Raw genomic sequence first — 57671 nt, 5'->3', positions numbered from 1 at the left:
TACTATTATTTGCACCTATATGGACAGCATTTGAATGGTTACGCGGCACGTTGCTGACTGGATTTCCTTGGCTTTGGGAAGGATACGCCCTAATCGACAGTCCGCTTGCTTTGTTGGCCAATTCTATTGGCGCTTTAGGATTAACCCTATTATTAGTGCAACTGGCTACTGGGTTGTATTTATTCCTAAAAAAGCAATGGTCCGCAGTTTTGCTGCCAGTTATTTTATTGACGATAACCTTTATCGTGAGCAACTTAAACAAACCGCAACTGACTGAGCAACAAGTTGATGTCGTTTTAGTACAAGGTAATATTCCCCAAAGCTTGAAATGGCAGCCTGAAAACCTCTGGCCAACGATGTTCAAGTATTTAGATCTTACCCGAGCCGATTTTGATGCTGATATCATAGTTTGGCCTGAAGCTGCCATCCCAGCGCCTATGCATATGGTCAGTAGTTTTGTTGCTAATGCTCATAAAGCTGCCACCTTTCATGAAGCTGCTCTGATTACTGGCATTATTGCCGTTGAAAATGACACCTACTTCAATCGCTTGATTACCTTAGGCCAAGCAGCAAGCACTCCTGTAAGAACCAGTCAATCTCTGACTGAGCCTGAAAGATCCATCGCCATCGCCCCCTATATAAATGAGTATTCAGGGGCGGATGTTGCCACCCAAAATAACCAATATGATAAACATCACCTTCTGCCTGTTGGTGAATTCGTTCCATTTGAAGATTGGCTTAGACCACTGGCACCTTTCTTCAATTTACCCATGTCTTCTTTTGCTCGTGGTGACTTAGTACAACCCAATTTAAATGCCAAAGGTTATCAACTGTTACCTGCGATTTGCTATGAAATTGCGTTTCCTGAACAATTAAGAGCAAATTTGACTGCAAATACCGACTTTTTGTTAACGGTCTCAAATGATGCTTGGTTTGGCGAGTCCGTTGGTCCGGTACAACATATGCAAATAGCGCAGATGCGAGCCATTGAATTAGGCCGACCGCTACTGAGGGCAACCAACAATGGCGTTACCGCTGTGGTAGACAGTTATGGAACCATACAAAAACAAATACCCCAGTTCGAAACTGGGGTATTACGCCACAAAGTTAATTTAGTATCTGGTGATACCATTTTTGCCCGCTATGGTCACTGGACTGTACTGTTAGTGAGTATTATCCTAATGATACAAGGACTTAGACATAGTTGGTCGAGAGAACCTTAAACTGTCGCATACGACACAAGGGCCAATTTTCTGTGGGTGATCATAGTGACTTTGGTGGTGGCAGCTATAACATTCAAGGTCACCATGTCCGATGATTTCACCCGAAAGATAAACGCCATTGGTACTTAAATCATGATTCAGTTCATGCATTTCTACCCGTTGATGATCAGCCATTGAATATAACCATTGCCATAATGAATCACGAGCCAGCAAGATAGAAACACTTTTATTTAATATGTTGGCATCTCGATTGTGTAAAAAGCTGCGTATATCACGGCGGATATACCTCTCAGTTAATAGCAGGTCATCCTCGTCTGCAAAGCCCTGAATATCCAGATAGGTTAACGACTTTTCCAGTAAAGCAGGCAGATCTGTCATGGTCAGATCGGGCTCGGCCGTATAGCGCTTTTGTAGCTGGGTTAACAGTTCATGGTAGGCCGTTAATAATCGACTATTTTCACTCATATATCCCTCCCCTTGAACGTCAAAGAGGTGTCATTGTTTTTCCCTAAACACTACAAGTCCTATCCTCAAGCCTAGCTGATAATGGCTTATTTGCACCAATAAATAATCCACTTTTGTGTTACAACTGGTGTCATTCATAAATATTGACAAATTTTGTACTTTTTCCGTTATCAAATTAGCCTTCAAGCCGATTCTGGTTTATCCTATGCAGCAATTTTTATGAATCATATAAGGTGGTGAGCAATCTCACCCTTTTAGCCTTTATCGACTGTTAAGAGCAACTCATGCAACAGCAATATAATCCTGCCGAAATCGAAGCTAGTGTTCAAAAGCACTGGACTGAAAATAAAACGTTTATCGCCAAGCCAGACTCTTCAAAAGAGAAGTTTTACTGCCTGTCTATGTTTCCCTACCCAAGTGGCCGACTGCACATGGGGCACGTCCGTAACTATACGATTGGTGATGTGATTTCTCGCTACCAGCGCCTGCAAGGCAAGAACGTTATGCAACCAATTGGTTGGGATGCTTTTGGTTTACCAGCAGAAAACGCTGCCGTTAAGAACAAGGCTGCACCTGCTGCTTGGACATATGAAAACATCGATTATATGAAAGGTCAGCTACAAACCTTAGGTTTTGGTTACGACTGGAATCGTGAGTTAGCCACTTGTAAACCTAACTACTACCGTTGGGAGCAGTGGTTCTTCACTCGCCTTTACGAGAAAGGTTTAGTTTACAAAAAAATGGCGACCGTCAACTGGGATCCAGTTGACCAAACCGTGCTTGCTAACGAGCAGGTGGTTGATGGTCGCGGCTGGCGCAGCGGCGCAGTTGTTGAGCAACGTGAAATTCCACAGTGGTTCATCAAAATCACTGATTACGCCGAACAGCTGTTAAATGATATGAACCACCTAGAAGGTTGGCCAGAGCAGGTGAAAACCATGCAACGCAACTGGATTGGTCGTTCAGAAGGCCTTGAACTGACTTTCGATATCGAAGGTTCAGACGATACCCTTGATGTGTACACCACTCGCCCAGACACCCTAATGGGCGTGACCTATGTAGCGATTGCGGCCGCGCATCCACTAGCGACCCAAGCCGCTAAAAACAACCCTGAACTTACCGCTTTCATTGAAGAGTGTAAGAACAACAAGGTTGCCGAAGCTGAAATGGCGACCATGGAGAAAAAAGGTGTTGCGACTGGTCTTTACGCTAAGCACCCATTAACCAGTAAAACGGTACCAGTATGGGCAGCGAACTTCGTATTAATGGACTACGGCACAGGTGCGGTGATGTCTGTTCCTGCCCACGACCAGCGTGACTATGAGTTTGCTAAAGCCTATGGTCTAGACATTGAAGCGGTTATCAAGCCTGCTGACGGCGAGCTAGACATTGCTGAAGAAGCTTTCACTGAAAAAGGCATTCTGTTTAACTCTGGTGAGTTTGACGAGCTAGATTTCCAGGGCGCATTTGACGCTATGGTGGTTAAGCTTGAAGGCATCAACAAAGGCAAGAAGACAGTAAACTACCGTCTGCGTGACTGGGGTGTATCTCGTCAGCGTTACTGGGGTTCACCAATCCCAATGGCAACCTTAGAGAACGGTGAAACCGTCCCTGTACCTGCCGAAGACCTACCTGTAACCCTTCCTGAAGATGTGGTTATGGATGGCGTAACCAGCCCAATTAAAGCCGATAAAGAGTGGGCCAAAACCACCATTAACGGCCAAGCGGCCACCCGCGAGACTGATACTTTTGATACCTTTATGGAATCAAGCTGGTACTACGCTCGCTATGCATCGCCTAACTTTGACGATGGCATGTTAGACCCAGAAGAAGCGAACCACTGGTTGCCTGTAGACCAATACGTAGGTGGTATTGAGCACGCGGTAATGCACTTACTGTACTCTCGTTTCTACCACAAACTTCTGCGTGACGAAGGTTTGGTTGATTCTGATGAGCCGTTCAAGCGTCTACTGTGTCAAGGCATGGTACTGGCTGATGCCTTCTTCTACGAAGACGAAAAAGGCGGCCAAGTTTGGGTATCTCCAACTGAAGTGATCCTAGAGCGTGATGGTAAAGGCCGTATCGTGAAAGCCACCGATGGGTCTGGCCGCGAGCTTAAGCACGCCGGTATGACTAAGATGTCTAAGTCTAAGAACAACGGTATCGACCCACAGGAAATGGTAGATAAGTACGGCGCCGATACGGTACGTCTATTTATGATGTTTGCCGCGCCACCAGAGATGACCCTAGAATGGCAAGAATCTGGTGTAGAAGGTGCAAACCGCTTCCTACGTCGTGTTTACAACTTAGCTCATGCCTTCCTAGAAGGTGGCATTGAGGCACCTGCACTTGATGTTGCGGCACTAAACAACGACCAAAAAGCGCTACGTCGTGAACTGCACAAAACTATCGCCAAAGTTTCTGATGATATCGATCGTCGTCAGCAATTCAACACTGCCATTGCCGCTATTATGGAGTTGATGAACAAGCTAACAAAGGCACCACTTGAGTCAGGCCAAGACCGTGCCCTAATGAGCGAAGCATTACTTGCGGTTGTTCGTCTGCTTTACCCAATGACGCCTCACCTATCTTTCCAACTTTGGAACGAGCTAGGTCAACAAGGTACCATTGATGAAGCATCATGGCCTGTAGTTGACGACAAAGCACTGGTAGAAGACAGCAAGTTAATTGTTGTTCAGGTAAACGGTAAAGTGCGCGGTAAAATCACTGTTAGCGCCGATGCTGAGCAAGATCAAGTAGAAGCTTTAGCCAAGCAAGAAGACAATATCAATAAGTTTATTGTCGACAAGACCATTCGTAAGGTAATCTATATTAAAGGTAAATTACTCAATATTGTTGCTAATTAATGGTTTTAAAATTTAAAAGCCTTCTCACTGCAATCCTAGCACTTAGCCTAATGCTAAGTGCTGGTTGTGGCTTTCGTTTTCAGGGATCACATCAGATCCCTGATAACCTAAAACAACTTTCGCTTGGCACTCAAGATAAATACAGCGAACTTACTCGACTAGTAGGGGAACAGTTACGTCTTTACTCGGTGAAGGTAGTTGAACGGGATCCTGAGCGAGTCGCTCACTTACAGCTTGTACATGATGAGTTAAGTCGGGCCACTCTATCCCTCTTTCCTGATGGCAAAGTTGCCGAATATGAGCTGATCTATCTCGTCGACTACACGATTAAATTGCCAAATCGTGAAGCCCAGTCTTATCAAGTCGAAATCCGCAGAGATTATTTGGATGATCCTCGCACCGCTCTTGGTAAGAGTCGCGAGATGGAGATGCTGCTAAAAGAGATGCGCATAAAAGCCACCAGCAGAATCATTCAATCTTTAGCCAGCAGCCAATAATGCGCCTCTATCCAAATCAATTAGTTCAGCAATTACAGCAGCTACCTCAGGTTGTTCTGATCTTTGGTGATGAGCCATTTTTAGTGGAAGATTGTCGCCAACATATCCTCAATTTGGCGCACAAGGCTGATTTTGAAGAAAGATTAAGTTTCTCTACTGAGAATCAGTTCAATTGGTACACTCTTGAACAGGAATGGCAGAGCTTAAGTTTATTTTCCTCTAAACGGATCATTGAACTAGACATTCACAATGCTAAGCCAGGAAAAGAAGGCACTACCGAGCTACTGAAATTAGTCGAACTAAAAAACCCTGATAACCTATTGATTCTGCATGGCCCTAAATTAGGCGCCGACCAACTTAAAGCCAAATGGTTTAAATCCCTAGAGTCATTGGGTCTTTATATCCCTTGCGCAACGCCGGAAGGACCACAATGGGTCAATTGGCTCAATCAGCGGGTAAATAAATATCAAATCAACCTAACAGCAGATGCTCAACACATGTTGATGAGCATGTATGAGGGTAATCTGTTAGCTTTGGAGCAAGCTTTACAACTGATAAAGTTATTGCAAAACTCCCAACAAGTGACTGTCGGCATGCTGCAGTCATGGTTGCAAGATCAATCTAGATTTAGTGTCTTCCAATGGTTAGATGCACTCTTAATGGATAAACAAAGCAGGGCCCTACATATGCTTGGGCAATTAAAAGCTCAGGGCGTAAGCCCGCAGATTTTATTGTGGAATTTACTCCAGGAGCTGGTTCGTTTGCAGCAACTTTCGCTGTTACAGCAACAGGGAAAACTGAACGCTTCACAGTGGAATGCATTGAGAATTTGGGATAAACGCAAAAGCTTATACCTCAATTGTTTATCACGCATATCTTTAGAACAGATTAATACTATGCTAGGCCATGCCCATCAGCTAGAAATGAACTTTAAGTTCTCAGGCAAAGAGAGCTGGCCACAATTAGCTCAATTAGCCTTGTGGTTTGACAGCAAAGCATTTCATAAATTACCTTGGAAGGATTTCTAATGGCAAAAATTGGACTCTTAGGCGGTACCTTCGACCCAATTCATAATGGCCATACACAATCTTTAGTATCCATTAAACAGCAGCTAAATCTCGATCAAATCTGGGTTATGCCCAATGCTGTTGCACCACATAAACCTCAACCACAAGCCAATGGCCAACACCGATTAGCCATGGTTGAATTAGCTATTGCCGATTTAGATGGGGTTAAAGCTGTAGATTTTGAATTAACTCAAACTGGACCTTCTTATACGGTTTATACCTTAGAAAAGCTGCAGCAGCGTTATCCTAACAATGATTTTTACTTCATTATCGGCATGGATTCCCTTGCAAATTTCAATCATTGGTACAAATGGCATCAAATTTTAAATTTTTGCAATCTATTAGTAATGACTAGGCCGGGTTGTGACGCTTTAGATATTGATGAACTAGATTGGTATCAGCAAATTAAAGAGTCGTTACCAAAGGGCAAAGGATCGATTTACCCAGTAAAAACGGATGAAGTAGATATATCCTCTACCCACATCAGGAACTGCTTAAAACTTGCTCAAGTTGGCAAGTTTGATATAAATCCTGCGGTAAAACGCTACATAGAGCAACATAATCTTTATCAATAGGGTTAATCCATGGCTTATCCTTGCTATAATCGCCAAGTTACCTTAACTCAAACAGAGACATTGAAGTGCAAATTACTGAATTAAAAGATTTCGCTATTGATAAAATTGAAGATATTAAAGCTCGCGATATTACTGTGCTGGATGTACAACAACATTCAACCATTACTGATTATATGATTATCGCCTCTGGTACTTCAAAAACCCATGTAAAATCAATTGCTGAATACCTTGTTGTTGAAGCTAAAAAAGCTGAAATTGAAATCATTGGCATTGAAGGACGTGAAAGTTCGGAGTGGGTTCTTGTTGACCTAGGTGATGTAGTGGTTCATGTAATGCAAGAACAAGCTCGTGACTTTTATCAGCTAGAAAAGCTTTGGAATTAATTTCAAGCAATGAAGTTACAACTGATTGCCGTTGGTACTAAAATGCCAAGCTGGGTGGCAACTGGCTTGGCTGAGTACCAAAGACGCTTCCCTAAAGATATGCCTTTTGAGGTAATCGAAATTGCAGCTGGGAAGCGAGGTAAAAATGCCGATATTGCCCGTATTTTACAAAAAGAAGGCGAGCAAATGTTGGCTGCGGTTAAGAAAGGAAACAGGATTGTTACTTTAGACTTGCCTGGCAAAAATTGGACCACTCCACAGCTTGCAACCGAGCTTAATAAATGGCAACTTGATGGTCGTGATGTCAGCTTGCTAATTGGTGGCCCAGAGGGACTTGCTCCTGCTTGTAAACAAGCGGCAGAGCAAAGCTGGTGCTTATCTGCATTAACACTTCCACACCCAATGGTTAGGGTGATGGTAGCCGAAAGCTTATATCGTGCCTGGAGCATTAATAATAACCATCCATATCACAGGGAATAGTTACCGTGAGACGCAGTCGCGTAACCATACAAAATCATACAGAAGAAGCGGCCCTGTTCAAGCGTCGCGCTTTATTTACCTTTGCGGTAGTGGTGATCCTTATCAGCATCCTGCTGAGCAATTTATATTACTTACAAGTTACCTCTCACACTGATTATCAAACCCGCGCTAATGAAAATAGAGTGCGAGTTATCCCTGTTGCACCCAACCGCGGCTTAATATTTGATCGCAATAATAATATTGTTGCCAACAACTTACCTGTTTATTCATTAGAAATGATCCCCGAAAAGGTCGCCAACCTTGAGCACATTATCGCTGAACTTGGTAAGCTGTTTCCTTTAGAAGAAGGCTTCATTGAAGATACCCAAGAAAGATTAAAATACCATCGTAGATTTAAAGCCTTTACGTTGATCAAGCAGCTTTCTGAAAAGCAAGTTGCCAAATTTTCCATTAATCAGCATAAATTTCCAGGCTTGTCCATTGCGGCTGGTTTAAACCGCTATTATCCCCAGGGCGAATCGTTGACACACTTATTGGGGTATGTGGCTCGCATCAACTCTAAAGATAGAGAAAAAATCTCCATCGATGATAAAGAGGGCATGTATGCCGCCACTAACCAAATTGGTAAACAAGGGATAGAGAAGTTTTACGAAGATATCTTACATGGCATTCCTGGTAGCACCGAAGAAGAAGTAAACAATCGCGGTCGTGTCATTCGTACATTAAAACATATTCCGCCTGAAGCTGGGCGCGACCTTCAACTAACCATTGATATAACCTTGCAAAATAAAGCAATTGAGTTACTACAAGGTCGTCGTGGAGCCGTTGTCGCGCTAGACCCTAATAACGGTGAAATTTTAGCGATGGTTTCAAGCCCAAGTTATGACCCTAACCTGTTTGTACAAGGGATCAGCTCGCGCAATTATTCAAATTTACTAAATTCAACTCAAAAACCACTCATTAACCGAGCGACTCAAGGGCAATATGCCCCCGCCTCTACCGTTAAACCCTTACTGGCTCTAGCCGGTTTAGAACATAATTTTGTTACTGATAAAACCAAAATTTGGGACCCTGGCTTTTGGCAAATTCCAAATGTAGAAAGAAAATACCGTGACTGGAAACGCTGGGGCCATGGCTGGGTTGATTTATATACCTCTGTTGCTCATTCATGTGATATTTATTTTTATGATTTAGCTTACAAAATGGGTATCCAAAATATCGCAGACTTTATGCAGCCTTTTGGTTTTGGTGAGTCTACCGGCATTGATATTCATGAAGAAAGTAGCGCAATTTTACCAGACAAAGGCTGGAAAAGAGCTCGCTACAATCAACCTTGGTACATTGGAGATACCATTTCGATTGGTATTGGCCAAGGCTACTGGACGGCTACTCCGATACAATTAGCCTACTCCACCAGTATCCTAGCGACCAAAGGTCAACGGTTTCGTCCTCATCTGTTAAAACAAGTGATTGGCGAGCCGGAAACTAATGCCAGCAGTAACTTAGCACCGATTAAGCTAAAAAATGAAGCGAACTGGAACATTATCTCCAACGCCATGTACCAAACCGCCCATAAATATGGTGGCAGTGCCTATAGTCTTTTTAAAGATTCCCCTTATAAGGCCGCAGTAAAATCTGGTACAGGACAAGTTTTTGGCATCGCTGAAGATGCCCAATACGATGAAGAAACCGTACAGGAACATTTAAAAGACAACGCCTTATTTGTAGGTTGGGCACCTTACAATAACCCCAAAATTGCTGTCGCAGTAGTATTGGAAAATGCGGGTTGGGGTAGTGCTAATGCTGGCCCGATCGCCAAAGGTATGTTTGATTCTTACCTATTAGACAACTAACTGGTTAACTATAATGAACAATAAAACTAGTTTTTGGACCAAAATCCATATTGATTTACCATTATTTTTAGGATTAGTTGCCCTTCTTAGCTTCTCCTTAGCTGTTGTTTACTCTGCCGGGGGGGAAGCCGTTGCCAATCGTCAAGTGGTACGAATTGGCTTGGCCTTTCTGGTGATGTTTATCTTTGCCCAAATTAACCCTGAAATACTTAAACGCTGGGCCCTACCAATCTACATTGTTGGTATCATTTTACTGGTTCTGGTTCACTTCTTTGGTGATATTAATAAAGGCGCACAGCGTTGGCTAAATTTAGGTTTTATGGAGTTTCAACCTTCTGAACTGATCAAGCTCGCTTTTCCCATTACCATGGCATGGTATATTAGCAAATTCCCATTGCCGCCCTCTTCAACACAAATACTCGGTGGGATATTACTGTTACTCGTTCCGACGTTATTAATTGCTTCTCAACCCGACCTTGGTACGTCAATATTGGTTGCAGCCTCGGGTATCTTCGTGTTATTTCTTTCTGGCATGAGTTGGATTATTGTCGGTGGCGCCATAACCGCGGTGCTCGCCTTTGTACCGATCCTGTGGTATTTCTTGATGCACCCATATCAAAAGCAAAGGGTACTGACCTTCCTCAACCCAGAGAGTGATCCTTTAGGTTCAGGCTACCATATTATCCAATCCAAAATTGCTATCGGCTCAGGGGGATATCTTGGTAAAGGCTGGCTGCAAGGTTCACAATCACAATTAGAATTTTTACCAGAACGGCATACTGATTTCATTTTCGCTGTCATTGGGGAAGAGTTTGGATTAGCCGGCTCTATTGTATTGTTATCCATTTATCTGTTTATTATTGCAAGGGGATTATTCCTAGCAAGTAAAGCACAGACCAACTTTGCCCGCTTATTAGCTGGGTCAATAACGTTAACCTTTTTTGTATATTTATTTGTAAATATTGGTATGGTTTCTGGTTTACTCCCAGTAGTAGGTGTACCTTTACCTATGGTTAGTTATGGTGGTACCTCGATGCTTACACTCGCCGTTGGTTTTGGCATCATAATGAGTATTCATACTCATCGACGTTTCATGGATAGATAGCAATGAAAAAAATTACAATCGCTTTATTTACCTTGCTTGCTAGCAGTTTACATGCTGCGGACAATAAAAGAATAGAAGAATTCAAACAAACCGTTAAGAAACAAGGGTTAAGCAGTCACTATATTGAGCAGCAAATCGAAAAAGCAGTATTCCAACCCGAGATCATAGAGGCCATTACCAAGCCATGGGAAGCAAAGCCATGGCATCAGTATTACCCACTTTTTTTAACCCAAGAGCGCTTACAGGCGGGGCTAAGCTTTTGGAAGAATAATCTCGATACGGTGACTAAAGCTTCTCAGCGCTTTGGAGTAGACAGCGAAGTTATCATTGCCATTATTGGAATAGAAACATTTTATGGTCGTATTTTTGGCAAGCATAAAGTACGTGACGCATTATTTACACTCGGTTTTCATTACCCACCTAGACAAGATTTTTTCATGAGTGAATTTGGTCATTTACTGCACCTAGCCAAAGAAGAACAATTAAATCTTGATGAGCTTTATGGTTCCTATGCCGGGGCTATGGGTTTTGGTCAATTTATTCCATCAAGTTACCGTGCCTATAGCATCGACTTTAATGAAGATGGCCAGCGCAATCTTTTTGAAGCTGATGATGCCATTGCATCTGTTGCCAACTACTTGCACAAACATAAATGGCAACTGGGGCAAGATATTGTTGCTAAAACACAGCTTGATAAAGCTGACAAAGCCTTATTGTGGAATAATAGATCACCACAAACTAGCATCAGCCAGTGGCAGCAATTAGGAGTAGATAAGGAGTCTGTAGCCCATTTAGCAGCCGACCAAAAAGCCATTTTAATCAAATTACAGCAGGTTAATCATGACGAATATTGGTTAGGCTTAAATAACTTTTATGCCATTACTCGCTACAATAGAAGTCCTCTGTATGCCATGGTTGTCACCCAATTTGCAAAGCAGCTAAAAAATGCCAAAGATTTTTAGTTTAGTCATCGCTTTACTGCTCAGTAGTTGCAGTATTGATAATGGACGCTACCAAATGGCCCAAGATAGAGGGCCTAGCTATGAGCCAGACCTTAGTCAAACCCAATTGCAAACCCCTAAGGCAGAAGCCTATTCCCGTGGAGGCAATAAAGACTATCAGGTATGGGGCAAGTCTTATAAAGTGCTCACTACCCATAAAGATTTCTCAGAACAAGGAATCGCTTCTTGGTATGGCAAGAAATTTCACGGCCACTTAACCAGTAATGGTGAGATTTATGACATGTATCAGCTTACCGCTGCCCATAAGCACCTGCCGATACCTAGCTACGCCAAAGTCACCAATTTAGATAATGGTAAACAAGTGATTGTCAGGGTTAATGACCGTGGCCCTTTCCACAACAACCGTGTTATTGACCTTTCTTATGCTGCTGCGGCACAGCTGGATTACCTCAAAACCGGCACAGCCAATGTTCGTATCGATTCAATTTGGGTGGAACAGTCAACCCCCCAAACTCCCCTTCCCCTGCCCCAAATGAATTCCCTCAACCAGTATTTTATCCAAGTGATGGCTTCTAAAGATCCAATCAAAGTACAGGCTATCGCCAGTAAATTACAAGTCCGCTATGGTTATCAATCTCAAATTGATCAACAACAAGCATTATTCAAATTACGAGTTGGGCCATTTTCGTCTAGAAAAGATGCAGATCAGCTTAAGGTTCTGTTAAAGCAAGCAGGCTATACTCAAAGCTACATTGTAAGCAGTCAGTCAAAGAGTTAATCTACAGCATTATTGCTTTAAAGATAACGTAAATACGATAATCGCCACACATTAAGGGTAAATACTTCCTAGGCATTAGTATTAGAGATGATATACTGATTGCGTTTTATTCTCATTTTCACCTTAAGCTATTTAAACGACTAATGACTCTTTTAAAGAAAACATATAAAAGCTTGTTTGTGGTGACATCACTAATGATGTCGGCACAAACAATAAGCTCCCCAACTATTATTCCTTCGGCGCCAACCATGGCCGCTAAAGCTTATGTTCTGATGGATTATCGCTCTGGCAAAATCATAGCCCAGGACAATGCCGAGGAACGCCTACACCCAGCTTCTCTTACCAAAATGATGACCAGTTATGTGGTGGGTAAAGAAATTGCTCAGGGGAATATCAAAGAAACTGACATGGTCACGGTTTCAGAGAAGGCCTGGGGTAAAAACTTCCCTGACTCATCAAAAATGTTTATCGAAGTTGGCAAACAAGTTAGCGTTGCCGACCTTAATCGTGGCATTATCGTTCAGTCAGGTAACGATGCCTGTGTTGCCATTGCGGAACATATTGCCGGCACGGAATCTGGCTTCGCCGACCTAATGAACACTTGGGCTGAGCAACTTGGCATGTTTGACAGTCATTTTGTTAATAGTCATGGTTTGGATTCTGTCGATCATTACACTACAGCATCGGATATGGCTGTTTTAGCCCGTGCGCTGATACGAGATGTACCAGAAGAATATCGCATATATAGTGAAAAGTCTTTCACATACAATGGCATCACCCAACATAACCGTAATGGTTTACTCTGGGATAAAAGCATGAATGTGGACGGCATCAAAACCGGCCACACCTCTAAAGCTGGCTACTCGCTGGTATCATCTGCTACAAAAGGTGACATGCGCTTGATTGCCGTGGTAATGGGCACTAAGTCCACCGCAGCACGCAAATCAGAAAGTAAAAAACTATTAAATTTTGGTTTTCGTTTTTATGAATCAGCCACGCCATACAAAGCGGGAGATTCTTTAGTTGAACAGCCAGTATGGTTTGGCGATAAAAAGCAAATAAAACTTGGTTTATTAGAAGATACTAACTTAGTGGTATACCGCGGCCAAGCCCGCAAATTAAATGCTGATTTTGAGATCAATCAAGAACTTGAAGCACCAATTGCTAAAGGTGATGTTATTGGAACCGTATTTTTTAATGTTGACGGTGAAGAAGTTGCGCAGTACCCCTTAGTTGCTTTAGAAGAAGTACAGCCGGGCAGTTTATTTAGCCGTATTGTCGATTACTTTAAAAAACTTTTCGCTGATCTTCTAAATTAATCCTCTATAAATAAATAGCTTATATAATTAAAATCACAGCTGCCTTTAGGTAGCTGTGATTTTTTACTTGAAATAAACCGAATTAATCACCATATAGTGTCACAGAATATTTAAGGCTAGCAAAGGCAGAGTTATGCAAACTAAATTTGATGAATTACTTGAATTTCCATGTTCATTTCCTTACAAAGTAGTAGGTAATGCACGTGCTAATCTAGCTGATGATGTTGTTGCTGTGGTGCAATCCATTGTGCCGGGTGATTACACAACTTCAGAACAGGCTTCAAGCAAAGGGACCTATGTTTCAGTTACCATTCGCGTTACCGTGCAAGACAAGCCACAAGTAGAATCCCTATATCAAAGACTTGCTGCAATTGAAGGCGTCAAACGAGTTCTGTAAATTTCTAACAATTCATAGCTTTTTAAATTATGTTGGCGATATAATGCGCCATCATAACTGACGAAATTAGAGCCCTAAAGCAGTGTCCAGCAACCAAGTAATTATCAAAAATCTCGGTCGACAGCCCTATCAAAAAATATGGCAAGCCATGCAAAGCTTCACAGATCAAAGAAGCATTGATGACCTTGACCAAATTTGGATAGTTGAACACGATCCAGTATTTACTCAGGGCACCGCTGGCAAGCCTGAGCATGTCTTAGATGTTGGCGATATCCCTATAATTAAAACAGACCGTGGTGGCCAAGTAACTTACCATGGCCCAGGGCAATTAGTGATTTATCCACTGATTAACATTAAGCGATTAAAACTTGGTGTTAGGGACCTCGTCACAGCAATTGAGCAAAGCATCATTGAAATGATGGCTCAATTTGGTGTCGATGCCTATGCTAAGTGTGATGCTCCGGGAGTTTATGTGGATAATCGCAAGTTAGCATCATTAGGTTTAAGGATCCGTAAGGGGTGTTCATTTCATGGTCTCGCTGTCAATATTAATATGGATTTAAGCCCCTTTTTACGTATTAACCCATGCGGTTATGCTGGTATGGAAATGGTCCAAGCCAAAGACCTAGGTGGGCCTCAAAATGTGACTGAGGCCGGTGATATATTGACACCTATACTTATCCATAAACTTGGGTTACAGAATTAACAGATACAGGAATATCTTCACAAATGAGTGATAGACCAGAAAGATTACAGCCAGGCGTAAAATTAAGAGACGCCGACAAAGTTGCCCGCATTCCAGTTAAGGTTGTGCCAACCGAAAAGGAAGACATGCTACGCAAACCAAGCTGGTTAAAAATCAAGCTTCCCAGTTCTTCTAAGCGCATTGAAGAAATTAAAGGGGCCATGCGTAAGCACGGCCTACACTCGGTGTGTGAAGAAGCTTCGTGCCCTAACCTGTCAGAATGCTTTAACCACGGCACAGCCACCTTTATGATTTTAGGTGCCGTCTGTACCCGCCGCTGTCCTTTCTGTGATGTGGCCCATGGCCGTCCACTAAAACCTGATGCCAATGAGCCTAGAAAACTAGCGGAAACGATTCGCGATATGAAGCTAAAGTACGTGGTCATTACCTCCGTTGATCGTGACGATTTACGTGATGGTGGTGCCCAACATTTTGCTGACTGTATCCGTGAAATCCGCGCCTTGAATCCTGGCATCAAGATTGAAACTCTGGTACCCGATTTTCGTGGTCGTATCGATAAAGCGTTAGACATACTAGCGGGCGATCCGCCAGATGTGTTCAACCACAACCTGGAAACGGCACCGCGTCTATACCGTAAGGCTCGCCCTGGGGCCTCTTACCAATGGTCACTGGATCTACTTAAGAAGTTTAAACAACGCCACCCTGATGTACCGACTAAATCCGGCATCATGATGGGCTTAGGCGAGACTAACGAAGAAATTGAACAAGTATTGTTTGATCTACGTAAACACGGTGTCGAAATGCTGACTCTAGGTCAGTACCTACAGCCTTCTAAGTTCCACCTTCCAGTAGAGCGTTATGTTACACCGGAAGAGTTCGATGAGTTTAAAGACCTTGCCACTACCATTGGCTTTACCCATGCCGCCTGTGGCCCACTTGTTCGTTCAAGCTACCACGCTGACTTACAAGCACAGGGTAAAGAGGTTAAATAAACGAAACTCGAAAAGATTAAAAAGGTTGCCCATTGAGCAACCTTTTTTATTCGCGTTCATCTTTCGATGTACTTGATTCGACGCCTAAAAATTATACCTGCCACTGATCCAGATATTATCGATTTTATGCAAATCGACTCTTTGTTTTCCAAAGTTAAAATTAGTATCTAAAAAGCGGCGTTCAAAACTCAGGCCAACGCTGACGCCATTCATCGCTGGGGTTTGGTAACTGACGCCTAAGCCTAATACTTTTAAGCCCCTCGAAGTATTATCGTAATAATCGTCCCCATCAAAGTAGGCGAAGTCGCTGAATTGCAACATGCCCCCGCCCGCACTGGCTTGTAGGCTTAAGCCGGTATCCGCTAATGGGTACTGCAGTTCGAGTGAAGCCGATAAAGATATTAAGTGCATATGGCGGACATCTTGATACCAGAAGTGGCCATAACGACCAAGACTGGCTAAATCGGCTCGAACAAACACATAGGGAATCACCTGATAGGCAGCAAACACTTTACCTGCAAAGCGGTTTTGGCTATCAGAGTAAACTTTATTATTTTCAATATAGTCGTAGCTAAAATTAGCATTTCCTAACGCTATACCGGTTTGCCAGGTTAATTGCGACTGGGATTGAGCGACACAATTAACACTGACTAATACCGCCAAAAGTAATAATTTATACATAGTTCCACCTTTGATTGTTATTAACTAAATATAGCTAATAAGAGAAACTATGCGGGCAATAGCTGACTGATTAATTGTTCACACTCAGCTTGAGTTAAAAGTTGTGGTACCGGATATGTACCATGCACTTCAGCATTTGCCCTTTGCGCTATCTCGGTAATATCTTTAATTTGCAATTGTTCAATACAAGTTGGGATCGCTAACTGCTGCAACAGTTGTTCTACCGCGCTAATAAACCCTAATGCTTTTTGCTCAGGGCTGTTACCGCTAACACCAATGACCTCTGCCAATTGAGCTAATCTTGGCGTCATGGCCTGCACACAGAACTGCAAAACTTTAGGCAACACAACGGCATTCGCAAGTCCGTGAGGGACGCCGTAAAGTGCCCCAAGTTGGTGTGCAATCGCATGAACATAGCCGACATAAGTACGAGTAAAAGCTAAGCCAGCTTGATAACTTGCTACTGCCATTGCACTTCGTGCCTGCAGATCCTGCCCATCCTCAAACGCTTTCACAAGACTCGTAAAAACTGTTTTAATTGCTTGAGTACTCATACCACGGGTAAAGCCAGAGGCATAATCACTTAAATAAGATTCAATCCCATGGGTTAACGCATCGATCCCTGTATGAGCGGTAATTTGCGGGGGTAATCCAAGCATTAATTCAGCATCTAAAATGGCGTATTTGGGTAAGATAAAAGGATCGGCAATTGCAAACTTTCGCTTTGTCTGTTTGTCTGAAATAACCGCAGCAACGGTCGCCTCGGAACCGGTACCAGCGGTGGTCGGTACCGCTATCATCAAAGGCACCTTAGTCAGTACTTTTAATAGACCTTCTAATTTATAGACGGGCTTGTTAGTGGCGGCGCATGCAGCAATCGCCTTACCGCAATCCATCGCTGAGCCTCCACCGAACAAAATAATACCATCACAATTATTTTTCTTAAAAACCTCAAGCCCCTGCTCTACTAATGTTATTGAAGGATCTGGAGTTATCTGGGCAAAAATCTCATAAGAAATATGCTTAGAATCAAGTAACTCACTAAGCTGGTTAACTAAACCTAATCTAATTAAATCTTTGTCTGTAACGATTAATGGCTTATAAATATGCTCAGCCTCGAGTACAGAGGTGATTTGTGCAAGAGAACCTGGGCCTTGAATTAATTCAGGTTTGGGGGTGGGGAAATACTTTAAAAAAGGTTTCTTTAAATTGACTAATAATTGATGCTTCATCGTTAATCCATTAACTGACGGTTTTATCTACCTTAATGGCTTAACATGTTTTGGTCAATGATTAAACACCTCATTCATTTACGGTGATAAAGAATCAATAGCCACCTCGCCTACATTTGCTTAGCTGTAATAAGACAGCGTTTTAAAGCAAGCAGTGACGAGGTGCTATTATGCTGTTAAAGCACTACATATTAACCTAACTTATCAAGCATATACGCTTTTAGTGCATTAAAATCAGCGTCCATTTCTAGCGATAAGTTTTGTTTATCGGCAACGGCGGCAAGTTCGGCGGGCAAGCCAATATCGCGGCCAACAATGTCTTCGACCACTTCTTTAAACTTAGCAGGGTGCGCAGTACCGACAAAGATGCCTTTTTCGTCATCAGCTAAAGTATCCGCTAGAGCTTTGGCAGCAATCGCGGCATGGGGCTCTGATAAGTAGCCTTTGGCTTCCATTTGTTGCACGCTTGCACGGGCATCTTGACCCGATACCATAGCCCCTTTTACTTCGCCATTATTCCAACCCATACGCTCGATCAGTACTTCTGCACGAGGCCAGTTACTTGGATCAGATACATCCATGGCGTTAGATTCAGTAGCAACGGTAGGGTTAACCTGCCACTGTCCGCTTTGAAGGTAACGAGGTACGGTATCGTTCTCGTTGGTAGCTGCAACAAACCGTTTAATGGGTAGACCCAGGGCTTTAGCAATCAAACCAGCGGTAAGGTTGCCAAAGTTACCCGATGGCACCGCCACCACTGGCGCATCTGTGTTTTCTTTACGGTATTGGGCTACCGCTTCAAAGTAGTAACAAACTTGAGCCAACAAACGACTAATGTTAATTGAGTTAGCCGAATTTAGCGCTAGCGCCTGTTTAAACTCGGTATCTTCAAAGCCTTTTTTGACCATGTCTTGGCAGGCATCAAAGTCAGCGTTTACTGCGACCGTGTGGATATTGTTACCTAGGGTACAAAACAGTTTTTCCTGTAATTCAGAAATGCGGCCTTTAGGGTATAAAATCACGACTTCTACGTTATCCAAACCGTAAAAGGCGTCGGCAACCGCAGCGCCAGTATCACCCGAAGTCGCGGTTAAAATAGTGACCTTGTTGCCATTGCTAAAGCGCGACAAACATTGAGCCATAAAACGGGCACCAAAGTCTTTAAAGGCTAATGTTTTACCGTGAAACAGCTCTAAACAGTAACGCTTATCATCAACTTTGACGAGTGGACAAGGAAAGTTAAAGGCCTGCTCCACCACGTCATCAATCACCTCTGGTGCAACTTCATCGCCTACTACATGCTTAACAATCACCTTTGAGCGACTGACAAAATCTAACTCTAATAGCGCTTCTACATCGTTCAACGCCGTAAATTCTGGTGGGAAAAAAAGACCACGGTCTTTACCCAAGCCCTGCACTACCGCTTGTTGAAAATTAACTTGTTGTTGTGGGTGTTTTAAATTTTGTAAAAGCATTATTTTTTCTCCACGACTGTGCCTTGGGTATCGAGCTTACATATATGCACAAAGCCGCCTTCACCCTGTAAGTAGGTGTCTTGTAATTTTTGTGCTGCCGACTTGGCAGTCTCTAAGTCTTTGGTCACCGCAAATACGGTTGGACCACTGCCTGAAATACCACAGGCAGCCACATCTAACAGCTGCAGTTGTGCTTTTGCGTCAGTAAAGCCTGGTATCGCCTCAGCGCGGTAGGGTTCGGCTAAGCAATCTTTCAATAATGCAAGTGCTAACCCTTCGTCCTGGCGGTGGCATGCATGCACAAAGCCTGCTAAATTTTGAGCATATTCAATGGTGGTAGCCATATCGATATCTGTAGGCATAAGCGCACGCATTTTTGCGGTGGAAATGGATACGCCAGAATAGGCTAATACCCAGTACCAATTATCAAAGCTAGGCAAAGGTAAACATTCTTTACCTGCCACAGGGCTCATTAACTGCATGCCACCTAAGTAACTTGGGGCAACATTATCATAGTGTACAGAACCACTAATACGCCCCTCAAGCTCGCCCATCATATGCAATAATTGCGACTGACTGGCTGCACCATCAAACCAACCATCCACCGCGCAAAGCGCAGCAACCACTGAACTGGCACTTGAGCCTAGACCACTGCCTACTGGTAAGTTCTTTTCCAGAGTAACCATGGCATTTGTCAGTGGCTCAAAACCCATTTGTTGACAATAATATTCTATACATTGCAATACGATATTGTCCTTAGGCTCTAGGGGCAGTTTATGGGCCCATGGGCCTTCGCAATGTAAACCTAGCTCACCCACAGACTCGCTAATGGTTACTCTGTCCCCAAGGCGAGAACCATCAATAGGGGCAACTGCCGCCCCCAGTAAATCAAACCCGACACTAACGTTTCCCATGGACGCTGGCGCATAGGCGACTACTTGCTTCATTGAGTTACCTCGCGGGTCCAGTTGGCGGTGCGAAGTACATCGGCAAACACACCAGCAGCCGTAACCGCACCACCGGCACCATAACCACGCAATACAAATGGCAGTGGCTGATAGTAACGAGAGTAGAATGCTAAAGCGTTTTCACCACCTTTGACGCTAAACAGTGGCTCGTCAGCAGCGACTTTGGCAATGCCTACTTTACAGCCTTGCTCGTCAATTTCGCCCACATAACGAAGCACTTTACCTTCTTGTTTAGCGCTTGCAATCATATCCGCCATCCAAGCATCGAGCTCTGGTAGACGTTGCATGAACTCTTCAACAGAACCTGTCGCATCAAAATTATCAGGCAATACACCTTCAATGTTGATGTCATCAATTTCTAAGTTAAAACCGGCTTCACGGGCAAGAATTAACACCTTACGGGCAACGTCCATACCACTTAAATCATCACGAGGGTCTGGCTCAGTAAAGCCTTTATCGCGGGCAATTTTAGTGGCTTCAGACAGGCTCATGCCCGCTTCTAATTCGCCGAAAATATAAGACAGTGAACCAGATAAAATGCCATTAAACTTGTGCAGTTCATCGCCGGCTGCCACCAGCTTTTTAAGGTTATCGATAACCGGTAAGCCTGCACCTACCGTGGTTTCATATAAGAACTGACGCTTATTTACCAGAGCCGCATGACGCAACTTTTGATAATAACCAAGACTGCCTGTATTGGCTTTTTTGTTTGGAGTAACGACGTGCGCGCCTGCAGCCATAAAGTCTGGATAAGTTTGTGCTACCGCATCATTGCTGGTGCAATCAACCAGTACAGGGTTACGCAGCTGGGCATCACTTATCCAAGCTCTTAACTTTGTTAGATCCGCTGCTTGCTCAGAGGCAGCGAGTTCATCTTGCCAACTCTCTAAATCGATACCCTGCTCGTCTAGGTGCATCTTGCTTGAGTTGGTTACCGCACACAGGCGCATACGAATTTTTTGTTTCGCTAGCACTTGCTGTTGGCCTTTGATCTGCTCAAGCAGCTCTTTACCAATGTTGCCTGCGCCAACAAGTAATACGTCAATGTCATGGCTATCATCAAAGAAACAACGATGGCTGGCCACTAATACATTTTTTACCTGCTGTTGATTCACTACTGCCGAAATTGAACGCTCCGAAGATCCCTGTGCTAAAGCAACCAGATTAGCCCCAGCGGCGGCAATTGCATTTAAGAACTTGGCTGCAATGCCCTTACGGGTCTTCATCCCATCACCAATCAGTGACACAATAGAAAGTCCAGACTTTAGTCTAATCGGCTCTAAAAATTCGTTTTTCAGTTCTAATTCGAAGGCTCTTTCTAGGGCATCTTGTGCTGTTTTAGCATCATTCGAAGCGACGCAGAAGCTAACAGAATACTCACTCGATGACTGCGTGATCAAAGAGACAGACACCCCTGCATTAGAAATAGCAGCAAACACACGACTGGCCATACCCACCATGCCTTTCATACCTGGGCCGGCCACATCAATCATGGTCATATTATCTAAATTAGAAATCGCTTTAACCGCTTCACTACCATCGGTCTCGCGAGAAACAACAGAACCAGGTGCACTTGGGTTGAAAGTATTCTTAATCACACAAGGGATATGATACTGGGCAATTGGAGTAATGGTTTTAGGGTGCAAAACCTTGGCGCCGAAATAAGAAAGTTCCATAGCTTCTTGGTAGGACAACTTGCTCATTAACTTAGCATTATTGACTAAACGCGGATCGACGTTATAAACCCCGTCTACATCTGTCCAAATTTCACATTGGCTTGCCCCTAGACTAGCGGCTAAGGCAGCAGCTGAATAATCACTACCATTACGCCCTAAAAGAACCGTTTGGCCCTCATCATTGGCTGCGCAAAAGCCTGGCATAATCCACGCTTGGTTAGCATTTAAATCGATATTCTGCGCGCGCTCTCTGCTAGCTTGTATGTCAACTGCAGATTCTAAAATACCGCCTTGAGCCAAAAATACCTGTTTAGGATCTAGCTGACCGGCTTGCACTCCTTTAGCTTTAAGTAGTACTTCCATCAATGCCGCAGACATTCGCTCACCACCAACCACAAAGTCCGCCTGTACTTCGTCTGGGCAGTATCCAAGCAATTCAATACCTTTGAGTTTTTGCTGCCACTGGCCTAACTGATGGGCAAAACGTACTTTAAATTCTGACTCAAGGGCTTCACCTAACACTGGGCTGGCGCCTGATAACAAATGATTAAATACGGTATCAATATGCTCAACAATCGCCTGAACACTTTGTCCCTTAGTTGCATTATCAATTGCAGCAATTAGGCTATTGGTAATAGTGGCTGGTGCAGACAGTACAGCAGCGATACGCCCCTGCGCTGCTTCATCGGTTAAGATAGATGCAACCTGTGAAAACCTTTCCCAGTCACCCAGGGAAGTTCCGCCAAACTTTAATACTTTCATGGTGCCACTCCTGTGCCATGCTCAAAATAAAACGGCCCGCTAAATTTAGCGGGCCGTTGGAATTTCCTTTAGGTATGCTCAGCCCGCCGCCATTAAGTAATGGTGGTTGTAATAATTCGGGTGCTAACAATATATGTTAAGAGCATAACGCCTATGTCAATCAAATTAGTTAATAGGGCTATAGAATGTCTTTTGCCTATGCAAGTGTCAACTGTATAAACTTCGATTTCACCAAGCCTCCGCAAGACAAAAGCAGAAACTTAGATTAAGAAACTGTTTTATAACAACTTTTCTTAAGATTGACATTATTTCACCTTGGTGTTTCCCACTATGCAATAAAAAGCATAAAAGTGATGATAAAAAACAAATACCCGTTACAATTAGCACTCATTCATAAAATTATTTAGGCCTGCCATGAAAATTACTGCGAACTGCGCTGTAACCATTACTTACCATCTATACAATAGCGATGATCAACTACTAGAAAGTGCTACCGGTGACGACAATGTTGCATACTTGCACGGTGCTGAAAACATGATCCCTGGTGTCGAGCAAGCATTAGAGGGAAAAACCGTAGGCGATAAGCTTTCAGTCACCGTTGAACCTGAAGATGGTTATGGCCCACTTAATGACGGCTTAATCCAGACCGTACCTATGGATGCTTTTGGCGAAGTGGAAGACATTGTTCCTGGCATGACCTTTATGGCACAAACTGAACACGGTCAATTGCCTGTACGTGTATTAGAAGTACAAGAAGATGGCGTAGTACTTGATGGTAACCACCCTTACGCTGGCCAAGTTTTAAAGTTTGATATTGAAGTGGTAAAAGTAGAACAAGCTTCAGAGCAAGACATTGCCCATGGCCATTTGCATGTTGATGGACAATGCGGTCATTAATATATGCTGATACAAAAAAAGCGACTAATAGTCGCTTTTTTTATCTCTATCGTATTGTAATTGTTAGCTGAATTTAATTAGTATAAAACTAATCCAGCTCGAATTTTTGATGGAAAAAAGGATATAACAATGAAAAAAATTATCACTGCCGCGGCTATCGCCCTGTCTTTTAACGCTGCAGCGGCTGGCGACTTTAAAAATGCTGACAAAGCCATTGATTACCGCCAGTCTTCTTTTAGCATGATGTACCACAACTTTGCCCACCTAGGTGCAATGATGAAAGGTAAGAAGGCTTGGAATGATGCTGAATTTGCAAAGCGCTCTGCCAACGTTGCGGCGCTATCCGCTATGGCTCTAGAAGGTTTTGCTGCCGGTACTGCGACTGGCTCTAAAGAAACAGCTGCACTACCAGCAATCTGGAGTGACAAAGCAGACTTCGAAGCTAAAATGAAAAACTTTGAAACCACGTCAGCCAAGCTTGCAGAAGTTGCTGCCACCAACCCTGGTAAAAAAGGCGTTGCCGCAGCATTTCAAGATGTCGCTAAAAACTGTAAAGCTTGTCATAAACCATACAAAGCGGACTAATTCGAGTTAAATTCGATAATAGTTACCAAGGCCGCTCAAAGCGGCCTTTTTTATTATGTGCTAGAGAAAACCATGGAATCGGATGTATCAATATCAAGAGTAAAGCAATTCCCTCTGCTAATGTGGATACTGCTATTTGGCGCATTTATTACTCGCGGCAGCTATTATATGGTGTGGCCGTTTTTGGCCGTGATCCTCTATGATAAGTTTCAACTTAGTGCCACTGAAGTCGGTGCTATCTTATCAGTCAGTGCGCTAGTTGCTGTGTTTACCAGCTTTATCGGCAGCGCCCTCTCTGATCGGCTTGGGCGTCGCCCATTAATGTACTTTACCGCAATCCTCTACATTATTTCATTCTGCCTATTAGCCGAAGCTGATACTGTGCTTAGTTATATTGTCATTATGACGCTATGCTCAATCTCGACTTCGTTATGGCGGCCATTAAGCTCAGCGGCGGTCGGCGATATCATTAGCGATAGCAAAACCCGTGAACTGGCCATGCAAAGCCTCTACTTTGCCGTTAATGTTGGCTGCGCTATCGGCCCACTTGTTGGCGTATGGTTTGGCATCACAGGTGAGCAATCTGGCTTTTATATTACCGCAGTGGCATTCGCGCTGTACTTAGGCTTACTAATGTGGGGCTTTAGTCAACCTGAAGGCAAGAATATTGGTGTCAGCCAGCTTTGCAAGGATTCTAGCAAACCTGTGATAAGCAAAAGCCAAATATTAAAAGTCCTATGGCAGGATAAATTGCTACAGTGCTTAATCATTGCAAATATTCTATGCATGTTTATCTATGCCCAAATGGATAGCTCACTAATCCAATATTTAAAACGATCTGGTGCGCCACAGGTACTAGAGTTGGTTGCCGCGATGATTTTTACCAATGCCCTAGTGATCATCAGTAGCCAATTTCTACTGCTAAAATTGATGGCGAGAATATCCTTGGTCAATCGTATTCAGGCCGGCTTATTTTTGCTATTAATTTCACAGGTTTGGTTCTTATTAAACCCAGTTGATGGCTTTAGTTTATGGATAGCAGCAGTGATAATTATGTCCCTTGCAGAAACCATTACCTTTCCAACCATGAATGTGCATCTCGATAGAATTGCACCTGATCACCTCCGTGGGGTGTATTTTGGTGCCTCAGCTTTCTATGAATTCGGCTTTGCCTTAGCACCTTTAGGGGGCGGCATCATTCTCGATTTATGGGGAGGCCCAGAGCTGTTTATGATTACTGCAATACTTTGTGCTGTGGTGATGGTCTTATACCGCCTGCTAGAAAGGCTTCCCAGGGGCAATTAAACAAAAGGGTATGGACAAATGTTCATACCCTTTTACTTTATTCAATACACTATCCCTAAACTCTATATTGCTAGCGCCTGCCTGCTTTGTTGCCACTTCAGTAGTGGCACAATGAGCAACATTAGAATAGCAGCGTAAAGCATACTTATTCCAAGTCCCCAGAACATCAATCCACAGAAAAAACAGCCCAAGGCAATCACAGGGCGATAACGACTATCCAACAACTTTAAAGCGGCCAGCATAGATGCCAAATAAATAACCGCAAACACACCATTAACCCAGTTAAGTAACTGCTCTAGATCTATTCCGGTAGTATTGGTTACCGCTAACACACAAGACATCACAACCAACAACAGTAATAATGCTGTAATTGGGGTGCCGTAGCGATTTTTACGGCGCAAAGGTTTGGGCAACACGCCGTCGTTGGCGAAGCTCCAAATTAATCTGGCTAGGCTGGCAGTGTAAACATTGACGGTTGCCAAGCCCCCTGCAATGCCAAGAGTGCCAATAATTAAATGTCCCCAGGCATAACTATCACCTAAATAAGGACTCAATAGTGCATCAAACGCGCCCACCATATGCAGTTCAGTCGTGCTAGGCACGCTAAGCACCATATAGGTACAAGCCATGTATATCAACCCAACTAATAACGTACCGATCATAATGGCTGGTACTAAATCCTTTTCAGGTCTTTTAAAATCCCCAGCTAAATGAGACATGGCCTCAATGCCAAGGAAACTCCAAAATGCTAGACCCGTTGCCGCTAAAATAGCGTTCATATTTGAATGCTGAACTATGGAAAGCTGCTCGCTTATGACTACTGGGGTAGAAACCGTTGCCACCAGCATGAGCACCACCACAGCGGTAATCGCAAAAGTCAGACTAAGCTGCAGCGCTGCAGATAACTGTATACCCCGGTAGTTTACTAGCAGAATAAAGCAGACAAATCCCAGCTGCACCCACAGTTCTTGCTCTTGGGGGAGATTAAAGATGGCATCAACAAATTGATAAGTCATGATAAGCGCAGCAGGTGCCCCCAATGGCACAATGCATAAAAAGATCATGCCGATGGTTCTGCCACTGATCACCCCAAACGCTTTTTCAACAAAATAAGCAGGCCCAGCGGCGTGGGGGTATTTTGCTGACAGCTTAGCAAACACCAGTGCCACAGGGAGTATGGTCACGGTCAATAACAACCAAGCCCACAGCGCCCATGCATTGGCACTCGCAACCGTCATTTGCGGCAAAATAAAGACACTGGTTCCTAATAAAGTGGTCGCCAGTAAACCCGCACCATGCCAGCGGCCTATTTTTCCATGGGGAATTATCATCACTTTTTCTTTTCAAGTTATTGCTAGCTAGCACTAAAAGGCTTGCTAATTTCTACGGTTAACAGTTACTTTTATATTTATCATCAAAGAGATCCAACAGCCATGAAAATCTAATATGTTATCAAAGACTTCATAGTGCTCATAATGGAGAGTCCATGCCCCATTCCTTGAAAGATTGTGTGATCCCAGTCTATCCAACCATCAAAGCTTTAGATGTGGATGGCCTCGCTGCTGGGGAACATAAATTTTGGTTTGCCATTGCCACTGACGCCATCGGTCACCCACAGACTTTACCCGTGTTAGTCTTTAAAGGTCAAAAACCAGGTAAGCGCTTGGTGATCACTGCTGCAATTCATGGCGATGAACAAAATGGCATATTAACCGCACAAACGCTGGCTAGAAGCATAAAAAGCAAAATACAAGCTGGCACAGTCACCATAGTACCTACGGTGAATTTATCGGGAATTGCTCGCCATTCTCGAGATTATCATAGTGCAGCTCCCGACAGTTCTTCGACCAATTTGAATCGCATATTCCCAGGTAATCCTCACGGCAGTGATGCTGAGCGTTTTGCCCATAGCCTATGGATCAATCTCATTCAGCCTAACGCTGATTTAGGTATAGATTTACATTCACAAACCTCAGGTTCAGCTTATCCTTTATATGCCTTCGCCAATTATCAGCTCGATGATTGTATTAACATGGCAAAGTTAGTGAACCCTGATGTGATTTTGGATGACCCAGGTGATCCTGGAATATTAGAAACCGTCTACAACCAAGCTGGGATCCCAGCTATTACTCTAGAAGTAGGTGTCGGACGTTACACTGATTCAACTATGGTGGCGCGGGCGGTTGAAGGTATCTTAAATATACTTAAGCACTATGGATTGATTGCTGGCTGCGCTCAATTAACTGAGCAAAAATTTATTGAAGGTAAACAAATTACCAGTGTGCGAGCCAATCAAGGGGGATTTGTTATTTGTCATGTCAATCTTCTACAAAAGGTGAGTAAAGGACAACACCTCGCCAGCCAATTTGACAGTTTTGGCGACATTGTTGAGGAATATTACAGCCCTACCTCAGCAACAGTGATCAGTCATAATGTCGAGTCAGTAAGAGCCCCCGGCTCCCTTATTGTTCGATTGCTAAAATAACATTTAACAATAGACAGGATACAGCATTCTGTATTCTGTCTCGAACAAAGCAACCCCTTTACTTTAGCTTTCTTCGTTTATAAGCAATCCATGCGTAAATACTCACAAGAAAAGGAAATGTCATCACTGAAAAGTAGGTGATGATCATCAGTATCAGGTAGGCAGTGTCATTAGCTGATTTTTCTTCTTCGGTTAATCCAGCCATGACCTTAAATACCACATGTTCTAAATTTAATGCGGTTAAACTGGAAACAATTAAAGTTAATGGTAATAAGGTAGCAACAAGCACAGTTGTGCCAGATAATTTAGCACTGTTAATGAGGTACTTTAGCAATAGCGCTACTCTCCAGGTGGCCACAACCGCTAAAAACCATACATTAGCAGTTTGAGCCGCGCCTAAAGACATAAACCTTTCAACTGGAACGGCATACAAAATTGCAGGCGGTGCAGTAAGCGAAACAAATAGCAGCACATTTTTATAACGCCAATTGGCTGGCTTTAATGGCATCACGACTAACCATAGGATTAGTGCCATGATAAAAATATAAGCAACAGAGCCTAAACCTAGATACTGCCAAAGTTCGGCTCTTGGGTTATCCCAATATCGACCAATACCACAAAGCCAAGTAAAGCCTATCCCAAATGCTAAATAGTAGTTAAACAGCGACAGGTCTGGCTTAAAACGCCTAAAAGTCAGAAGTTGCCACTCATCAGCTAAAATCCTTTTTAATATTCTCAAGTTTATTTCCTTATGTTAATGACGCTTAAAGCCTATTAAGACCCCTTCAAAAATCTGTCATCATTCTTCATGAAATCAGCAGCCCACTAACCACCAAACAGTTTTCTAAACCAGCTACCTGCTTTCATATCACAATCATCGGATGGCAAATAGGCTTCCGCTAAAGCTGGATAAGCCACTGTATTTCGACAGTCTTTATCCATAGCTTGGCCATTTGTGGGGTCAAAATGACCCTCAATAACTGTGTCTGGTACCGCAAGAAGTAATGACATCGGTGCTCGACGTTGTAAAAAGTCCTGATAAATAGTCATCGCGCCTGAACTTCCAAACAGTGAGGTAGTGTCATTATCATCTCTACCGACCCAGATTGCTGCGACGTTTCTCTCGTCGTAACCAACAAACCAGGAATCTCGACTGTCATTAGAGGTACCTGTTTTTCCGGCTAATACCGCATAGGGTTGAGACCGCCCCAATCTTTGAGCTGTCCCTCTTTCAACGACTTGATGCAAGGCCTGTTCAACTAAATAGTTCGCCCCCTCCAAGAAAATTTGATTAGGATTATCACGGCTCACTTCCAATAAATTATCATCATTATCTAATACCGCCACCACTGAGCGTAATTGCTGATAAACACCTTTATTAGCAATGGTATGATACATTTGTGCCACCATCAGTGGGCTACCATTGACTGCTCCAAGCAAAATAGCCGGCACTTCTTCTAATTGCTCGTTCCAGCCCGCTTGTTTTAAAGTTGCAATAACCGTATCTAACCCCAGCTCCATACCTAAATTAACCGTAGGTAGATTCATCGAAGTGACAAGGCCTTCTTGTAAGGGCATTACCCCACCAAATGATTCATCATAATTCTTTGGCGCCCATATTTGACCCTTGGGCCCTACAAATTCCAGAGGGTTGTTTGCCAATGGCGTAGACAGGTTATATTGCGCCGGTTTGGACAAGGCCGTTAAATAAATAAAGGGTTTAACTAAGGAGCCGATCGGGCGGCGAATATCGAGTGCACGGTTAAAACCGGCATAATCGACATCCTTATCACCAACCATAGCTGCTATACCGTTCTGGTATTTATCGGTTACCACCATGCCAATTTGTAAATTGTTGTTTTTGGTGCGCTTGGCCAGTTGTCGCATCTGCTCAACTACCGCCGCTTCAGCATGGTGCTGAGCAAGCGGATCTAGACTGGTATACACCTTGAGGCCTGAAGATTGCGCTAAACGACCGCCATAGCGCTGCTTTAATTCACGTTGTACATGTGAGAAAAAAGCAGGTAATTGTTGTCTTGCTAATTTCTTACTCTTTCTCAGCCCCATGCTACTTTCAATCGCTTGGATATACTGCTGCTTACCAATCGCTTTAGCTTGGTACATAATTTTGAGCACAAGATCCCTACGCTCTCTGGCTCTTTGTGGGTAGCGCCAAGGGTTGTAATAGCTTGGTCCCTTAATAATGGCAATTAAAAGGGCTTGTTGTGAAAGTGTCAATTCTGGTAGCGGACGACCAAAATAATGTTGTGCGGCGAGTCCCATGCCATGCACACCGCGGGCTTTGTCTTGCCCCATGTAAAGTTCATTTAAATAAGCTTCTAGAATCTCAGTCTTTGAGTATCTGGCATCAATAATTAAAGACATAAAAGCTTCACGGGCCTTACGCCACAATGATCGCTCTGAAGTTAAAAAGAAGTTCTTTGCCAACTGCTGAGTAATTGTAGAGCCACCTTGGACAGCTCGACCAGCATTAACATTAACCCATAACGCCCTTATAATCGCCATCGGGTTGACTCCCCAGTGATCATAGAAACTTCTATCTTCAACCAGAATTAATGCTTCTTGTAACGTTTTGGGGATTTGCGCCATTGGAACAAAGACTCGGTCTTCTGTGCCGGCGGTGATCATTCGATCAAGCAGCATTGGCTCTAAATAATTTATTGCCATCTCTCGCCCATCACTGTGGCGACTTACGCGCTCAACACCATAGTTACCAAAGCTCACCATAAAGCGGTTTTCCGACATCCAGCCATCGGGATGTAAAAAGCCTCTGCGCCAAACATCAACTCTACTCGCTGAAGCTGAAAATTCGCCGACTTGACTTGGATTGGCTACTTTGCGGTAACCGAGTAATTTCAACTCTTCAATCACTTGACCAATACTGACCGCGGCGTCAGGAAATAGCGGCAAAGCCCTGCCAAATACTTGAGCCGGTAAATGCCATTTTTGACCTTCAAATTTTTTCGCTATTTGGCCGTCTAAGTAAATTGCCCACAAAAATAAACCAGCAAAAATGATAATGCTGATTTTAAACAAAAAACCCAAAATTCGGCTTTTGAACGATTTTTTTGGTGCTGTTATTGGTGCTTTCTTCTTTATCGGTGGGCGCTTATATGCCATTTATTTGCGACCTTTTGGTTGATATTGGTAGTGTTGGGGATCATCCGGCCAAGGGTGCTTAGGATAACGACCTTTCATTTGTTTTTGCACTTCCAAGTATGGACCCTGCCAAAAATTGGCAAGATCCGCTGTGATTGCGAGTGGCCTTCGAGCTGGAGATAACAGTTCTAAGGTCACTTTAATTTTACCATCAGCTATGGTTGGTGATGTGCTACAACCATACATTTCTTGCATACGCACTGATAGCATGACTCCTTGGTCTCGAGAGTAATCTAACTCAGCTTGACGACCACTGACCAAAGTGAGCGTTTTTGGCAAAGTAACCGCTAACCATTGCTGCTGTTGCCAATCCAACTGATTCATCAAAATATCATATAAATCAAGCTGCTGAACCTGAGACCAACGATTAATATCGGTACGGTAGTTGTCAATATAAGCGACAATCATGGCACTAATATTAGCGTCATCCATTGCTGGAATTTTTTGCTGTGGATATAAATTAGCGGCCTTAGCTAGCCTGTGCTTTAAGGCGGTAGCTACCTTAGACCAGTTAAGCTCATTAATGCCACCTTTTGTTAAGCGCTGGGCGATGGCTGGTAACACCAATTCTGGTGGACAGTTTTGAGCGGCCTGCTGTTTAAACACAATGGCGCCTAATTTGGTCACCTGTTTGGCACTGAATTTATCTTTCCCTGTTTGCCAACCGAACTCGTAGCCCTCAATAAATTGCGACCCAAGGTATTGCTCTAGTTGGGTTTCGCTAATTTGAGCGACTAAGCGCATCATGGCACTCGAGTGACCTTCTAATTCTTGTAAGTTGGCGCAATAAAGATATGGCTGACCAGATAAGGCATCACCTTCGCTTAATTTAGCCCCAAACCCTTTCGCCAATAAGTATTCCCCTGATTGACGCATTTTCGCGACAAATAGTGGATCACTGCAAGCTAACAACACACCACTGAATCCGCTAACGGCTTGAGTTTGCTGACACTGAGTGTGTTTAAACCAGTGCTTGGCCCGAGTTCGCCATTGCTCAACCTTGTGATACTGGCTGACTAAAGTTTCAATATCGCTCGTATTAAAGCTTTTGGCGAGATGGGACTCTTCTAAAATGGCAACCAAAATACAGGCCAGTGCCAGAGTACCAGGACTGTCTGCTTCAAGTAATCGACCATGGGTTAAAATACTGGCATGTTCAGCGCGTACCCTAAGGGCGCTGGCCTGCTGACCGAGTTTGGTTAATCCTGATTCATCGGTTAATTGCAGCGACTGTAACCTTTGCCAAGCAATGTTCTGATGCGCCAATGGTGGCTGCTCGGGTAAATTCATATTAGCAAAATTTGCTACGCCCCATCGACTCAGCTCAAAAGCGACATCCGTTAAACTACTGCGGTGAATCTCAGCTAATTCGTGGTCCCTTAATCCCTGTTGTTCGGTTTCAGACCATAACCTGATACAGTGGCCTGCAGACAAACGTCCTGCTCGGCCCGCCCTCTGGGTCGCAGAAGCCTTAGAGATTTTAGCGAGAATGAGTTTATCCAAACCGGTTCGCGGGTTAAATTGATTGCGCCTAACTAAGCCGGCATCAATCACTACCTTAATACCATCAATGGTTAAGGAGGATTCGGCAATATTAGTCGTTAACACCACCTTACGTTTACCTGAAGGTGCCGCCTGGATAGCCAGTTGCTGAGCCCTTGGCGACAAGTTGCCATATAAAGGCGCGACAATAGTGTTGCTATCTAGCTGGGGTTGAAGTTCTTCAGCAATGCGTTTAATTTCACCTTGGCCGGGTAAAAATACCAACAGTGAACCTTGAAACCGATGTAATGCCACGAGTATTTGTTTAAGGCAGTGGTTAAGCATGGTTTGCTGTTTTGGCACGGGCGCATATTCAATGTCGACCGGATAACTGCGACCCTCACTGACCAGCATAGGCGCATCATCCAATAGCTCAGTAATGCTTTGCTTTTCTAGGGTGGCTGATACCAGCAACATTTTTAAATCTTCCCTAAAGCCAAGCTGCACATCTTGCACTAGGGCTAGGCCTAAATCTGTGGCAATATGCCTTTCATGGAATTCATCAAAAATCACCATATCGATGCCCGTTAATTCAGGATCACTTTGAATCATTTGAGTGAGTACCCCTTCGGTAACAATTTCCAAACGGGTTGCGTTAGAAACTTTAGACTCCCCTTTAATACGATAACCAACTTGTTGGCCAACAGCTTCACCCAGCTCACCGGCTAAGTACAAGGCTAAATTTTTAGCTGCGATACGTCTTGGCTCAAGCATAATAATTTTGCCTGTAACGACTCTCTCAATGACTAACATTAAAGGCAGCGCAGTTGATTTACCTGCACCGGTAGGGGCTTGAATCAAGATTTGGTTATGGCTTGATAACGCTTGTTTTAGCGGTTCAAAAATTTCGGTGATGGGTAAATCGGTCACAATACAATACAAATTAAAGTAGATTAGCCCTAGTCTAACAGATGAATTAATAATTTTAACTTTGAACATTTTTGAGCTTATGGCAGGCTATCGCATCTTGTTGCTAACCACGAGATAACATGAATTACCAGCCGCCATTAGTTCCTGCCATATTAATTAAGCGATATAAACGTTTTCTAGCTGATGTACGCTTTAGTGATGGTTCGCAAGCCACCATTCACTGCCCCAATACCGGTGCAATGACTAATTGTTTATTTGCGGGTGAAACCATTTGGTGTAGCCCCAGTAATAATCCACAGCGTAAAACTAAATTTACTTGGCAGCTTACCCGTACCCCCCATCAAGATTGGATTAGCGTTAACTCGCAATTTGCCAATCAATTAGCGATAGAAGCTATCCAAAATGGTGTTGCTAAAGAGCTGCAAGGCTATGAGAACCTTAAAACTGAAGTCAGATATGGTGAAGAGAATTCAAGAATTGATATTTTGCTCAGTTCCGATTCAGGAAAAAATTGTTTCGTAGAAGTTAAAAGCGTTACCTTACTTAGGGAGCAGGGCCAAGGCTGGTTCCCAGATGCAGTATCTACACGCGCTCAAAAACACATCAGAGAGCTCATAAATATCGTCCAACAAGGGCACCGTGGCGTATTAATGTTCGTAGCCCAACATACAGGTATTGACATTGTTAGTGTGGCAGTAGATATTGACCCTGCGTATGGGCAATTACTCAAACAAGCTCTGGATGCTGGCGTCGAAGTTTTAGCTTATGGCTGCAGCATCACTGAAAACGCCATCACAATTAATAAAAAAGTTGATTTTAATTGTGATAACTTACTGTAAATATGGATATTTTTTATTCTGCGCAAAATAATGCCAAATATTTTTTGGTTAATGTTTGATAAAAGCGCTTTTATGCTGTATAAGTAGCGCCCAATTTCAATCGTCTCGATGAAGTGCAGAGATTTTATAGGAGAACTATGATGCCAGCAGGCAATAAAAGATTAGGCGTAATGGCCATTGCCGGTGTCGATCCTTACCAAGAGAAATCTGGTGAGGAATACATGAACGAAGCACAGCTCGCACATTTTCGTAAAATTTTAGAAGCTTGGCGAGTGCAGCTGCGTGAAGAAGTAGATCGCACCCTTAGCCACATGCAAGATGAAGCTGCGAATTTCCCAGATCCGGTAGATCGCGCTGCTCAAGAAGAAGAATTCAGCTTAGAGCTTCGTACCCGTGATCGTGAGCGTAAGTTAATTAAAAAGATTGAAAAAACCTTGAAGCTTATCGATGAAGATGAGTTTGGTTTTTGCGACACTTGTGGTATCGAAATCGGTATTCGCCGCTTAGAAGCTCGTCCAACGGCTGATCAATGTATCGATTGCAAAACCCTTGCTGAAATCAAAGAAAAGCAAATGGCTGGCTAACAGCACAAAAGGGGCTACGGCCCCTTTTTTGATGATATGACCCAAAAATACATTGGCCGCTTCGCGCCATCACCATCAGGTCCTTTGCATTTTGGCTCTGTTGTGGCAGCTTTAGGAAGCTACCTTAGAGCAAAGTCTTTAAATGGCAAATGGCTACTTCGTATTGAAGATATTGATCCTCCCCGCGAACCAGAAGGTGCCGCTGAGCAAATTATTAGAGAGCTAGATCGCTTAGGTTTACATTGGGATGGTGAGGTATATTATCAATCTCAAGCCAGTGAACGTTATCTGGCAACTTTAGATTCATTACTGCAAAAAAATTTAGCCTATCGCTGTAATTGCTCGCGCAAGCGCATCAATGCCCTTGGTGGCATTTATGATGGCCACTGTCGTAACATGCAACTTAACGATGATAATAAGGCCATTCGTTTAGTAAACCCAGGCAGTGATGGCAGATTTTATGATCAACTTTTAGGTGTTCAGCAAGTTGATCCTCAAAAAGCTTCGGAAGACTTTTTAATTCACCGTCGAGATAATTTATTTGCATACCAACTTGCTGTTGTGTGTGATGATATACATCAAGGCATTACAGAAATTGTTAGGGGAAGTGACATACTCGCGGTAACTCCATGGCAAATGGCACTTTATCAACAACTTGGACAAAACATTCCACAGTATTTACATTTACCTTTGGCGGTAATGGCAGATGGACGTAAACTTTCAAAACAGAATCATGCCAAAGCAACCTATCATTTGGATGCATCAGAAATTATTGCTAACGCCTTGGCCTTTTTAGGTCAGCCATTACCGGTTGAAATGGAAAAAGCCCCGACACAGGAGCAATTAAACTATGCCCTAGCGCACTTTTCCATCAAAAATATTCCAACATCTAACCAGCTTCATCACGTAAACTGACTAAAGGATATTCATTTTATCTAAGGTGTTATATCATTACGCGGTTCTTTACTCCATGGTTGTTAAATTTCGAGGTGCCCCATTTTCAACCGTATTAAAAATATTTATAACAAGTGGTTTACGACTGATGAAAATCAGCAGACCACTGAAAACGGCCTAAGCTTACAAGTCCTAAGTCGCGACCAACATGAAATCAGTCGCAAGGACATCAGCCCTAATGCCATTAAAGTTTTATACCGTTTGCACAAGGCTGGCTACAAGGCTTACCTAGTGGGCGGAGGTGTGCGCGATTTATTATTAGGCCTTGCTCCAAAAGACTTTGATATCGCCACCAATGCAACCCCAGAACAAATTAAGCGTTTATTTAGAAATTGCCGCCTAGTTGGCCGCAGATTCCGCCTTGCGCACATTTTATTTGGCCGTGAAGTCATCGAAGTTGCTACCTTACGTGGCCACCACAGTGATGGCGATAATAAAACCGCTAAAGCTAATAATTCTGGTCGTCTGCTTCGTGATAATGTCTACGGCACCATCGATCAGGATGCTGAGCGTCGTGATTTTACGGTTAACGCATTGTACTATGACATCAGCGATTTTAGCGTTCGCAGTTATGGCGGTGGCCTCAAGGACCTCCAATCACGCACTTTACGCCTGATTGGCGATCCTGAGCAGCGCTATAAAGAAGATCCTGTGCGCATGCTCAGAGCAGTGCGTTTCGCCACTAAGTTGGGCATGACCATCGATGCTGCGACCTTAGCACCAATTAAAAAATTAAGCCCATTATTAAGTGATATTCCTGCTGCACGTTTGCATGAAGAAGTGTTAAAACTGTTTTTCCATGGTCACGCGAACAGCAACCTTGATATGCTGCATCAGTTAGGATTATTCAAATCATTGATGCCTGTCATCGATGGTGCGATTGCTGAAAACAAAAATCATATTACTGCGCGCATGACTTATAAGGTGATGCAAGCGACAGATGATCGTATCAATGCGGATAAAAGTGTTACCACTGCATTTTTCTATGCTGCGCTATTTTGGTACCCATTAACAAGACGCGCGGAAGATATCAGTAATGAATCCGGTCTGTCTCGCTATGATGCTTACTTGGCGGCCATGGGTGATGTGTTAGAGCAACAATGTCGCTGTGTTGCCGTTCCAAGAAGACACACTGCACTCACCAAAGACATTTGGCAATTGCAATTACGCCTTGAGCGCAGTACTAACGGCAGAGCCTTTAAACTGTTTGAATTACCAAAGTTCCGAGCCGCTTATGACTTGTTGTTAATGCGTGCTGAACTTGAAGGTGAACGCACCCAAACCCTAGCCAACTGGTGGAGAGAGTTTGTGGATGGCGATGAAAATAGTCGTAAAGCACTCATTAAGCGTAGCGATAAAGGCAGTAAACCACGCCGTCGTCGTCCTCGCCGTAACACCAAACCTAAATTGAGCAAGCAAGGGTGATTTGCTATTTAGCACTAGGGGCCAATCTAGACGCCCCTATTGAGCAATTAAATAATGCGGTTGCCGCATTAACCCAAGCCCCCGCAATACAAGTATTGCATGTTTCTTCATGGGTGACTTCTGAAGCTATGGGTGAAGTTGCGCAACCGGATTACGTCAATGGCGTAGTCGCGATTGAAACCGATTTAGCACCTTTAGCATTATTGGATTTAACCCAGAGCATTGAAAATGCCCAAGGAAGAACCCGCGAGGTGCGCTGGGGTCCTAGAACCCTAGATATAGATATTTTATTGATGGGCGATCTTTGCATGGAATCTGAGCGCTTAACTTTGCCCCACTATGGCATGAAACAGCGTAATTTCGTGTTAGAGCCTTTGGCTCAAATTGCCCCACAACTACTCCTTCCATGTGGCACAGGGGTACAAACCCTAGTTGATGCTCTTGGAACACCTGCTTTACATCGACTTAATTAAATTAGAGTTATTCAGATGGCTAAAATTACTGCAGCAAAACTATTAAAAATGAAACAACAGGGCGAAAAATTTTCAGCCCTCACTGCCTATGATGCCAGCTTTGCAGAAGCATTTGATAAACAAGGCATAGAAGTACTATTAATTGGTGATTCTATGGGTATGGTATTACAAGGACACGAAGATACTTTACCCGTAACCGTTGCCGACATCTGCTATCACACTCGCTGTGTACGTCGCGGCGCAAAGGATGCACTGGTGATCGCCGATATGCCATTTATGAGCTATGCCACCACCGAGCAAGCCATGACCGAGGCAGCTAAATTAATGCGTGCGGGTGCTTCAATGGTTAAGCTAGAAGGTGGTAGCTGGTTATTGGAAACCGTCACTGCATTAACCGAGCGTGGTATTCCTGTATGCGCACATTTAGGTTTAACACCGCAATCTGTACATGTGTTTGGTGGCTTTAAAATTCAAGGTCGAAATCAACAAGCGGCCGATAAAATGGTTAATGATGCCATCGCCCTAGAGCAAGCCGGAGCGCAACTGTTGGTGATTGAATGTATTCCAGCAGAATTAGCGAAACGTATCACTGAAGCGCTTAGCATTCCAGTAATTGGTATTGGCGCAGGTAAAGATACTGATGGCCAGATTCTAGTTATGCATGATGTACTTGGTATTTCGACCGGTTATATTCCTAAGTTTTCTAAAAACTATCTAAGCATAACCGGTGATATCCATAAAGCAATTAAGCTATACAAGGATGAAGTGGCTGCAGGCACTTTCCCAAGCGACGAACATACATTTAACTGATTGATTGTTTTTCCCCTATGATTATTGCTAACACCATTAATGAAGTGCGCCAGCAGGTATTAAACTGGCGTCAACAGGGCTTAAAGGTAGCCTTTGTGCCGACGATGGGTAACCTCCATCAAGGTCATTTGACTTTGGTAAAAACCGCAAAGCAACATGCAGATAAAATAGTGGCTTCTATTTTCGTTAACCCAATGCAATTTAACGATGCCAATGATCTCGCTAACTACCCAAAAACCATGGATGCCGATCAACAAGCGCTGATTCATGAGCAAACGGACCTTTTATATATTCCTACAGTAGAGCAAATTTATCCGAAAGGTTTAGAACAGCAATCTGCCGTTGAGGTACCTACCATTACCGAAGGTTTATGTGGCGGTAATCGCCCCGGACACTTCCGTGGCGTTAGTACCGTGGTCGCTAAATTATTTAATATCGTCCAGCCAGATGTTGCTTGCTTTGGTGAAAAAGACTTTCAACAATTGCAAGTGATTAAAACCATGGTGGAAGATCTATCGTTTCCAATCGAAGTGATTGCCGTTGCTACTTGCCGTGAACAAGACGGTTTAGCCATGAGTTCTCGCAATACTCACCTTACTCAAGGTGAGCGTGTAATCGCACCAGAGCTAAAGCAATGTATGGATCTAGTGGCAGCTAATATTGCTGAAGGCTGTAATATTAAAGACGAACTCGATAAAGCCAAAATGCACTTAACTGAGCTTGGTTTTAAGGTCGATTACCTTGAAGTTAGACGCGAAAAGGATCTACAACTGGTCAATAAAATTGAACCTGGTTTACGCCTTTTTGCAGCGGCCTATCTAGGCAAACCTCGACTCATCGACAATATTGCAATCAAGTTGTCAAAATAGACAAATATAGTATATAGTGCAGCCCCACTGTGGTAACGCAGCAAAATATTGAATAAACACCTTAGGAAAGTACCAGTTATGCAACGAACTATGCTTATTGGCAAATTACACCAGGCTCGAGTCACACACGCTGAACTTGAGTACGAAGGTTCATGTGCAATTGACCAAGATATGCTAGATGCCGCCAACATTATTGAAAATGAGCAAGTGCAAATTTACAACATTGATAACGGCAAGCGTTTTACTACATACGCTATTTCTGCAGAACGTGGCTCTAAGATCATTTCTGTGAATGGAGCAGCAGCACACCAAGCTTCTCCAAAAGACCGTGTGATCATCTGTGCCTACGGTACTTACAGTGCTGAAGAAGCTCTACAGCACAAACCAAGTCTGGTTTACCTAGACGAAGGTAACAACATGGTTCGCACCTCTAATGCGATTCCTGTACAAGTAGCTTAATTGGCTATTTTGGCACTAAAAAGCCCGCTACAATGCGGGCTTTTTGCTCTCTAAATATTTAATTAAGACCCTATTTTTTAAGCAAATACAGCGACAATAATACCAGCGCCGCAGCACCAATAAACGGCATGGGTAAATACAATCCTGCCAGCACTCCACCGACCATAGCCGCTGTAATTTCTGAAATAACCGTCACACTGCGATAACTACCAATAACCTGACCATTGGCTTGATTCGGCACACCTTGAGAAACTAACAATGCACTCGATACCTCAATAAAGACAATCCCAAATGACACCACAATGGTGAAAATAACGATCAGAGTTATATTAGGCGCTAAACCAAAGCCCAATAAGCCGATACTCAGCAGCCATACCGATGCAATGGCCATTTTACGACTGCCAATACCCTTTTGAACTTTATGGGCCATCAGCCCTGCCGCAATCAATGGCACGCTAAATAACGCACTATAAATACCCGCCATTACCACCGAGAAGTCAAACTCCTGAACCAGATACGGTATATAAAATGAGAACATCGTATAAACGGCGAAGAACGTCAGAAAGCTCATCAACATATTTGCTTTCATTTTAGGTAGTGCCCAAAGCGCTTTTGTTGTTAACGGACTTTCTAGTTCTGGATGAGGTTTATCTTTCGAGTCCGGAATCAGCCGCACGAAGGCCATATTCAGCATATAAAGTACGGTGCCCACCCAAAAAGGTAACGCGGCATTAGCCCAACTAAACACATCTGGGTCGGCTAGGAATCCCCCTAATAGCGGCCCGATAATCCAACCCAAGTTAATTGCGATAGAAATACCAGCAAAGCTTTTGGTGCGACGTTGCTCATCTTCATCGTCAGCTGCAATCGCTTGAGCGATGGCAATATTGCCTTCACCTAAACCAGATAATAGCCGTCCAAATAGCAATAACCACAGCATATTCAAATCAATAGAAATGGCGACGATGAGCATTCCTAAAGAAGCAACCCCTAAAGACACGAACAGCACTAATTTACGACCAATTTTATCTGACCATGCCCCCCAAAAAGGCGATGCCAGCGCTTGACCTAATGGAAATAAGGCTATTGCCAAACCTAGCAAGAAGGTGCGTTGCTCTATCGTTGTCGCTGCACCCATTAAACTTGACGACTCATTTAAAAATAAATGACTGAACACTGGGAAAGGCATGCTCAAACCAATAAAAGCACTGACCACGATTAGATAAACTGGAGCCATTGGCCCTATCAATTGTTTCATTATTTAGCTCGAACTACTTAAGCGGCCAGCCACCAATTGCTGAAATATTAAATTCATAGCCTTCCACTGCAAATACAACATCTCTTGGACGGATTTCAACAATGTTCAAGTTACCCAAGATGGTATCGCCTTGCTGGGCTTCGATACCGTTGACTTTAAGCCAGCGCTGATTTGCCGAAGAAGCGTAAATATGCGCTTCGATATCAAAGGAAGGTATTTTATCTTTTATCGCGGATGGTAATTTGCGTGGGTCAGCCAGCGGCTCATTATCTGCTGTTTCATGCGCTAAAATTTGCTGCTCTTTTGCTCCGACAGGCTTTGCTAAAGCAGCAGCTTGCTCGACATCAAGCAATGCTTGTTGTAAGGCACTAATCAGCTCAGCATCGACATCTTCCGATACCACCAAAGTATCCATCTTTTGCTGTAAAACAGGTTGCGCCACAGACTTGCCTGAAATTGTTTTTAGCTCTGCAACTTGCGATGTCTGCTTATGCGTTGGTTGCTCTTGAGTCTCAGCCACTACAACCTGAGGTTTAGGTTGCGCCAGAAGCAGTTCTTGGGTTTGTTTATGAGTTTGTGCTGCAGTGGGTTTAGGTAAAATAATCTCTGCAGTAGTTGATTTCGACGCCTTGATAACCAACTCTGGCAAGGGCTGATCATTAACCTTTAGTTGCGCAGGCGATGGGGATTGAATAAACCACAGCCCGACACTCACTGACACTGCACCAAATACAGTCCCCGCGATAAAAATCATGATCATCAGCATAGAACTGCATGGCTGAGATTTTAACGGTTCTATTTTGTGGCCATTCTGTTTTTTTTGGGCCTGTAATAATATACTCATCAATACTGACCTAACTGCAATCTAGGACCATTGTCATTGGCTAACAAGCTCAACTGCTGCAAAGTCTTTTGGTCCGCTACACCATCAACAGTTAAACCATGATTCGTTTGAAATCGACGTATTTTTGCCTCTAATTCTACATCCAACATAATTTTAGAACTTGGATTTGAACCTTCTAGCTTTGAGAGTTTATCTTCTAACCATTGGAGATCTGCTTGAGGTGAATTTAAGCTTACCCCCCGATATACAATTTCATCAGGTTTCCAAATAAACTCATATTGACCTGTTAAACGATCCGCTAACCATAACTGCTCTACCCACAGTTGCTGCCTATCTAACTGCAACAATACCCTCGAGCCACGACTTGCTAAGATTGCACCATAAAAATTAGTTTTGTTTTCTGTTAAGCGCACTACTGCTGGATAATTTAATCGCAACAATTGCTGCCAATCTCCAATTTGACGATAACAAGCGAAACCATGCTTATTGGCCATCTCACATGGCGTTGTATTTACATCAAAAACCAATCCCCATTGCTCAAATACCGTCTTATAAGCAGTTAATTGCTGTTCCATAAGGCTGGCCTGAGTTTCCAGTAATGGAGAACTCCATGGCGCCGCTTGAATAATACTTGCTTGGTGGCCTTGGGGGGGGATTAGGTCACTATTGATTGACGAACGATAAAAATAAAAACCCACAATCAGTGCAACCATCGAGCTTACAACTAACGTGGGGAAAAGCCAATTTGACGGCTGTTTAGCTGGTCGCTCTAATGATGGCTGTACTTCTTGTTGAGCTTGTTGCACCATTTGCTTGGTAACGACCAAAGTGTCATCACTGTATGCTGCTAACATCGCTCTCTCACAAATTAAGTTTGCCAGCCTTGGAATACCACCACAAGCTTGGTGCAATACCTTAATCGCCCCCTCACTGAACACCTCTTGAGCAATGTCACTGCCGGCTATAGTTAGCCTGTGCTCGACATATTTCTTTAACTCGTCAACATTCAAAGGTAGCAGGTGATAGCGGGCAGTGATCCTTTGAGCTAACTGTCTAAGTTCCTGTCTAGCCAACAAATGCTGTAATTCTGGCTGGCCAATTAAAATAACCTGTAATAATTTACGAGTATCTGTTTCTAAATTAGTCAGAAGCCTTAGTTGTTCAAGGAGTTCTGCACTTAAGTGTTGAGCTTCATCAATAATCACCACCGTATGACGGCCTTTGTCATTATTTTCTAGCATAAACGCGCTAATGGCATCTGTTAGCTGTTTTATGCTGGCCTCTGGTTGATAGTCTACTTTTAATTCATCACAAATGCTCTGCAAAAGCTCTCTAGCACTGAGACTAGGATTAGTGATCAACGCCACATCGGTATTTTCAGGTAATCGCTTTAATAAATACCGAGACATGGTTGTTTTGCCTGTACCTACTTCACCGGTTAGCAAAACAAAGCCACCGCGCTCGCCCAAGCCATAACTTAAATGAGCCAGTGCGTCTTGATGTCGTTCTGATAAATATAGATAGTTTGGATTAGGAGCAATAGAAAAAGGATTGTCGGTTAATCCAAAAAAATTCTGAAACATAGTCTTGTTATCGTCTTATCGTCTACCCTGAGTCCATGCTATCATGGCTTTTTTCTAGTCTAAGGGCAACAGGTGAAACGTTATTTAGTTGGTGGAGCAGTCCGTGATAAACTGCTTGGTATTCAAGCCAAAGACAAAGATTATATGTTTGTTGGCGCAACTCCAGAGCAACTCATTGCCTTGGGCTATGAGCAAGTGGGTAAAGACTTTCCGGTATTTTTGCACCCAACAACTAAGCAAGAGCACGCCCTCGCCCGCACTGAAACTAAAATTGGCGAAGGCTATACTGGCTTTGTTTGCCACGCCAGCCCTGAGGTTACCCTAGAACAAGATCTTATCCGTCGCGATTTAACCATTAACGCGATTGCCGAAGACGAACAAGGTCATTTACATGATCCCTATCAGGGCATAGATGATATCCATGCCAAGCTACTTAGGCATGTTTCCCCAGCATTTAATGAAGATCCATTAAGGGTACTAAGAGTGGCCAGATTTGCTGCTCGTTTCGCTCACCTTGGGTTTAGTGTTGCTCCAGAGACACTTGAGTTAATGACGCAGATGAGCAGCAATGGTGAACTTAACCATTTAAGCCCAGAGCGCGTTTGGCAAGAACTCAGCCGGGCGCTTATGGAAAGCTCACCGCAGGTATTTATACAAGTACTCAAACAAGTGGGCGCATTAAAGGTTATTTTACCTGAGGTCGATGCCCTTTATGGTGTGCCACAAACCAAGAAATGGCACCCAGAGGTTGACACAGGCATTCATATCGAGCTGTGTTTAAAACAAGGAGCCAAGCTAGCATTAAGCCTAGAAGAAAGGTTTGCACTGCTATGCCACGATCTGGGTAAAGCCTTCACACCAGCAGAGGTATTACCTGGACACAAAGGCCATGAACAAGCGGGTATTGAGCCAACCAAGGCCCTAAGCCAACGCTTGCGTGTGCCTAAGGCTTGCCAACAGCTTGCCCTGCTTGCCTGTGAACACCATTTACGAATTCATAAGGCTCAAGAACTCAAAGCCAGTACCATAGTAAAACTGTTTGATAGCTGTGACGTATGGCGTCAACCTGAGCGCTTTGAACGGATCATCAATGTGGCGATGGCCGATAGCCAGGGCCGGACTGGCTTAGAGAATACCCCATACCCGTCTAAAGCTTACTTGCTTGAGGCATTAACTGAAGTTCAGCAGGTGCAGGTAAAAGACATTCTTGCCCTCGGCTATAAAGGCGCAGAAATCAAACAACAATTGTGGCTAAAAAGAGTGGCGATGGTAAAGGGGTTTATCGATAAGCAAGTCGAATGATAAAAGCCTTCAGTCGTTTTTTTAGCAAGTATGAAAAAGGGAAAAGCAATGCTTTTCCCTTTTCGTTTGACTTATAGCGTTCGACTTGCGTCGTTATAAAAACATATAAAGCAGCACAAAGCCTAAAATCATGCGGTAAATAACAAATGGGGTCATGCCCATTTTACTGATGATTTTTAAGAAGAAGTGAATACAAAAATAAGCGCTAACAAAGGACAGTAATGCGCCCCAGCCAAGCTCACTCCAACTCACGCCTTCGCCTGAGGTCGCCCACTTTAAGCCCATGTAGCTGCCCGCTGCCATGATGGTTGGGATAGACAATAAAAATGAAAAACGGGCAGCAGCAACTCGATTTAAGCCCAGCATTAACGCTGCGGTAATGGTAATGCCTGAACGAGAAGTCCCCGGGATCATCGCCAACGCTTGGCATAGACCAATGATCAGTGCTTGTTTCACGCCAATATCGTATTCATCTTTGGTTTCAGCTGGATTTCTATCTGCCCACCACAGGAGCGCACCAAAAATTAAGGTGCTCGCCGCAATTACTAACCCACCACGCAGCAATAAATCGATCAAATCAGAGGCCAACAAGCCTGCAATAATTGCAGGAATCGTTGCCAAGATGATTAACCAAGCTAATTTTGATTCGGGACTGTGCTTACCCTTGAGACTGGCAAACCAAGCAAACAATAGTTCACCCACTTCCTTACGAAAGTAAATCATTACCGCTGCTAAGGTACCAACATGTACAGCCACATCAAAGGCCATGCCTTGGTCCTGCCAACCCAAAATTTGCGATGGCAAAATAAGGTGAGCGGAACTCGAAATGGGTAAGAATTCCGTTAAACCTTGCAGTAGGGCAAGCCAAAAAATTTCAAAAAATTCCATTTTAATTCTCTTTAATACATCAAATAACTATTGAGGCTTCCAGCTAAACTCGATTGGCCACAGCTGCTGGGATTTATCATAAGCTTGCCATAATTGCTGGTAATTTTTTTGTAAGTGCGGGTGCACCATTTCTGGGGCTAATTCAGAAAGTGGCCATAACACAAAGGCATTGTGCTCAATTTCATCCCTAGGTAATTCAATAGGCTGCTGGCAAACTAAATCGCCGTATAACAGCAAATCAATATCTAGGGTTCTGCCACTAAAACGAGGCGCGCTATTATCACGGCCATTATCTTGCTCGATGTTCTTGAAAAGCGCGACCACTTCAGCCACCGACTTTTCAGTCTCCGCGCTGGCCACCATATTCAGAAAGTTATCGCCATCAAAGCCAACGGCCTCACTTTCGAAAACCCTAGATAACTGCAGTTCACCAAAGTGTTCAAATAACGCCTGTAAACCAGCACGAATATGCTTATCTGCGTCAATATTACTGCCCAGGCTAATATAAATTATTGCCATTAGTGCCATTGCCCTCGAGTGATTTCTACCCCAACACTTGCGGCCGATTTTATCGCACCCGGTTTGTTAACGCGAACCTTTACGCCAGCGACATTAAATTTAGTGATCACAAGTTCCGCCACTCGCTCAGCAACGGCTTCGACTAACTCAATAGGCTGCGCTTGCACAAGCTCAATAATCGCGTTACTGACACTCTCATAACAAAGCGCATGTTGATAATCATCGGTTTTACCCGCCTGACGGTTATCCCATAGCATCTCAAGGTCTAAAACCAAGGTTTGGGTGATTTGCTTTTCCCAATCATAGATTCCAATAACCGAGTCAATGCTCAGACCACTTATTAAAACTTTATCCACTTTCATTCCTGTACTGGCGCTTAACAACCAAGTTCGATATTCTATGCTAAAGCACGCTGACTTTTTAACCAAATAAAGCGAACTTATAGAAAATGCGGGCATCATAGCCTAGAACCTTAAGGACAACAAACGCAAACATGCTCCCTTTAATCATTATTATGATATTAGTTGCCTATTTATTAGGCTCAATATCCAGTGCCATATTAGTTTGCAAGGTCGTTGGCTTGCCAGACCCCAGAACCCAAGGCTCTAAAAACCCTGGTGCAACCAACGTGCTCAGGATGGGAGGTAAGGGATCTGCTATTTTAGTTCTGGTTTTTGACGTGCTAAAAGGGACAATACCCGTTTATGGTTCTTTCTTGATGGGAATTGATTCTATTTGGCTTGGCGTGATAGCAATCGCCGCTTGCTTAGGTCACATCTATCCATGTTTTTTTAATTATGAAGGTGGTAAAGGCGTTGCAACGGCTTTTGGTGCCATCGCACCCATTGGTGAGCACATTGCCTTTGCCATGGTCATTACTTGGATAGTCGTACTAATTTATAGCCGCTATTCATCTTTAGCTGCTATTATCAGTGCTTCCTTCTTGCCCTTTTTTATGTGGCTATTTGATGACCGATTTGTTGTTCCATCAATGATGTTGGCTGGGCTTATCATATGGCGCCATCGAGAAAATATTGGCCGCTTAATCGATGGCACCGAAAGCCCCTTTAACGCTAAGAAATAACCGCTAAGGTATCTAATGGCCAGCGAGGTTGGCCTTTAACTTCTAGCGATTCAGTTTCACCTGCAACTAGACGTTGCCATCCCGCATAAGCAATCATCGCACCGTTATCGGTACAGAACTCAGGTCGTGGGTAATAAACCTCACCGCCAATATTAGCCATAATTTCAGCCAATGAGCTTCGTAAACGCTTATTGGCGCTTACCCCACCGGCGATCACTAAACGATTCATACCAGCTTGTTTAAGGGCTCTTTTGGCCTTAATCGCAAGCGTATCGATTACCGCCTCTTCAAAAGCCCTAGCAATGTCTGCCTTGGATTGCTCAGAGCCATCACTATCGGCAATAGTATTTGCGGCAAAAGTTTTTAATCCAGAAAAGCTCATATCAAGCCCTGGGCGGTCCGTCATTGGACGTGGAAACTTATGCACGCCAGGATTGCCCTGCTCGGCTAATTTGGCCAGACGTGGCCCACCTGGGTAATCTAGGCCTAATAACTTGGCTGTTTTATCAAAGGCTTCACCCGCGGCGTCATCCACAGACTCCCCCATTAATTGATAATCCCCCAAACCATTGACCTGTATAATTTGGCTATGACCACCTGAAACGAGTAAAGCGACAAATGGGAATGGTGGTGGGTTATCTTCTAGCATCGGCGCCAACAGATGCCCTTCGAGGTGATGTACCCCAATGGCAGGCTTACCCCACGCATAGGCTAATGCCCGACCAACACAAGCGCCAACCAATAGTGCCCCAATCAGTCCAGGTCCTTTGGTATAAGCAATACCATCAATATCATCACTGGTGCAACCTGCTTCAGCCAAGGACTTTTTGATCAAACCAATAATTTTACGAACATGGTCTCTTGAAGCTAACTCTGGAACCACTCCACCATAATCAGCATGAAGTTTTACCTGAGAATAAAGGGCATGACTCATTAACCCTTTTTCACTGTCATAAATTGCGATCCCGGTCTCATCACAGGAGGTTTCAATGCCCAATACACGCATAAATATCACTCTAAAATCTCTATTCTGTGGGCAATTCTACGCCTTACCTCTGAATTTCACCAGTTTTTATACAACGGGCTTTACAAAGGGGGGTATATCGGTTTAGAATTTCGCACCATTTTTGAACAACGACGTGTCTTTTTGTTGATTGAAAGCACACGTCCAAGATTTAACCTTTGAGGTGAGAGGCATATGCCAGTAATCAAAGTACGTGAAAACGAACCATTTGACGTAGCTCTACGTCGCTTTAAGCGCTCTTGTGAAAAAGCAGGTATTCTATCTGAAGTTCGTCGTCGCGAGCACTACGAAAAACCAACTACAGTACGTAAGCGTGCTAAAGCTGCAGCGGTTAAGCGTCAGCTTAAGAAGGTTTCTCGTGAAAACGCACGTCGCGTTCGCCTATACTAATACCTGATGTCTACTTTAGATCAACTGAAGTCTGCCCAGAAGGATGCCATGCGTGCAAAAGATAAAGTACGCCTTGGTACCATCCGGTTGGCACTTGCAGCAATCAAACAGGTTGAGGTTGATAACCGTGTTGAGTTGTCTGACCAAGAAGTTGTTGCTATCTTAACCAAAATGGTTAAGCAGCGTAATGACTCGATTAACCAGTACCAAGCCGCAGGTCGTCAAGACTTGGCCGATGTAGAAGCCGCTGAAATTATCGTTCTTAAGGATTTTCTTCCCCAAGAACTAACAGATGCAGAAATCGACCAGTTGATTGATGCCGCAATGGAGCAATCCGGCGCAGCAAGCATGCAGGATATGGGCAAAGTCATGGGTATTTTAAAGCCACAGGTTCAAGGCCGTGCAGATATGGGCGCCGTAAGCGCTAAAATCCGCAGTCGTCTAAACTAAGGCAACCCAAGACTCTGAACTGAACAAGCCGTGCTTTTGCACGGCTTGTTTGTTTTTAAAGGAATGCAGACAGTTTAGATGGCTATACCTAGAGATTTCATCAACGATTTAGTTGCCCGTACCGATATCGTCGAACTTATCGACTCAAAAGTTCCATTAAAAAAAGCAGGCAAGAATTATTCTGCTTGTTGCCCTTTTCATGGTGAAAAGACGCCATCTTTCACCGTTAGTCAGGATAAACAATTTTATCACTGCTTTGGTTGCGGCATGCACGGCAACGTTATTGACTTCCTTTTAGAGTATGATCGATTAGGGTTTGTTGATGCCATTGAAGAGCTCGCCAGCATGCACGGTTTGCAAGTTCCCCAAGAAGAAGGCGCACCGAATAAGAATCACCTTAAGCAGAGTAAAGATTACTATGACTTAATGGAACAGACGGCAAAACGTTATCAAGATCACTTAAATACACATCCAACTAAAAATCTGGTGAACGACTACCTTGAAATGCGAGGGTTGAGTAACCATATTATCGAAAAGTTTAGGATTGGCTTTGCCATTGATAGCTGGGACGATGTGCTTGCACTGCATCGAAATGACAATACCAATCAGAGTAAGTTAGTTGAGACCGGTGTTCTAATTAAAAACGATAACGGCCGTATCTACGATCGTTTTCGTCAACGTTTAATGTTTCCCATACGTGACCGTCGGGGTCGTGTAGTGGGGTTTGGTGGACGCGTATTAGATGATAGTACGCCCAAATATTTAAACTCGCCGGAAACACCAATTTTCCATAAAGGCAAAGAACTTTATGGCTTATACGAACTCAAACAAGCATATCGTAATCCGCCCAAAGCGCTAGTAGTCGAAGGGTATATGGATGTCGTGGCGCTTGCTCAATTTGGAGTGGACTATGCGGTAGCTTCTCTTGGCACTTCAACCACTGCAGACCAATTGCAGCTGCTACTTAGAACAGCGAAAGAAATCATTTTTTGCTACGATGGCGATAAAGCTGGTAAGGAAGCTGCTTGGCGAGCTTTAGAAACTGCATTGCCACTATTAAAGCCAGGCGACAGGCTGAGATTCATGTTTTTACCCGATGGTGAGGACCCAGATAGTTATGTTCGTCAGCAAGGCAAGCAGGCATTTGAACAGCAGCAAGAGAATGCACAAGAGTTAATTGGTTTTTTATTTGATACTTTATTACAGTCAAATCGGATTGATGATGGCAGTTTAGCTAAAGCAGCGCTAAAGCTGATTGAAAAAGTTCAAGATAAAGTTCTACAAGAAACGCTACTTGACGGTTTAGCTCATAGATTGAGAATGAATAGTTCAGAGGAACTTAAAAAAAAGTTTGGCTTTCATGCAGTCTCAGCAAACCCTATCAAAGCTGAAACTCTAAAGGGGAGAGGCACTCCGCTAAGGTTAGCGTTAGCGCTATTAATTCAATATCCACAACTTGGCTATCAACTGCCTAACCAAGCGGCATTGCAACAATTATCAATGCCGGGAGTGGATTTATTAATAAAACTGCTAAACTTAACCGCTGCTCAAAGCTTAAACAGTGCCCAATTACTTGAGCACTTCAGGGATGAGCCACAATTTGAAACCCTAGCCAAACTGGCTAAGTGGGAGCATTTAGTGGCCGATGACAAATTACAAATTGAATTTAAGAAAGCCCTATTGTGGCTTAATAATCAGTACCTTGAAGAGAGACTGAGTCAATTACAGGACCTAAGTACTAGGCAACAATTGACCGCTGCTCAAAGGCAGCAACTAAAGCAATTATTACAAATTTTGAAAGGCTAATGAGTTATCAAAAACTGTACAATAATTGTAGAAAAATCATTGTTTAATGGCTATAATTGATGGTTTGTGCTACAGGCATTTCCCGTCATTTTGATTTCCTAACTGGATGGTATCTATGGAGCAAACTCCGCAGTCACAACTTAAGCTGCTTCTTGCCAAAGGTAAAGAGCAAGGTTACCTAACCTACGCAGAAGTGAACGATCACTTACCTGCAGACATGGTCGATTCTGATCAAATTGAAGATATTATCCAGATGATCGGCGACATGGGTATTAAGGTGTGTGAAGAAGCACCTGACTCAGATACCCTGATGATGTCTGAAGATGCGACCGATGAAGATGCGGTAGAAGCAGCTGCGCAAGCACTTGCAACCGTTGAAAGTGAACTCGGTCGCACCACTGATCCTGTGCGTATGTACATGCGCGAAATGGGTACAGTTGAACTGCTTACTCGTGAGGGCGAGATCGATATTGCAAAACGTATTGAAGAAGGTATTAACGAAGTTCAATGCAGTGTTGCGGAATATCCTGAAGCAATTTCTTATATTCTTGAGCAGTTCGACAAGTACGAAGCCGAAGAACTGCGTCTTTCTGACATTATTAGTGGTTTTGTCGATCCTAATGACGATGGTTCATTAGCGCCTACAGCTACTCATATCGGTTCAGAGCTTTCTGATGACGAACTCGACGACGAAGACGATGAAGATGAAGAAAGCGAAGAAGAAGAAAATACCGGTCCAGATCCTGAAGAAGCCAAAGAGAAATTCACTCAGCTTCGTCAAGTGTATGACGCAGCCTTAAAAGTCATTGAAGCTAATGGTCGCGATCACAAGGATAGCCGCAAAGCAATTGAGCTTATCAGCGAAGAGTTTCGTTATTTCCGCTTAGTACCAAAACAATTTGATGCGCTTGTAAAAAACATGCGTGAGATGATGGACAAAGTTCGAGTTCAAGAGCGCCTTCTCCTGAAGCTAGCGGTTGAACAAGCAGGTATGCCTAAACGTGAATTTACCAAAGCTTTTATTGGTAATGAAGCATCAAGCAAATGGTTTGATGATGCCTTGAATGCCGGTGGTGATCTCGCTAATGAGTTACAATATGTTGCTGAAGATATTAGCCGTTGTATCAACAAACTAAAATCGGTTGAAACAGAAACTCAATTAGAAATCTACCAAATCAAAGACATCAACCGTCGTATGTCTATTGGTGAAGCCAAAGCACGCCGTGCCAAAAAAGAAATGGTAGAGGCGAACTTACGTCTGGTAATTTCTATCGCGAAAAAGTACACCAACCGAGGTCTACAATTCCTAGATCTTATTCAGGAAGGTAACATTGGTCTGATGAAAGCGGTAGACAAGTTTGAATACCGTCGTGGCTACAAGTTTTCTACCTACGCTACTTGGTGGATTCGTCAGGCAATCACACGCTCGATTGCCGACCAAGCCCGTACGATTCGTATTCCAGTGCATATGATTGAAACGATTAACAAACTGAATCGTATTTCACGTCAAATGCTACAAGAAATGGGTCGTGAGCCTAATCCAGAAGAGCTGGCCGAGCGCATGCTAATGCCTGAAGACAAGATCCGTAAGGTGTTAAAAATTGCTAAAGAGCCAATTTCAATGGAAACCCCAATCGGTGATGATGAAGATTCGCATTTAGGTGATTTTATCGAGGATACTACCCTTGATTTACCAGTTGATTCAGCCACAGGTGAAAGCCTGAAAAACGCCACTGACGAAGTACTAGCAGGCCTAACGGCCCGTGAAGCAAAAGTACTGCGTATGCGTTTTGGTATCGGCATGAACACCGACCACACCCTAGAAGAAGTCGGTAAACAATTTGACGTAACCCGTGAGCGTATCCGTCAGATTGAAGCGAAGGCACTACGTAAACTACGTCACCCATCGCGTTCAGAAATCTTACGTTCGTTCCTAGACGAATAAGATACACTGCCTCTAATAAAAACCGCTGCCCAGTCAGCGGTTTTTTTGTGCAACAGAAGCGAGTAGCGAGAGCGGCTTCGCCTGCGAGAACGCTACTACGTAGCTCGAGTTTTGAGTACTGATGTTTTTTAATATTCGGTACTCCGTATTCCTATCTCGAAGAGCGAAGCTCGCTCTCGCAGTCACGAAGTGACGCCCTCGCAACGAAGTGCTCTCGAAGGCGAAGCCGCCCTTATGTCTTTTTTGCTCAACCATTAACCAAACTGTTTAAATTTATGATTTTTTCTTTGATTAAGCGGTGACAAATAAACATAGTCTTTATATACTGCGTCTATCTCGTTGAGATCACATTTTTGGCCCCTTAGCTCAGTTGGTTAGAGCACCCGACTCATAATCGGTAGGTCCACAGTTCAAGTCTGTGAGGGGCCACCATCTTTTGAAAAAGGCTTACCATAGGTAAGCCTTTTTTCGTATTTGAACTTTGCTTTTGCAACATGCCTTCTGAAATTAGCAATGTGAGTTGTATAACTTTGATACAAATGTACGTTGTTGCTGTATTGACATTAGCTTGTTAACAGTTGATCCTTAATGTGTTAGCCGTTTGTTAACGAACTAATTTATAAGGAATTAATAATGAAGAAAATATGGAAAAGCAGTTGCGCCATCGCAGTTGCAAGTATTCTAGCACCAGTGACAGTTGCTGCTGAAGAAGTAGAACGTATCGAAGTGACAGGAAGTCATATTAAACGTATTAACATGGAAGGCGCTTCACCAGTCAATGTTCTTGATGAAAAAGACATCTTAAGCTCTGGTGCTCAAGATCTTTCTCAGCTACTAAGTAAAATGTCTATTGCCGGTAGTGGTACATTCTCAACTCAAGGTAACAGTTCTGATGACACCTCCAATGGTGGCGCTGCTGTTTCATTACGTGGCCTAGGAGCAGATTCTACGCTGGTGCTATTAAATGGTCGCCGCATTGCCGTTTCTGCCTTTGCTAAAAGTATTGATACTGCCTTCGTAGACATTAACTCTATCCCTATCTCCGCCATTAAACGCATTGATATTCTTAAGGATGGTGCATCTGCAACCTATGGTTCGGACGCAATTGCTGGGGTAATTAACGTTATCTTAAAAAAGGATTTCGAAGGTTTTGAAGTCAACGCCAAAGTGGGTGATACTGTTGAAGCTGGCGGCGGTCAAGTGTCTGGCTCTATGCTTTGGGGTACCTCTTCTGATAAAGCACATACTACTGTTATCCTTGATTACTTTAAAGAAAACTCAACTTCATACGGTGATCGTGATTATTCTAAAACAGCAAATCAGACCGCTAATGGTGGTTTTGATTTCCGTTCTTCTGCGGGCAACCCAGGCAGTTATATTCCAGCCACGATCGGTGCTGATGGCTCAATTACACCAAAATCAGATCAATTCTCTTGGACGCCAGATCCAAACTGTCCACCAGATCTAACTGTTGGCAGCTACTGTCGTTACGACTATGCGCCACATATGACTTCTATCCCAGAAACTTCACGCATTGGTTTATCAGTATTCCAAGAGTACAAAATTTCTGAAGATGTTAAATTCTTTGGCGAGCTCATGTACCAACACAACGAATCTGAAGTTCAAGGTGCCGCCAGCCCATCTTTTGGTGAGTTCTACATGCTTGCCGACAATCCACTGTTTGCTAGTGGTGCTGCAACCAACCCATTCCCAGGCGAAGACCTAACTATGCGTCGCCGTTTAACCGAAGCTGGCAATCGTTTAAAGAATGCCGAATCAAACAGTGCCCGTATGGTACTGGGGCTTAATGGGTTAATCGGTGACTGGGACTGGGAAGCGGCTTATACCTACTCTTATAACCGTAGTTATGAATTTGGTAATCGTGGTTTTGTATGGACTCCACGCCTTCAAGAAGCGATTAACTCTGGTGATTACAACCCATTATCGACTACTCAATCACAAGATGTTTTAGATTACATTACTGTAAATACCACTCGTAATGGTAAATCAACCACTCAGGCATTCGATGGTAAAATTACTGGTGAGCTATTCGATTTACCCGCAGGGGCTGTAGGCGTAGCAATTGGTGCTGAATACCGCAAGGAAGTACTAGCTGATAACCCAGATGAACTTTTCCTTCGTGGTGAAATCTTCGGTACCGAGGCAACTCAAGCTGAAGGCGAGCGCGATCAAAAAGCGGTATTTGTTGAATTTGCTGTTCCAGTTCTCGAAACTTTAGAGGCGCAAATTGCCCTTCGTCATGAAAACTACAGTGACTTTGGTAGCGCAACCAGCCCTAAAGTTGCCCTACTTTACAAGCCACTTGATACGTTAACTCTGCGTGCGAGCTGGGGTGAAGCATTCCGTGCACCTTCATTAGTGCAACTTGGTTTAGGACCAACTCAAGAGTCACCAAGCTTAGTTGATACCACACGTTGTCCACTAACGGGTCTAGACGAAGACTGTAATCCATGGGAACGTACGGTTATCTTCGCCGGTAACCCACAGCTTAAGCCTGAAGAATCAGTTTCATACAACCTAGGTGCAGTATGGCAGGCCACTGATAGTCTTAGCCTAGGTCTGGATTACTGGAGCTACGATCAAGATAACTTGATTACCTCTGATACTCAGCATGTGCTTAATACCCACGGTACTGATCCTGAGTACGTCAAACGTGAGCCTTCTTCTGGTGGTGTACCAGGGCGCATTATTGAAATTTATGATCGCTTCGTTAACCTAGGTGGACAGAAAACCGATGGTATCGATTTCGATATTAAATATGCTCTAGAAACCAGCTCTGCCGGTAATTTCGACTTTAGTTACCAAGTGACTAAGGTCAACACCTTCGACCAAGTTCGTAAAGATGGTTCAGTACGTCAACTTGCTGGTAAGTACCAACATCCAGAGTGGCGCTGGGTTGGTGGTATGAACTGGGCTCTTAATGACTTACAAGCTAGTGCACGCCTAAATTACATTGGCGAATACGAAGATAATGTTGAAGGTGGTGCCGATCCAGGTCGTATGATTGATGCGATGATGACGCTTGATCTCAATGCCAGCTACAACCTAGACAACTTGCGCTTTACCGTTGGTGGTAATAACGTGACCAACCAAGCGCCTCCGTTTAGCCAAGCTGACTTTATGGGTTATGACGTATTCACCCACTCTGCATTAGGTGCATTCTGGTACGGTAAGGCCACTTACCGTTTTTAATTAACAGTAAATTAAATACCAAAATCAAGGCCCACTCATTTGAGTGGGCCTTTTAAATCTAAGCTAATATTATCAACAAAGTTTTAAATTACTGTTCAGTTCTCTCAGCTATATAGTTCACTAATGCCTGTAAATGACTGGTCTGTACTTTATCCACCACAGGAACCAGTTCGCCTTGCTTATCATTCATAGAGCCATTGGCTTTATTACTCACCTGGTCTCGTGATAACAAATTGCCTTCTAACGGCTATTTTTTCCTGATTACTGAGTTGAATTTACTTGCAATAGGCCAGCTATTGACACGTAAATTTTATTATTTTTAAGCTGCGCTTGCTGTTTAAGCTGGGAGTCGCGGTGGCGACGGCACGTCAGGGGAAAACAACAGCTTTTTACTTCAGGCATCCCTGCCTTACGCCCTGCGGATCTGCTAAAGCAGCTCAAAATTGTTCCAGACAATTTTGTCCCCGCCCCCCCCTGAGCCGCCCCTTACTTTGCTTAACCAGAATTTTTCATTCGTCATTACGCTGACGGCGGACTATTCCGAGCATCCTGCCCTCCACCCTTCGGGCCAACTAAAGCTGTTAAAGTTTGTTCCAGACAAACTTTTCGCCATCCATGGCTCAAACTAGCCTTATAGGCCATCCATGGCCTAAACAGCTATTCCTCAATTAAATTCTTCGCAAAGTCAGAGGGGAGTTTGAGTAACGGCACGTTATAAAAGCAGATACCTCTAACAAGCTTTTTGCCACATTTTGAGTTTCGAACTTTGTTTCTCAGTAGTTAAAAGAGTGCTGTATATTTGCATAGGTATAACTGTCCTCCTGATTATTGGGTGACAAACAGAGCCAAAATAGACTGTTTGAAGGCTCGATAATCTTCCAAAATTTAGCTAAGTCACTGATTAACCTCAAAGTAGCCAAGGGATGTAGGGAAACCCTACATCAACTGGGCTCGTTTTTGCCGAGCGTGATTTCCAGTTTTTCTGGTCTTAGTGACAAATTTGTACTTTATTTCAACAGTTTAAAGTGACATATTATTTGTAAGTTAAATTTTGCGCGGAAGATTATCGAGCTTCCGCTTAATAAGCTGTTATACGAACACGGAGAGTGGTGTGAACCTTGAACAAAGAATAATCCCATACATTAGTTTCACTGAAAAATGGTTTACTAAATTTTCACTGTTATGGTGCTCTATTTCTCTTTGTATAGGGTTGTTTACAGTAAATGATTTAGCCTTAGTAATTGCAGCGCCTATAATGACTGTTTTCATGTATTTCGCCGCAATCGTAATTGTTTCCCTTGTGATCGGCTTTCAACGAGTAAACCCTTTTAACTCACCTAAATCTAATTTTGTAAAATATGCAATTTTGCTTTGTTGGGGGTTCGGTATTTTTGGATTCATTAATTTTTTCTTTACAGGTATATTTCAAACAACAGAATTTGAAAACTCTAATTATTTCATAATCGTGGGATCAGTATTTCCATTAGGGGCTTCAGTAGGAGCTGCTAAAGAATGGAGTAAATTCTTAGCTACTAGTTAAAGTTCGTATAACAAATAAGGATAGGCCGCGCGCAGCCGCGACCTTATCCCGATTGTTGAACAAGCCCGAAGCTAGATGAGTCTGC

The 57671-nt window shown here is 43.5% G+C and carries 52 protein-coding genes, 1 tRNA gene and 1 pseudogene (1 of these 54 running past the window's edge); 36 read left to right on the top strand and 18 right to left on the bottom strand.

Translation table 11 applies throughout. The annotated features are described in order from the left end of the window. Positions 1-1223, top strand: partial view of an apolipoprotein N-acyltransferase gene (lnt, locus tag GFB48_RS13885; RefSeq protein ID WP_163936955.1) — the 3' portion only. 364 nt of this gene lie to the left of the window's left edge; only the last 1223 of its 1587 coding nucleotides appear in the window; the start codon falls outside the window, past its left edge; the stop codon is at positions 1221-1223. Here lnt and GFB48_RS13880 read toward each other — a convergent pair. After that, the gene (locus GFB48_RS13880; protein ID WP_163936952.1) at positions 1179-1688 is read right to left on the bottom strand and encodes a zinc ribbon-containing protein; all 510 of its coding nucleotides are present in this window, start codon (positions 1686-1688) and stop codon (positions 1179-1181) included. The two genes, lnt and GFB48_RS13880, sit on opposite strands and share 45 nt — an antisense overlap. A 284-nt stretch (positions 1689-1972) precedes the next feature. Between GFB48_RS13880 and leuS the strand changes: the two genes are divergently transcribed. From leuS to lipA, 14 genes and pseudogenes are all read left to right on the top strand, one after another. Next, positions 1973-4555 carry a leucine--tRNA ligase gene (leuS, locus tag GFB48_RS13875; protein WP_163936949.1) on the top strand — a complete coding sequence of 861 codons (2583 nt, stop codon included), beginning with the start codon at positions 1973-1975 and terminating at the stop codon, positions 4553-4555. Next, positions 4555-5052, top strand: coding sequence for an LPS assembly lipoprotein LptE (gene lptE, locus GFB48_RS13870; protein WP_163936947.1), 498 nt, complete (start codon positions 4555-4557; stop codon positions 5050-5052). Before leuS ends, lptE begins: the two co-directional genes overlap by 1 nt. Then, positions 5052-6080 carry a DNA polymerase III subunit delta gene (gene holA, locus GFB48_RS13865; protein WP_163936944.1) on the top strand — a complete coding sequence of 343 codons (1029 nt, stop codon included), beginning with the start codon at positions 5052-5054 and terminating at the stop codon, positions 6078-6080. The genes lptE and holA overlap by 1 nt, the downstream gene beginning before the upstream one ends. Then, entirely contained in the window at positions 6080-6694 is a 615-nt protein-coding gene (nadD, locus tag GFB48_RS13860; RefSeq protein ID WP_163936941.1) for a nicotinate (nicotinamide) nucleotide adenylyltransferase, read from the top strand. The genes holA and nadD overlap by 1 nt, the downstream gene beginning before the upstream one ends. Before the next feature lie 65 nt (positions 6695-6759). Beyond that, positions 6760-7077: a ribosome silencing factor gene (gene rsfS, locus GFB48_RS13855; RefSeq protein ID WP_163936938.1), complete on the top strand. Its 318-nt coding sequence runs from the start codon at positions 6760-6762 to the stop codon at positions 7075-7077. A gap of 9 nt (positions 7078-7086) precedes the next feature. Next, on the top strand, positions 7087-7557 hold the full coding sequence (gene rlmH, locus GFB48_RS13850) for a 23S rRNA (pseudouridine(1915)-N(3))-methyltransferase RlmH (RefSeq protein WP_163936935.1): 471 nt from the start codon (positions 7087-7089) through the stop codon (positions 7555-7557). A gap of 5 nt (positions 7558-7562) precedes the next feature. Further along, positions 7563-9410: a penicillin-binding protein 2 gene (gene mrdA, locus GFB48_RS13845; protein ID WP_240464880.1), complete on the top strand. Its 1848-nt coding sequence runs from the start codon at positions 7563-7565 to the stop codon at positions 9408-9410. A gap of 13 nt (positions 9411-9423) precedes the next feature. Beyond that, complete coding sequence (gene rodA / locus GFB48_RS13840) at positions 9424-10515, top strand: rod shape-determining protein RodA (protein WP_163936934.1); 1092 nt, start codon at positions 9424-9426, stop codon at positions 10513-10515. 2 nt (positions 10516-10517) lie between these two features. Further along, positions 10518-11477 carry a lytic murein transglycosylase B gene (mltB, locus tag GFB48_RS13835; RefSeq protein WP_163936931.1) on the top strand — a complete coding sequence of 320 codons (960 nt, stop codon included), beginning with the start codon at positions 10518-10520 and terminating at the stop codon, positions 11475-11477. Next, entirely contained in the window at positions 11461-12255 is a 795-nt protein-coding gene (locus tag GFB48_RS13830) for a septal ring lytic transglycosylase RlpA family protein (protein WP_163936928.1), read from the top strand. Before mltB ends, GFB48_RS13830 begins: the two co-directional genes overlap by 17 nt. A 143-nt stretch (positions 12256-12398) precedes the next feature. Then, positions 12399-13574, top strand: coding sequence for a D-alanyl-D-alanine carboxypeptidase family protein (locus GFB48_RS13825; protein WP_163936926.1), 1176 nt, complete (start codon positions 12399-12401; stop codon positions 13572-13574). A gap of 133 nt (positions 13575-13707) precedes the next feature. After that, positions 13708-13971: a DUF493 family protein YbeD gene (ybeD, locus tag GFB48_RS13820; RefSeq protein WP_163936923.1), complete on the top strand. Its 264-nt coding sequence runs from the start codon at positions 13708-13710 to the stop codon at positions 13969-13971. An 82-nt stretch (positions 13972-14053) separates the two neighbouring features. After that, positions 14054-14656 (top strand): annotated as a pseudogene (gene lipB, locus GFB48_RS13815) (lipoyl(octanoyl) transferase LipB); the annotation flags it as partial. 44 nt (positions 14657-14700) lie between these two features. After that, positions 14701-15669 carry a lipoyl synthase gene (lipA, locus tag GFB48_RS13810; protein ID WP_163936917.1) on the top strand — a complete coding sequence of 323 codons (969 nt, stop codon included), beginning with the start codon at positions 14701-14703 and terminating at the stop codon, positions 15667-15669. An 84-nt stretch (positions 15670-15753) separates the two neighbouring features. Here lipA and GFB48_RS13805 read toward each other — a convergent pair whose 3' ends face one another. From GFB48_RS13805 to thrA, 5 genes are all read right to left on the bottom strand, one after another. Further along, positions 15754-16350 carry a hypothetical protein gene (locus GFB48_RS13805; RefSeq protein ID WP_163936913.1) on the bottom strand — a complete coding sequence of 199 codons (597 nt, stop codon included), beginning with the start codon at positions 16348-16350 and terminating at the stop codon, positions 15754-15756. Positions 16351-16397: 47 nt separating this feature from the next. Then, positions 16398-17582: an iron-containing alcohol dehydrogenase gene (locus tag GFB48_RS13800; protein ID WP_163936911.1), complete on the bottom strand. Its 1185-nt coding sequence runs from the start codon at positions 17580-17582 to the stop codon at positions 16398-16400. Between the two features lie 191 nt (positions 17583-17773). Further along, positions 17774-19057 carry a threonine synthase gene (gene thrC / locus GFB48_RS13795; protein WP_163936909.1) on the bottom strand — a complete coding sequence of 428 codons (1284 nt, stop codon included), beginning with the start codon at positions 19055-19057 and terminating at the stop codon, positions 17774-17776. Next, on the bottom strand, positions 19057-20004 hold the full coding sequence (gene thrB, locus GFB48_RS13790) for a homoserine kinase (RefSeq protein WP_163936906.1): 948 nt from the start codon (positions 20002-20004) through the stop codon (positions 19057-19059). Before thrB ends, thrC begins: the two co-directional genes overlap by 1 nt. After that, positions 20001-22463 (bottom strand): bifunctional aspartate kinase/homoserine dehydrogenase I, encoded by a 2463-nt coding sequence (thrA, locus tag GFB48_RS13785; protein ID WP_163936903.1) that lies wholly within the window; start codon positions 22461-22463, stop codon positions 20001-20003. The genes thrB and thrA overlap by 4 nt, the downstream gene beginning before the upstream one ends. Positions 22464-22877: 414 nt before the next feature. Between thrA and GFB48_RS13780 the strand changes: the two genes are divergently transcribed. From GFB48_RS13780 to GFB48_RS13770, 3 genes are all read left to right on the top strand, one after another. Further along, complete coding sequence (locus GFB48_RS13780) at positions 22878-23360, top strand: peptidylprolyl isomerase (protein ID WP_163936900.1); 483 nt, start codon at positions 22878-22880, stop codon at positions 23358-23360. A gap of 129 nt (positions 23361-23489) precedes the next feature. Next, a complete protein-coding gene (locus tag GFB48_RS13775; RefSeq protein WP_163936897.1) occupies positions 23490-23945 on the top strand; it encodes a cytochrome c in 456 nt (151 codons plus the stop codon). Between the two features lie 72 nt (positions 23946-24017). Next, positions 24018-25250 carry an MFS transporter gene (locus GFB48_RS13770; RefSeq protein ID WP_163936894.1) on the top strand — a complete coding sequence of 411 codons (1233 nt, stop codon included), beginning with the start codon at positions 24018-24020 and terminating at the stop codon, positions 25248-25250. A gap of 62 nt (positions 25251-25312) precedes the next feature. On the opposite strand, the gene yjeH is transcribed toward GFB48_RS13770, so the two are convergent. Continuing rightward, positions 25313-26581, bottom strand: a complete 1269-nt coding sequence (yjeH, locus tag GFB48_RS13765; protein WP_163936892.1) for an L-methionine/branched-chain amino acid transporter — start codon at positions 26579-26581, stop codon at positions 25313-25315. A gap of 155 nt (positions 26582-26736) precedes the next feature. On the opposite strand from yjeH, the gene GFB48_RS13760 reads away from it, so the two are divergent. After that, positions 26737-27735, top strand: a complete 999-nt coding sequence (locus GFB48_RS13760; RefSeq protein ID WP_163936889.1) for a succinylglutamate desuccinylase/aspartoacylase family protein — start codon at positions 26737-26739, stop codon at positions 27733-27735. A 58-nt stretch (positions 27736-27793) separates the two neighbouring features. Here the strand turns inward: GFB48_RS13760 and GFB48_RS13755 are convergent, their stop codons facing one another. From GFB48_RS13755 to hrpB, 3 genes are all read right to left on the bottom strand, one after another. Continuing rightward, entirely contained in the window at positions 27794-28474 is a 681-nt protein-coding gene (locus GFB48_RS13755) for a hypothetical protein (RefSeq protein WP_163936886.1), read from the bottom strand. Positions 28475-28560: 86 nt separating this feature from the next. Further along, positions 28561-30876 carry a penicillin-binding protein 1B gene (gene mrcB, locus GFB48_RS13750; protein WP_163936883.1) on the bottom strand — a complete coding sequence of 772 codons (2316 nt, stop codon included), beginning with the start codon at positions 30874-30876 and terminating at the stop codon, positions 28561-28563. Further along, positions 30877-33396: an ATP-dependent helicase HrpB gene (hrpB, locus tag GFB48_RS13745; protein WP_163936879.1), complete on the bottom strand. Its 2520-nt coding sequence runs from the start codon at positions 33394-33396 to the stop codon at positions 30877-30879. It abuts the gene before it with no gap. Between the two features lie 50 nt (positions 33397-33446). On the opposite strand from hrpB, the gene sfsA reads away from it, so the two are divergent. From sfsA to panD, 8 genes are all read left to right on the top strand, one after another. Next, a complete protein-coding gene (gene sfsA, locus GFB48_RS13740; RefSeq protein ID WP_163936877.1) occupies positions 33447-34166 on the top strand; it encodes a DNA/RNA nuclease SfsA in 720 nt (239 codons plus the stop codon). Between the two features lie 140 nt (positions 34167-34306). Next, a complete protein-coding gene (gene dksA, locus GFB48_RS13735) occupies positions 34307-34750 on the top strand; it encodes an RNA polymerase-binding protein DksA (RefSeq protein ID WP_163936981.1) in 444 nt (147 codons plus the stop codon). Positions 34751-34786: 36 nt separating this feature from the next. Next, on the top strand, positions 34787-35665 hold the full coding sequence (gene gluQRS, locus GFB48_RS13730) for a tRNA glutamyl-Q(34) synthetase GluQRS (RefSeq protein WP_163936874.1): 879 nt from the start codon (positions 34787-34789) through the stop codon (positions 35663-35665). Between the two features lie 207 nt (positions 35666-35872). Continuing rightward, entirely contained in the window at positions 35873-37129 is a 1257-nt protein-coding gene (gene pcnB, locus GFB48_RS13725; protein WP_240464881.1) for a polynucleotide adenylyltransferase PcnB, read from the top strand. Then, positions 37126-37602, top strand: a complete 477-nt coding sequence (gene folK / locus GFB48_RS13720; RefSeq protein ID WP_240464879.1) for a 2-amino-4-hydroxy-6-hydroxymethyldihydropteridine diphosphokinase — start codon at positions 37126-37128, stop codon at positions 37600-37602. The genes pcnB and folK (GFB48_RS13720) overlap by 4 nt, the downstream gene beginning before the upstream one ends. Positions 37603-37617: 15 nt before the next feature. Beyond that, a complete protein-coding gene (panB, locus tag GFB48_RS13715) occupies positions 37618-38412 on the top strand; it encodes a 3-methyl-2-oxobutanoate hydroxymethyltransferase (protein ID WP_163936871.1) in 795 nt (264 codons plus the stop codon). A 17-nt stretch (positions 38413-38429) separates the two neighbouring features. Next, a complete protein-coding gene (panC, locus tag GFB48_RS13710) occupies positions 38430-39281 on the top strand; it encodes a pantoate--beta-alanine ligase (protein WP_163936869.1) in 852 nt (283 codons plus the stop codon). A 78-nt stretch (positions 39282-39359) separates the two neighbouring features. Continuing rightward, a complete protein-coding gene (gene panD, locus GFB48_RS13705; protein ID WP_163936867.1) occupies positions 39360-39740 on the top strand; it encodes an aspartate 1-decarboxylase in 381 nt (126 codons plus the stop codon). A 70-nt stretch (positions 39741-39810) separates the two neighbouring features. Here the strand turns inward: panD and GFB48_RS13700 are convergent, their stop codons facing one another. From GFB48_RS13700 to GFB48_RS13690, 3 genes are read right to left on the bottom strand one after another with little or no spacing between them, the layout of a single operon-like run. Continuing rightward, positions 39811-40998 (bottom strand): MFS transporter, encoded by a 1188-nt coding sequence (locus GFB48_RS13700; protein WP_163936864.1) that lies wholly within the window; start codon positions 40996-40998, stop codon positions 39811-39813. 13 nt (positions 40999-41011) lie between these two features. Then, positions 41012-41842, bottom strand: coding sequence for a general secretion pathway protein GspB (locus tag GFB48_RS13695; RefSeq protein WP_163936862.1), 831 nt, complete (start codon positions 41840-41842; stop codon positions 41012-41014). After that, positions 41842-43425, bottom strand: coding sequence for an ExeA family protein (locus tag GFB48_RS13690; protein WP_163936859.1), 1584 nt, complete (start codon positions 43423-43425; stop codon positions 41842-41844). Before GFB48_RS13690 ends, GFB48_RS13695 begins: the two co-directional genes overlap by 1 nt. Positions 43426-43497: 72 nt before the next feature. On the opposite strand from GFB48_RS13690, the gene GFB48_RS13685 reads away from it, so the two are divergent. Next, positions 43498-44727, top strand: a complete 1230-nt coding sequence (locus GFB48_RS13685) for a multifunctional CCA addition/repair protein (protein ID WP_163936857.1) — start codon at positions 43498-43500, stop codon at positions 44725-44727. A gap of 93 nt (positions 44728-44820) precedes the next feature. Here the strand turns inward: GFB48_RS13685 and GFB48_RS13680 are convergent, their stop codons facing one another. The 3 genes from GFB48_RS13680 to folB are packed head-to-tail and all read right to left on the bottom strand — an operon-like array spanning position 44821 to position 46490. Continuing rightward, positions 44821-45615, bottom strand: a complete 795-nt coding sequence (locus GFB48_RS13680; protein ID WP_163936853.1) for an undecaprenyl-diphosphate phosphatase — start codon at positions 45613-45615, stop codon at positions 44821-44823. Between the two features lie 27 nt (positions 45616-45642). After that, the gene (gene folK / locus GFB48_RS13675; RefSeq protein WP_163936850.1) at positions 45643-46134 is read right to left on the bottom strand and encodes a 2-amino-4-hydroxy-6-hydroxymethyldihydropteridine diphosphokinase; all 492 of its coding nucleotides are present in this window, start codon (positions 46132-46134) and stop codon (positions 45643-45645) included. After that, complete coding sequence (folB, locus tag GFB48_RS13670; protein WP_163936848.1) at positions 46134-46490, bottom strand: dihydroneopterin aldolase; 357 nt, start codon at positions 46488-46490, stop codon at positions 46134-46136. Before folB ends, folK (GFB48_RS13675) begins: the two co-directional genes overlap by 1 nt. 137 nt (positions 46491-46627) lie before the next feature. Between folB and plsY the strand changes: the two genes are divergently transcribed. Beyond that, a complete protein-coding gene (plsY, locus tag GFB48_RS13665; protein WP_163936846.1) occupies positions 46628-47218 on the top strand; it encodes a glycerol-3-phosphate 1-O-acyltransferase PlsY in 591 nt (196 codons plus the stop codon). Here plsY and tsaD read toward each other — a convergent pair. Next, entirely contained in the window at positions 47208-48224 is a 1017-nt protein-coding gene (gene tsaD, locus GFB48_RS13660) for a tRNA (adenosine(37)-N6)-threonylcarbamoyltransferase complex transferase subunit TsaD (RefSeq protein ID WP_163936844.1), read from the bottom strand. The two genes, plsY and tsaD, sit on opposite strands and share 11 nt — an antisense overlap. Positions 48225-48416: 192 nt before the next feature. Here tsaD and rpsU point away from each other — a divergent pair, with 192 nt between their 5' ends. The 6 genes from rpsU (at position 48417) to GFB48_RS13630 (ending at position 56046) form a co-directional block, all read left to right on the top strand. After that, on the top strand, positions 48417-48632 hold the full coding sequence (rpsU, locus tag GFB48_RS13655) for a 30S ribosomal protein S21 (RefSeq protein ID WP_163936842.1): 216 nt from the start codon (positions 48417-48419) through the stop codon (positions 48630-48632). A 6-nt stretch (positions 48633-48638) separates the two neighbouring features. Further along, the gene (locus GFB48_RS13650; protein ID WP_163936841.1) at positions 48639-49082 is read left to right on the top strand and encodes a GatB/YqeY domain-containing protein; all 444 of its coding nucleotides are present in this window, start codon (positions 48639-48641) and stop codon (positions 49080-49082) included. A gap of 78 nt (positions 49083-49160) precedes the next feature. Then, positions 49161-50888 (top strand): DNA primase, encoded by a 1728-nt coding sequence (dnaG, locus tag GFB48_RS13645; protein WP_163936839.1) that lies wholly within the window; start codon positions 49161-49163, stop codon positions 50886-50888. Positions 50889-51003: 115 nt separating this feature from the next. Beyond that, a complete protein-coding gene (gene rpoD / locus GFB48_RS13640; protein ID WP_205597743.1) occupies positions 51004-52833 on the top strand; it encodes an RNA polymerase sigma factor RpoD in 1830 nt (609 codons plus the stop codon). A gap of 355 nt (positions 52834-53188) precedes the next feature. Further along, a tRNA-Ile gene (locus GFB48_RS13635) sits at positions 53189-53265 on the top strand. Between the two features lie 201 nt (positions 53266-53466). Further along, the gene (locus GFB48_RS13630) at positions 53467-56046 is read left to right on the top strand and encodes a TonB-dependent receptor (RefSeq protein WP_163936835.1); all 2580 of its coding nucleotides are present in this window, start codon (positions 53467-53469) and stop codon (positions 56044-56046) included. An 88-nt stretch (positions 56047-56134) separates the two neighbouring features. Here GFB48_RS13630 and GFB48_RS17770 read toward each other — a convergent pair whose 3' ends face one another. Beyond that, a complete protein-coding gene (locus tag GFB48_RS17770) occupies positions 56135-56260 on the bottom strand; it encodes a hypothetical protein (protein ID WP_256377995.1) in 126 nt (41 codons plus the stop codon). Between the two features lie 897 nt (positions 56261-57157). Here GFB48_RS17770 and GFB48_RS13620 point away from each other — a divergent pair. Then, positions 57158-57586: a hypothetical protein gene (locus GFB48_RS13620; protein ID WP_163936831.1), complete on the top strand. Its 429-nt coding sequence runs from the start codon at positions 57158-57160 to the stop codon at positions 57584-57586. Positions 57587-57671 lie beyond the last annotated feature (85 nt).

Origin of the sequence: Paraferrimonas sp. SM1919, assembly GCF_010993985.1 — a bacterium.
Lineage (GTDB): Bacteria > Pseudomonadota > Gammaproteobacteria > Enterobacterales > Shewanellaceae > SM1919.
This window is presented reverse-complemented; position numbering and strand designations above follow the sequence as displayed.

What these genes read in the sequence shown, in the direction of transcription:
- mltB (WP_163936931.1), top strand. Translation starts at nt 10,518, where the DNA reads ATGAAAAAAATTACAATCGCTTTATTTACCTTGCTTGCTAGCAGTTTA.
- tsaD (WP_163936844.1), bottom strand. Translation starts at nt 48,224, where the DNA reads ATGCGTGTATTGGGCATTGAAACCTCCTGTGATGAGACCGGGATCGCA.
- holA (WP_163936944.1), top strand. Translation starts at nt 5,052, where the DNA reads ATGCGCCTCTATCCAAATCAATTAGTTCAGCAATTACAGCAGCTACCT.
- gluQRS (WP_163936874.1), top strand. Translation starts at nt 34,787, where the DNA reads ATGACCCAAAAATACATTGGCCGCTTCGCGCCATCACCATCAGGTCCT.
- leuS (WP_163936949.1), top strand. Translation starts at nt 1,973, where the DNA reads ATGCAACAGCAATATAATCCTGCCGAAATCGAAGCTAGTGTTCAAAAG.
- GFB48_RS13830 (WP_163936928.1), top strand. Translation starts at nt 11,461, where the DNA reads ATGCCAAAGATTTTTAGTTTAGTCATCGCTTTACTGCTCAGTAGTTGC.
- GFB48_RS13650 (WP_163936841.1), top strand. Translation starts at nt 48,639, where the DNA reads ATGTCTACTTTAGATCAACTGAAGTCTGCCCAGAAGGATGCCATGCGT.
- rpoD (WP_205597743.1), top strand. Translation starts at nt 51,004, where the DNA reads ATGGAGCAAACTCCGCAGTCACAACTTAAGCTGCTTCTTGCCAAAGGT.
- panC (WP_163936869.1), top strand. Translation starts at nt 38,430, where the DNA reads ATGATTATTGCTAACACCATTAATGAAGTGCGCCAGCAGGTATTAAAC.
- GFB48_RS13690 (WP_163936859.1), bottom strand. Translation starts at nt 43,425, where the DNA reads ATGTTTCAGAATTTTTTTGGATTAACCGACAATCCTTTTTCTATTGCT.
- GFB48_RS13775 (WP_163936897.1), top strand. Translation starts at nt 23,490, where the DNA reads ATGAAAAAAATTATCACTGCCGCGGCTATCGCCCTGTCTTTTAACGCT.
- GFB48_RS13805 (WP_163936913.1), bottom strand. Translation starts at nt 16,350, where the DNA reads ATGTATAAATTATTACTTTTGGCGGTATTAGTCAGTGTTAATTGTGTC.
- GFB48_RS13680 (WP_163936853.1), bottom strand. Translation starts at nt 45,615, where the DNA reads ATGGAATTTTTTGAAATTTTTTGGCTTGCCCTACTGCAAGGTTTAACG.
- thrA (WP_163936903.1), bottom strand. Translation starts at nt 22,463, where the DNA reads ATGAAAGTATTAAAGTTTGGCGGAACTTCCCTGGGTGACTGGGAAAGG.
- GFB48_RS13700 (WP_163936864.1), bottom strand. Translation starts at nt 40,998, where the DNA reads ATGAAACAATTGATAGGGCCAATGGCTCCAGTTTATCTAATCGTGGTC.
- thrC (WP_163936909.1), bottom strand. Translation starts at nt 19,057, where the DNA reads ATGCTTTTACAAAATTTAAAACACCCACAACAACAAGTTAATTTTCAA.
- panD (WP_163936867.1), top strand. Translation starts at nt 39,360, where the DNA reads ATGCAACGAACTATGCTTATTGGCAAATTACACCAGGCTCGAGTCACA.
- lptE (WP_163936947.1), top strand. Translation starts at nt 4,555, where the DNA reads ATGGTTTTAAAATTTAAAAGCCTTCTCACTGCAATCCTAGCACTTAGC.
- folK (WP_163936850.1), bottom strand. Translation starts at nt 46,134, where the DNA reads ATGGCAATAATTTATATTAGCCTGGGCAGTAATATTGACGCAGATAAG.
- GFB48_RS13760 (WP_163936889.1), top strand. Translation starts at nt 26,737, where the DNA reads ATGCCCCATTCCTTGAAAGATTGTGTGATCCCAGTCTATCCAACCATC.
- nadD (WP_163936941.1), top strand. Translation starts at nt 6,080, where the DNA reads ATGGCAAAAATTGGACTCTTAGGCGGTACCTTCGACCCAATTCATAAT.
- thrB (WP_163936906.1), bottom strand. Translation starts at nt 20,004, where the DNA reads ATGAAGCAAGTAGTCGCCTATGCGCCAGCGTCCATGGGAAACGTTAGT.
- rodA (WP_163936934.1), top strand. Translation starts at nt 9,424, where the DNA reads ATGAACAATAAAACTAGTTTTTGGACCAAAATCCATATTGATTTACCA.
- GFB48_RS13880 (WP_163936952.1), bottom strand. Translation starts at nt 1,688, where the DNA reads ATGAGTGAAAATAGTCGATTATTAACGGCCTACCATGAACTGTTAACC.
- GFB48_RS13825 (WP_163936926.1), top strand. Translation starts at nt 12,399, where the DNA reads ATGACTCTTTTAAAGAAAACATATAAAAGCTTGTTTGTGGTGACATCA.
- yjeH (WP_163936892.1), bottom strand. Translation starts at nt 26,581, where the DNA reads ATGATAATTCCCCATGGAAAAATAGGCCGCTGGCATGGTGCGGGTTTA.
- mrcB (WP_163936883.1), bottom strand. Translation starts at nt 30,876, where the DNA reads ATGGCATATAAGCGCCCACCGATAAAGAAGAAAGCACCAATAACAGCA.
- GFB48_RS13630 (WP_163936835.1), top strand. Translation starts at nt 53,467, where the DNA reads ATGAAGAAAATATGGAAAAGCAGTTGCGCCATCGCAGTTGCAAGTATT.
- plsY (WP_163936846.1), top strand. Translation starts at nt 46,628, where the DNA reads ATGCTCCCTTTAATCATTATTATGATATTAGTTGCCTATTTATTAGGC.
- rlmH (WP_163936935.1), top strand. Translation starts at nt 7,087, where the DNA reads ATGAAGTTACAACTGATTGCCGTTGGTACTAAAATGCCAAGCTGGGTG.
- GFB48_RS13780 (WP_163936900.1), top strand. Translation starts at nt 22,878, where the DNA reads ATGAAAATTACTGCGAACTGCGCTGTAACCATTACTTACCATCTATAC.
- ybeD (WP_163936923.1), top strand. Translation starts at nt 13,708, where the DNA reads ATGCAAACTAAATTTGATGAATTACTTGAATTTCCATGTTCATTTCCT.
- dksA (WP_163936981.1), top strand. Translation starts at nt 34,307, where the DNA reads ATGCCAGCAGGCAATAAAAGATTAGGCGTAATGGCCATTGCCGGTGTC.
- lipA (WP_163936917.1), top strand. Translation starts at nt 14,701, where the DNA reads ATGAGTGATAGACCAGAAAGATTACAGCCAGGCGTAAAATTAAGAGAC.
- rpsU (WP_163936842.1), top strand. Translation starts at nt 48,417, where the DNA reads ATGCCAGTAATCAAAGTACGTGAAAACGAACCATTTGACGTAGCTCTA.
- GFB48_RS13770 (WP_163936894.1), top strand. Translation starts at nt 24,018, where the DNA reads ATGGAATCGGATGTATCAATATCAAGAGTAAAGCAATTCCCTCTGCTA.
- hrpB (WP_163936879.1), bottom strand. Translation starts at nt 33,396, where the DNA reads ATGTTCAAAGTTAAAATTATTAATTCATCTGTTAGACTAGGGCTAATC.
- GFB48_RS13695 (WP_163936862.1), bottom strand. Translation starts at nt 41,842, where the DNA reads ATGAGTATATTATTACAGGCCCAAAAAAAACAGAATGGCCACAAAATA.
- sfsA (WP_163936877.1), top strand. Translation starts at nt 33,447, where the DNA reads ATGAATTACCAGCCGCCATTAGTTCCTGCCATATTAATTAAGCGATAT.
- dnaG (WP_163936839.1), top strand. Translation starts at nt 49,161, where the DNA reads ATGGCTATACCTAGAGATTTCATCAACGATTTAGTTGCCCGTACCGAT.
- panB (WP_163936871.1), top strand. Translation starts at nt 37,618, where the DNA reads ATGGCTAAAATTACTGCAGCAAAACTATTAAAAATGAAACAACAGGGC.
- GFB48_RS13800 (WP_163936911.1), bottom strand. Translation starts at nt 17,582, where the DNA reads ATGAAGCATCAATTATTAGTCAATTTAAAGAAACCTTTTTTAAAGTAT.